At 62.9% G+C, this 55,995-nt stretch carries 53 protein-coding genes (2 of these 53 running past the window's edge); 22 read left to right on the forward strand and 31 right to left on the reverse strand.

What is annotated here, in order from left to right; genetic code table 11:
• Positions 1-352, forward strand: the 3' end of a protein-coding gene (locus tag CSQ93_RS22535) for a hypothetical protein (RefSeq protein ID WP_099379958.1). 374 nt of this gene lie to the left of the window's left edge; 352 of the gene's 726 nt are visible here — the last part of the coding sequence; the start codon falls outside the window, past its left edge; the stop codon is at positions 350-352.
• A gap of 68 nt (positions 353-420) precedes the next feature.
• Here CSQ93_RS22535 and CSQ93_RS22540 read toward each other — a convergent pair whose 3' ends face one another.
• The 3 genes from CSQ93_RS22540 to dprA form a co-directional block, all read right to left on the reverse strand.
• On the reverse strand, positions 421-3,084 hold the full coding sequence (locus CSQ93_RS22540; RefSeq protein WP_099379959.1) for a DNA topoisomerase III: 2,664 nt from the start codon (positions 3,082-3,084) through the stop codon (positions 421-423).
• A 273-nt stretch (positions 3,085-3,357) separates the two neighbouring features.
• On the reverse strand, positions 3,358-3,822 hold the full coding sequence (locus CSQ93_RS22545; protein WP_099379960.1) for a DUF494 family protein: 465 nt from the start codon (positions 3,820-3,822) through the stop codon (positions 3,358-3,360).
• A 94-nt stretch (positions 3,823-3,916) separates the two neighbouring features.
• On the reverse strand, positions 3,917-5,020 hold the full coding sequence (dprA, locus tag CSQ93_RS22550) for a DNA-processing protein DprA (RefSeq protein WP_099379961.1): 1,104 nt from the start codon (positions 5,018-5,020) through the stop codon (positions 3,917-3,919).
• Positions 5,021-5,320: 300 nt separating this feature from the next.
• On the opposite strand from dprA, the gene def reads away from it, so the two are divergent.
• The 3 genes from def to CSQ93_RS22565 all read left to right on the forward strand — a co-directional run bounded on the left by def (position 5,321) and on the right by CSQ93_RS22565 (position 7,850).
• On the forward strand, positions 5,321-5,863 hold the full coding sequence (gene def / locus CSQ93_RS22555) for a peptide deformylase (RefSeq protein ID WP_099379962.1): 543 nt from the start codon (positions 5,321-5,323) through the stop codon (positions 5,861-5,863).
• Between the two features lie 97 nt (positions 5,864-5,960).
• A complete protein-coding gene (fmt, locus tag CSQ93_RS22560; protein WP_099379963.1) occupies positions 5,961-6,917 on the forward strand; it encodes a methionyl-tRNA formyltransferase in 957 nt (318 codons plus the stop codon).
• 30 nt (positions 6,918-6,947) lie between these two features.
• On the forward strand, positions 6,948-7,850 hold the full coding sequence (locus CSQ93_RS22565; RefSeq protein WP_099379964.1) for a LysR family transcriptional regulator: 903 nt from the start codon (positions 6,948-6,950) through the stop codon (positions 7,848-7,850).
• Here CSQ93_RS22565 and CSQ93_RS22570 read toward each other — a convergent pair whose 3' ends face one another.
• Both CSQ93_RS22570 and CSQ93_RS22575 read right to left on the reverse strand, forming a co-directional pair.
• Positions 7,851-8,258, reverse strand: a complete 408-nt coding sequence (locus CSQ93_RS22570; protein ID WP_099379965.1) for a tautomerase family protein — start codon at positions 8,256-8,258, stop codon at positions 7,851-7,853.
• Positions 8,259-8,417: 159 nt separating this feature from the next.
• Complete coding sequence (locus tag CSQ93_RS22575; RefSeq protein ID WP_158301324.1) at positions 8,418-10,892, reverse strand: IPT/TIG domain-containing protein; 2,475 nt, start codon at positions 10,890-10,892, stop codon at positions 8,418-8,420.
• A gap of 651 nt (positions 10,893-11,543) precedes the next feature.
• Between CSQ93_RS22575 and metH the strand changes: the two genes are divergently transcribed.
• Together metH and CSQ93_RS22585 are read left to right on the forward strand one after the other, a co-directional pair.
• On the forward strand, positions 11,544-15,338 hold the full coding sequence (gene metH, locus CSQ93_RS22580; RefSeq protein WP_233516301.1) for a methionine synthase: 3,795 nt from the start codon (positions 11,544-11,546) through the stop codon (positions 15,336-15,338).
• 112 nt (positions 15,339-15,450) lie between these two features.
• Positions 15,451-15,822 carry an SPW repeat protein gene (locus CSQ93_RS22585; protein ID WP_099379967.1) on the forward strand — a complete coding sequence of 124 codons (372 nt, stop codon included), beginning with the start codon at positions 15,451-15,453 and terminating at the stop codon, positions 15,820-15,822.
• 156 nt (positions 15,823-15,978) lie between these two features.
• Here the strand turns inward: CSQ93_RS22585 and CSQ93_RS22590 are convergent, their stop codons facing one another.
• The 8 genes from CSQ93_RS22590 to rsmB form a co-directional block, all read right to left on the reverse strand.
• Positions 15,979-17,259, reverse strand: a complete 1,281-nt coding sequence (locus CSQ93_RS22590; RefSeq protein WP_035824533.1) for an EAL and HDOD domain-containing protein — start codon at positions 17,257-17,259, stop codon at positions 15,979-15,981.
• Between the two features lie 137 nt (positions 17,260-17,396).
• Positions 17,397-18,176, reverse strand: a complete 780-nt coding sequence (locus CSQ93_RS22595) for a class II glutamine amidotransferase (RefSeq protein WP_099379968.1) — start codon at positions 18,174-18,176, stop codon at positions 17,397-17,399.
• A 77-nt stretch (positions 18,177-18,253) separates the two neighbouring features.
• Positions 18,254-18,511, reverse strand: coding sequence for a BTH_I0359 family protein (locus tag CSQ93_RS22600; RefSeq protein WP_099379969.1), 258 nt, complete (start codon positions 18,509-18,511; stop codon positions 18,254-18,256).
• Between the two features lie 153 nt (positions 18,512-18,664).
• Positions 18,665-19,066 (reverse strand): GTPase, encoded by a 402-nt coding sequence (locus tag CSQ93_RS22605; protein ID WP_099379970.1) that lies wholly within the window; start codon positions 19,064-19,066, stop codon positions 18,665-18,667.
• Positions 19,063-19,782 (reverse strand): response regulator, encoded by a 720-nt coding sequence (locus CSQ93_RS22610; protein WP_034784724.1) that lies wholly within the window; start codon positions 19,780-19,782, stop codon positions 19,063-19,065. The genes CSQ93_RS22605 and CSQ93_RS22610 overlap by 4 nt, the downstream gene beginning before the upstream one ends.
• Positions 19,783-19,880: 98 nt before the next feature.
• Positions 19,881-22,178: a sensor histidine kinase gene (locus CSQ93_RS22615; protein ID WP_099379971.1), complete on the reverse strand. Its 2,298-nt coding sequence runs from the start codon at positions 22,176-22,178 to the stop codon at positions 19,881-19,883.
• Positions 22,178-22,684 (reverse strand): DUF4390 domain-containing protein, encoded by a 507-nt coding sequence (locus tag CSQ93_RS22620; protein WP_233516302.1) that lies wholly within the window; start codon positions 22,682-22,684, stop codon positions 22,178-22,180. The genes CSQ93_RS22615 and CSQ93_RS22620 overlap by 1 nt, the downstream gene beginning before the upstream one ends.
• A 97-nt stretch (positions 22,685-22,781) precedes the next feature.
• Positions 22,782-24,203, reverse strand: a complete 1,422-nt coding sequence (gene rsmB, locus CSQ93_RS22625; RefSeq protein WP_099379973.1) for a 16S rRNA (cytosine(967)-C(5))-methyltransferase RsmB — start codon at positions 24,201-24,203, stop codon at positions 22,782-22,784.
• Between the two features lie 376 nt (positions 24,204-24,579).
• Between rsmB and argS the strand changes: the two genes are divergently transcribed.
• Genes argS through CSQ93_RS22660 form a run of 7 tightly spaced genes read left to right on the forward strand, consistent with a single transcriptional unit; the run spans position 24,580 to position 30,769 of the window.
• The gene (argS, locus tag CSQ93_RS22630; protein WP_099379974.1) at positions 24,580-26,289 is read left to right on the forward strand and encodes an arginine--tRNA ligase; all 1,710 of its coding nucleotides are present in this window, start codon (positions 24,580-24,582) and stop codon (positions 26,287-26,289) included.
• Positions 26,290-26,309: 20 nt separating this feature from the next.
• Positions 26,310-27,011 carry an SPOR domain-containing protein gene (locus CSQ93_RS22635; RefSeq protein WP_099379975.1) on the forward strand — a complete coding sequence of 234 codons (702 nt, stop codon included), beginning with the start codon at positions 26,310-26,312 and terminating at the stop codon, positions 27,009-27,011.
• A gap of 9 nt (positions 27,012-27,020) precedes the next feature.
• Positions 27,021-27,692, forward strand: coding sequence for a thiol:disulfide interchange protein DsbA/DsbL (locus CSQ93_RS22640; RefSeq protein WP_099379976.1), 672 nt, complete (start codon positions 27,021-27,023; stop codon positions 27,690-27,692).
• Positions 27,693-27,729: 37 nt separating this feature from the next.
• The gene (locus CSQ93_RS22645; protein WP_099379977.1) at positions 27,730-28,503 is read left to right on the forward strand and encodes an SDR family oxidoreductase; all 774 of its coding nucleotides are present in this window, start codon (positions 27,730-27,732) and stop codon (positions 28,501-28,503) included.
• Between the two features lie 10 nt (positions 28,504-28,513).
• Positions 28,514-29,308, forward strand: coding sequence for a biotin--[acetyl-CoA-carboxylase] ligase (locus CSQ93_RS22650; RefSeq protein WP_099379978.1), 795 nt, complete (start codon positions 28,514-28,516; stop codon positions 29,306-29,308).
• Between the two features lie 4 nt (positions 29,309-29,312).
• Positions 29,313-30,071, forward strand: coding sequence for a type III pantothenate kinase (locus CSQ93_RS22655; RefSeq protein WP_099379979.1), 759 nt, complete (start codon positions 29,313-29,315; stop codon positions 30,069-30,071).
• Positions 30,065-30,769, forward strand: coding sequence for an SPOR domain-containing protein (locus CSQ93_RS22660; protein WP_099379980.1), 705 nt, complete (start codon positions 30,065-30,067; stop codon positions 30,767-30,769). The genes CSQ93_RS22655 and CSQ93_RS22660 overlap by 7 nt, the downstream gene beginning before the upstream one ends.
• A gap of 110 nt (positions 30,770-30,879) precedes the next feature.
• Here CSQ93_RS22660 and CSQ93_RS22665 read toward each other — a convergent pair whose 3' ends face one another.
• The 6 genes from CSQ93_RS22665 to CSQ93_RS22690 all read right to left on the reverse strand — a co-directional run bounded on the left by CSQ93_RS22665 (position 30,880) and on the right by CSQ93_RS22690 (position 37,716).
• Positions 30,880-31,923, reverse strand: coding sequence for a septal ring lytic transglycosylase RlpA family protein (locus CSQ93_RS22665; RefSeq protein ID WP_099379981.1), 1,044 nt, complete (start codon positions 31,921-31,923; stop codon positions 30,880-30,882).
• Complete coding sequence (gene rodA / locus CSQ93_RS22670; RefSeq protein ID WP_099379982.1) at positions 31,923-33,038, reverse strand: rod shape-determining protein RodA; 1,116 nt, start codon at positions 33,036-33,038, stop codon at positions 31,923-31,925. Before rodA ends, CSQ93_RS22665 begins: the two co-directional genes overlap by 1 nt.
• An 8-nt stretch (positions 33,039-33,046) precedes the next feature.
• Complete coding sequence (mrdA, locus tag CSQ93_RS22675; RefSeq protein ID WP_099379983.1) at positions 33,047-35,017, reverse strand: penicillin-binding protein 2; 1,971 nt, start codon at positions 35,015-35,017, stop codon at positions 33,047-33,049.
• 12 nt (positions 35,018-35,029) lie between these two features.
• A complete protein-coding gene (gene mreD / locus CSQ93_RS22680) occupies positions 35,030-35,542 on the reverse strand; it encodes a rod shape-determining protein MreD (protein WP_099379984.1) in 513 nt (170 codons plus the stop codon).
• Positions 35,539-36,564 carry a rod shape-determining protein MreC gene (gene mreC / locus CSQ93_RS22685; protein ID WP_099379985.1) on the reverse strand — a complete coding sequence of 342 codons (1,026 nt, stop codon included), beginning with the start codon at positions 36,562-36,564 and terminating at the stop codon, positions 35,539-35,541. Before mreC ends, mreD begins: the two co-directional genes overlap by 4 nt.
• Positions 36,565-36,672: 108 nt before the next feature.
• Positions 36,673-37,716, reverse strand: coding sequence for a rod shape-determining protein (locus CSQ93_RS22690; RefSeq protein ID WP_010393186.1), 1,044 nt, complete (start codon positions 37,714-37,716; stop codon positions 36,673-36,675).
• A 350-nt stretch (positions 37,717-38,066) separates the two neighbouring features.
• On the opposite strand from CSQ93_RS22690, the gene gatC reads away from it, so the two are divergent.
• The 6 genes from gatC to CSQ93_RS22720 all read left to right on the forward strand — a co-directional run bounded on the left by gatC (position 38,067) and on the right by CSQ93_RS22720 (position 44,371).
• Positions 38,067-38,369 (forward strand): Asp-tRNA(Asn)/Glu-tRNA(Gln) amidotransferase subunit GatC, encoded by a 303-nt coding sequence (gatC, locus tag CSQ93_RS22695; RefSeq protein ID WP_034784699.1) that lies wholly within the window; start codon positions 38,067-38,069, stop codon positions 38,367-38,369.
• Positions 38,370-38,422: 53 nt separating this feature from the next.
• The gene (gene gatA / locus CSQ93_RS22700) at positions 38,423-39,907 is read left to right on the forward strand and encodes an Asp-tRNA(Asn)/Glu-tRNA(Gln) amidotransferase subunit GatA (RefSeq protein ID WP_099379986.1); all 1,485 of its coding nucleotides are present in this window, start codon (positions 38,423-38,425) and stop codon (positions 39,905-39,907) included.
• A gap of 37 nt (positions 39,908-39,944) precedes the next feature.
• Positions 39,945-41,420 carry an Asp-tRNA(Asn)/Glu-tRNA(Gln) amidotransferase subunit GatB gene (gene gatB, locus CSQ93_RS22705; protein ID WP_267891685.1) on the forward strand — a complete coding sequence of 492 codons (1,476 nt, stop codon included), beginning with the start codon at positions 39,945-39,947 and terminating at the stop codon, positions 41,418-41,420.
• A 191-nt stretch (positions 41,421-41,611) separates the two neighbouring features.
• Complete coding sequence (locus CSQ93_RS22710) at positions 41,612-41,995, forward strand: BlaI/MecI/CopY family transcriptional regulator (protein WP_099379988.1); 384 nt, start codon at positions 41,612-41,614, stop codon at positions 41,993-41,995.
• Positions 41,992-43,239: a M56 family metallopeptidase gene (locus CSQ93_RS22715; protein WP_099379989.1), complete on the forward strand. Its 1,248-nt coding sequence runs from the start codon at positions 41,992-41,994 to the stop codon at positions 43,237-43,239. The genes CSQ93_RS22710 and CSQ93_RS22715 overlap by 4 nt, the downstream gene beginning before the upstream one ends.
• Positions 43,240-43,333: 94 nt before the next feature.
• Positions 43,334-44,371 (forward strand): oxidoreductase, encoded by a 1,038-nt coding sequence (locus tag CSQ93_RS22720; RefSeq protein ID WP_099379990.1) that lies wholly within the window; start codon positions 43,334-43,336, stop codon positions 44,369-44,371.
• 6 nt (positions 44,372-44,377) lie between these two features.
• Here the strand turns inward: CSQ93_RS22720 and CSQ93_RS22725 are convergent, their stop codons facing one another.
• From CSQ93_RS22725 to CSQ93_RS22745, 5 genes are all read right to left on the reverse strand, one after another.
• The gene (locus CSQ93_RS22725) at positions 44,378-44,707 is read right to left on the reverse strand and encodes a hypothetical protein (protein ID WP_099379991.1); all 330 of its coding nucleotides are present in this window, start codon (positions 44,705-44,707) and stop codon (positions 44,378-44,380) included.
• Complete coding sequence (locus CSQ93_RS22730) at positions 44,707-45,171, reverse strand: carboxypeptidase-like regulatory domain-containing protein (protein WP_158301325.1); 465 nt, start codon at positions 45,169-45,171, stop codon at positions 44,707-44,709. Before CSQ93_RS22730 ends, CSQ93_RS22725 begins: the two co-directional genes overlap by 1 nt.
• A gap of 59 nt (positions 45,172-45,230) precedes the next feature.
• Entirely contained in the window at positions 45,231-45,422 is a 192-nt protein-coding gene (locus CSQ93_RS22735; RefSeq protein WP_099379993.1) for a YqaE/Pmp3 family membrane protein, read from the reverse strand.
• 95 nt (positions 45,423-45,517) lie between these two features.
• Positions 45,518-46,384 carry an alpha/beta fold hydrolase gene (locus CSQ93_RS22740; RefSeq protein WP_099379994.1) on the reverse strand — a complete coding sequence of 289 codons (867 nt, stop codon included), beginning with the start codon at positions 46,382-46,384 and terminating at the stop codon, positions 45,518-45,520.
• A gap of 21 nt (positions 46,385-46,405) precedes the next feature.
• Complete coding sequence (locus CSQ93_RS22745; protein ID WP_099379995.1) at positions 46,406-47,299, reverse strand: LysR substrate-binding domain-containing protein; 894 nt, start codon at positions 47,297-47,299, stop codon at positions 46,406-46,408.
• A gap of 125 nt (positions 47,300-47,424) precedes the next feature.
• Between CSQ93_RS22745 and CSQ93_RS22750 the strand changes: the two genes are divergently transcribed.
• Complete coding sequence (locus tag CSQ93_RS22750) at positions 47,425-48,168, forward strand: sulfite exporter TauE/SafE family protein (protein WP_099379996.1); 744 nt, start codon at positions 47,425-47,427, stop codon at positions 48,166-48,168.
• The gene (locus tag CSQ93_RS22755; protein WP_233516303.1) at positions 48,168-48,410 is read left to right on the forward strand and encodes a GNAT family N-acetyltransferase; all 243 of its coding nucleotides are present in this window, start codon (positions 48,168-48,170) and stop codon (positions 48,408-48,410) included. The genes CSQ93_RS22750 and CSQ93_RS22755 overlap by 1 nt, the downstream gene beginning before the upstream one ends.
• Here the strand turns inward: CSQ93_RS22755 and pyrE are convergent.
• On the reverse strand, positions 48,407-49,069 hold the full coding sequence (gene pyrE / locus CSQ93_RS22760; protein WP_099379998.1) for an orotate phosphoribosyltransferase: 663 nt from the start codon (positions 49,067-49,069) through the stop codon (positions 48,407-48,409). The genes CSQ93_RS22755 and pyrE overlap by 4 nt on opposite strands.
• A 108-nt stretch (positions 49,070-49,177) precedes the next feature.
• Between pyrE and CSQ93_RS22765 the strand changes: the two genes are divergently transcribed.
• Positions 49,178-49,954 carry an exodeoxyribonuclease III gene (locus tag CSQ93_RS22765; RefSeq protein ID WP_099379999.1) on the forward strand — a complete coding sequence of 259 codons (777 nt, stop codon included), beginning with the start codon at positions 49,178-49,180 and terminating at the stop codon, positions 49,952-49,954.
• Here the strand turns inward: CSQ93_RS22765 and CSQ93_RS22770 are convergent.
• The 6 genes from CSQ93_RS22770 to ptsP all read right to left on the reverse strand — a co-directional run.
• The gene (locus CSQ93_RS22770) at positions 49,951-50,856 is read right to left on the reverse strand and encodes an RluA family pseudouridine synthase (RefSeq protein WP_099380000.1); all 906 of its coding nucleotides are present in this window, start codon (positions 50,854-50,856) and stop codon (positions 49,951-49,953) included. The two genes, CSQ93_RS22765 and CSQ93_RS22770, sit on opposite strands and share 4 nt — an antisense overlap.
• 1 nt (position 50,857) lies before the next feature.
• Entirely contained in the window at positions 50,858-51,760 is a 903-nt protein-coding gene (locus tag CSQ93_RS22775) for a M48 family metallopeptidase (protein ID WP_099380001.1), read from the reverse strand.
• Positions 51,741-53,000 carry an AmpG family muropeptide MFS transporter gene (locus CSQ93_RS22780; protein ID WP_099380002.1) on the reverse strand — a complete coding sequence of 420 codons (1,260 nt, stop codon included), beginning with the start codon at positions 52,998-53,000 and terminating at the stop codon, positions 51,741-51,743. The genes CSQ93_RS22775 and CSQ93_RS22780 overlap by 20 nt, the downstream gene beginning before the upstream one ends.
• Positions 53,000-53,611 carry a methionine biosynthesis protein MetW gene (gene metW / locus CSQ93_RS22785; protein WP_070222822.1) on the reverse strand — a complete coding sequence of 204 codons (612 nt, stop codon included), beginning with the start codon at positions 53,609-53,611 and terminating at the stop codon, positions 53,000-53,002. Before metW ends, CSQ93_RS22780 begins: the two co-directional genes overlap by 1 nt.
• Complete coding sequence (gene metX, locus CSQ93_RS22790; protein WP_099380003.1) at positions 53,608-54,807, reverse strand: homoserine O-succinyltransferase MetX; 1,200 nt, start codon at positions 54,805-54,807, stop codon at positions 53,608-53,610. Before metX ends, metW begins: the two co-directional genes overlap by 4 nt.
• A gap of 135 nt (positions 54,808-54,942) precedes the next feature.
• A protein-coding gene (ptsP, locus tag CSQ93_RS22795; protein WP_099380017.1) for a phosphoenolpyruvate--protein phosphotransferase crosses the window boundary here: on the reverse strand, positions 54,943-55,995 show its 3' portion. Its footprint extends 690 nt past the window's final position; only the last 1,053 of its 1,743 coding nucleotides appear in the window; its start codon lies beyond the right edge, outside the window; the stop codon is at positions 54,943-54,945.

Genomic DNA, 55,995 nt, shown 5'->3' on the forward strand with positions numbered 1-55,995 from the left:
CAAGATCGTCGTCGCCATCCCCAAGGCCGAGTACGAAAACGTGAATTTCGACGGCTCGTGGGAAAACAGTTTTTATCTGCTGGACCCGAAACTGGTGGCCGCCATGCCGCTGTCGAAACAGGCATCAACCGTGACGGGCGCGCGCTGGCGCGAAGTGGAAAAGAATGGCGTGTTCCAGCGCATCCTGTGGGATGAGCAAAAGCAGATTCCCCTGGTCATCGAAAGCGGCGACCGCGCGAATACCTTCTATCGCCGGGTCGACGTCAAGCTGCAACCCACCGTCAGCAAGGTGCAGCCGTGGGCCAACCTGCAGAATTACGCGCAGCGCGAGTATTCCGACTACCTCGACTAAGCGCCAACTAAAATCGGGACGTAAAAAAAGCCAGGGACATTCCTGGCTTTTGTTTGGTTTGCGTCCGATTACTCCGCCGCTGCCGCTTTCTTCGCCGGCGCCTTCTTGGCGGCCGGCTTTTTCACGGCCGTGGCTTTCTTCGCTGGCGCTTTCTTCACGGCAGCCTTTTTGACGGCCGTTTTCTTCGCTGGCGCCGCGCCTTCTTCGCCTTCGGCCTCAACGGCTGCCGCCTTCGTCTTCGCGCCCGGCTTGGCCTTGCGCTCTTCAAACTCGAAGCTCACCTTGCCATCCTTGCCGCGCACGAGGAAAGCCTTGAACGGACGACGGGTACGCTGCGAAACAAAGCCCGGCAGCAAGTCCGTCTTGCCATCGTTGAGCAGTTTTGCCATTTGTTCCGGCAAGATTTCCTGCTGCAAGATGATGCGGCCGCTGCGGAAGTCGCACGTCTTCGGCTTGGCCACGCTGTGTTCGCACACATAGGCCAGGCCCATTTCGTACACGCCGGCATTGCACTTGGGGCAAGGTCCCACGGGCGTCTGGCCCGTGAAATCGACGCCTTCGCCATCTTCGCTCTCGTCGTTCTGGCCGAAATCGAATTCCAGCTTGAAGTTCTTGATCTCTTCATCGCGCACGATGCGCAGGATGGCGGCGAACGGACGGCCCATCTTCGAGCGGAAGCCTTGCAGCGGGCCGATGGTGCGGTCCTTCAGCAATTGCTCCACTTCGGCGATTTCGAACTGGCGCGAACCCGGCGTCTTGCTCATCGAGAATTCGCACTTGGTGCAGGCGAAACGACGGTAGTTTTCCTTTACCACGCCGCTGCAATTCGGGCATGGCGTTTCCAGCGTCGCGTAGTCGCCGGGGATCGTGTCGTTATCGTATTCCTTGGCGCGCTTGACGATGATTTGCGTCATCTGCGCGATTTCACGCATGAATTCTTCGCGCGAAATCTTGCCTTTTTCCATCTGCGACAGCTTGTATTCCCACTCGCCCGTCAGCTCCGGCGCCGTCAATTCGTTGACGCCCAGGCCTTTCAACAAGGTCATCAGCTGCGACGCCTTCGCCGTCGGAATCAGTTCGCGGCCTTCGCGGATCAGATAGCGTTCCGTCAGCAAGCCCTCGATGGTGGCCGCGCGCGTCGCTGGCGTGCCGAGGCCCTTGCCAGCCATCGCATCGCGCAGTTCGTCGTCGTCGATCAGCTTGCCGGCGCCTTCCATGGCCGACAGCAAGGTCGCCTCCGTGAAGCGCGCAGGCGGCTTGGTGACCAGGCCGTTGGCGTTGACGCTTTCCGTCTGTACTTTCTCGCCCTTGGCCACTGGCACCAGATTGCCGTTGCCATTGCTTTCCTTGTCGGCGTCCGTCGAGGCTTCCTTGCCATAGATGGCCAGCCAGCCCGGATTGGTCATGACCTTGCCTTCAGTCTTGAACTGATGGCCGGACACTTCCGTGTAGCGCGTGGTGACCTGGAATTCCGCAGGCGGGAAGAACACGGCCATGAAGCGGCGCGTGACCAGGTCGTACAATTTCTGTTCCGGCTCGGACAAATTCTTTGGCGCGATCGTCGTCGGGATGATCGCGAAGTGATCCGAGATCTTGGTATTGTCGAAGATGCGCTTGTTCGGCTTGACCCAGCCCTTGTCGATGATCTGCTTGGCGAACTGGTGGTAATTGCTGTTTTCCTTGACCGTTTCCAGCGCCTGCAGCACGGTCGGCATGTAGTCTTCCGGCAGGTGGCGCGAATCGGTACGCGGATACGTCAATACCTTGTGCTTTTCGTACAGCGCCTGGGCCAGACCCAGGGTATTTTTAGCGGAGAAGCCGAAACGCGAGTTTGCTTCGCGCTGCAGGCTGGTCAGGTCGAACAGGCCCGGCGCCATCGAGGTGGTCGGTTTCGATTCTTCCGTGACGATGCCCTGGCGGCCGCGGCAGGCGGTGGCGATCGAATCGGCAGCCGTCTTGCTCCACAGGCGCTCGGCGCGCTTCTCGGGATCGTTCTCGTCCTTCTTGAATTTCGTGTCCAGCCAGCGGCCTTCATAGATACCGGCCGCGCAAACGAATTCGGCGCGCACTTCCCAGAAGTCGCGCGGCACGAATTTTTTAATTTTATCTTCGCGTTCGACCACGATGGACAGGGTTGGCGTCTGCACGCGGCCCACGGTCGTCAGATAAAAACCGCCTTCTTTCGAATTAAACGCCGTCATGGCACGCGTGCCATTGATGCCGATCAACCAATCGGCTTCCGAACGGCAGCGGGCCGCGTCCGCCAGCGGCAGCATTTCTTCGTCGCTGCGCAGGTGCGAGAAACCGTCGCGGATGGCGCCTGGCGTCATCGACTGCAGCCACAGGCGCTTGACCGGTTGCTTGGCTTTCGCGTTTTGCGCGATCAGGCGGAAAATCAGCTCGCCTTCGCGCCCCGCATCGCATGCGTTGATGAGGGTGGTAACGTCTTTGCGTTTGATCAGCTTGTTTAATACTTTGAGGCGCGCTTCCGTCTTGGCGATCGGGTTCAGCGCGAAATACGGTGGAATCATCGGCAAGTGCGCGAAACTCCATTTGCCGCGCTTCACGTCGAATTCTTCCGGTACGGCGATCTCCAGCAAGTGGCCGACCGCCGAGGACAGGACGTATTCATCCGATTCAAAGTACTCATCGTGCTTGGTGAAGCCGCCAAGCGTCTTCGCGATATCGTTCGCGACAGAAGGCTTCTCGGCGATGATGAGGGTTTTTGTCATATTTTTTAGTCTCGAAAAATGCTCTAGGATAGTTTCAGCATGCGCATCATACAGTGCATTGCCAGGCGCCGACGCTTTTGTCTGCGCAAGGCCTTGTGACTTGTGGTCTTGTCAAGCGGCCAATGATAAGCGCCTATTGAAGAATTCGGCAAGTTATCTGCAAGCAAGAATGCGCCAGCGCAAACACAATGGGCTGGCGGGCGCGGTGCCGCAGCATATAGTAAGGGAGATGGCGCGGCAGTGGCGCCAGGTGCGGCCAAGGGCGTTTATATATTAGTGCAGCAGGCGCGGCGGCAGATCTTCATCGTCGACAAACAGGTCGTCGAACATCAGGGCGTCCGGTTCCTTGCCCTGGCTCCACAGCAGCATCAGCACGATGACTTTCAGCTTGCCCAGCGACACGGGCGCCTCGTCGAGCGCCAGCGCCCGTTCGATGACGATTTCGCGCTGCAGCGGCGACAGCACCTTGGCGCTTTCCAGGAACTGGATGAAGCCGATGGCGGCCGTGCCCAGCACGTCGCTTTCCTGCTGCACATAAAAGCGCGTGCCCGTGGAACTGGCCGTCAGGGTGTGTTCGACGCCGGCCATGGCATTTAAATCCGTCAGCCACACGAGCGCTTCGGAAATCTCCACGTCGTCGAAACCGACGGCCGACAGTTTGCGCGCCAGGACTGCCGGCTCGGGGCAGGCATCGGGGCGATAGTAAGTCTCGTAGAGGTACACCAGGATATCGAACATGGCTCTACTCTATCAGCTAAGTTCGCTGCGACACAAGGGTGCGCGCCGACAAAGCGCCGCCGTGCGGCAAGGCCGCCACACAAGTGACAAGCTGTCATTTACAGCGTTGAAACAGTCCCCCAGGCAAGCGTTCCACCCGGCCCGCCAGCTCCAGCGCCAGCAATTCGCCCATCAGCGTGCCCATGGCCAGGCCGCTGCGCGCGGCCAGGGTATCGGCATCGAGGGGATCGTGGCCCAGCGCGGCCAGCAGCGGCGGTTCATCTTCCACCGTTGGCGGCTCGTGGGGAGCGCCGCCCAGCCATTGCAGCTCTTGCAGCACGTCATCGGCCGACTCGACCAGCTTGGCGCCTTGCTTGATGAGCGCATGGCAACCCTTGGCCAACGTCGCATGGATGGAACCGGGCAAGGCATACACATCGCGCCCCTGCTCGCCCGCCAGGCGCGCCGTGATCAATGAACCCGATTGCGCGGCCGCCTCGATCACCAGCACGCCGCGCGCCAGTCCGCTGATCAGGCGATTGCGGCGCGGAAAGTTACCGGGCATGGCGGGTAAGCCCAGTGCGTACTCGCTGACGATGCAACCCTGTTCGGCGATTCTTTGCGCCAGATCAAGGTTACGTCGCGGGTACACCAGATCGGCGCCCGTGCCGATCACGGCCACCGTGCCGCCCGCGCCGCGCAAGCCGCCCTCGTGCGCGTGCGTGTCGATGCCCAGCGCCAGCCCGGAAATGATGCTCAAGCCTGTCGCGCTGAGGGCCTGCGCGAAGGCGGTCGCATTCTGCATGCCTTGCGCGCTGGCATTGCGGCTGCCGATGATGGCCACGCCGGGACGCGACAGCAATTCCGCCCGCCCCCGTACATATAACAACAGCGGCGGATCGGCGATTTCCAGCAACAGGGGCGGATACGCGGCATCGGCCAGCGTCAGCACGGCGTTGCCGGGCCGCTGCAGCCATTGCAGGGTGAGATCGAGCTGGCTGTTGGCCACCGGCTTGGGCGGCTGCACGATGGCGCGCGCCGCGCTGGCCGGCACCACTTCGCGCAGGGCCTCGAATGATGCGGCGAAGATGGCCGGCGGCAAGCCGAAGCGGGCCAGCAAGGCGCGCGCCGCCACCGGCCCCACGCCGGGCAGATGCTGCAGGCGCAGCCAGCCCGCCAGTTCCGTGGCCGTGTCTGCCATCGTGGCAAGTGCATACATGACAACCTCACTGTGTACTGTGCCATCCCATGCTAGCGCCATGGCGCGCACGCGATACCGACGCGCGCAAGAATGCGTGCAATGGCCGTGCAAAACGGTCCCTCCTCCACAGGAGCATGGGCGTCTGTGATAAAATTTCCCTTTGCAGCAAACGATTAGCGCACTGGCAAACGCATCTGCCGCGTCGTTGTGCCATGCGCGCCCAAGGCGTACACAACTAAAATAGCCCTGCCATCGTTCGCATGGCCCAGGCATGAATAATCCGGCGCACCGGCGCCCACCTTAACCAGTCGAATCCGTATGTCCATATTAAATATCCTGCGTTACCCCGATCCTCGCCTGCACACGATCGCCAAGCCCGTCACCGAATTTGACGCGCGCCTGCAAACCCTGATCGACGACATGGCTGAAACCATGTACGACGCCCCGGGCGTCGGCCTGGCCGCGTCGCAAGTGGACGAACATATCCAGATGATGGTGATCGACACCACCGAAGAGAAAAACCAGCTGCAAGTGTTCGTCAACCCGGAAATCACCTGGGCCAGCGAAGAAAAGCAGGTCTACGACGAAGGTTGTCTGTCCGTGCCTGGCGTCTACGACGGCGTCGAGCGCCCGGCCCGCATCAAGGTGCGCGCCCAGGACCGCCACGGCAAGCAGTTCGAACTGGAAGCCGATGGCTTGCTGGCCGTCTGCATCCAGCATGAGATGGATCACTTGCTGGGCAAGGTATTCGTCGAATACCTGTCGCCGCTCAAGCGCAACCGCATCAAGACCAAGATGATCAAGGAAATCCGTGGTCTCGAGCGCGAAGCGAGCTTGCGTGCACAGAACCGCCGTTTCTAAGCTACTGCTGATAGACTAAGCAGCAACAGTAGTCGTCTTACCACGCCAGCCTGGCGCCCTCGGGCGCGGGCCTGCGCACCTCACGTCAAGGAACCATATGAAAGTGATCTTCGCAGGCACGCCTGAATTTGCCGCCACGGCCCTGAAAGACTTGCACGAAGCGGGCTTTGAGATTCCGCTGGTGCTGACCCAGCCCGACCGCCCTGCCGGACGCGGCATGCAATTGCACGCCTCGGCCGTCAAGCAGTATGCCCAGCAGCACGGCATCGACGTGCTGCAGCCGCTGTCCCTGCGCATGGACAGCAAGGACCCGCAGCGCGCCGCCGAGGCAAAGGCGGCCCACGAACGCCTGCTGGCCACCGATTACGATGTCATGGTGGTGGCCGCCTATGGCTTGATCTTGCCGCGCAGCACCCTCGACCTCAAACCCTGCATCAATATCCACGGTTCCTTGCTGCCGCGCTGGCGCGGTGCGGCACCGATTCACCGCGCCATCGAAGCCGGTGACGATGAAACGGGCGTGACCATCATGCAGATGGAAGAAGGCCTCGATACGGGGCCCATGCTGGCCATCGAGCGCACGCCCATCGAAGCGGGCGACTCCACCGCCAGCCTGCACGACAAGCTGGCCACCCTGGGCGGCAAGATGATCGTCGAAACCCTGCGCAAGATGCAGCAGCAGCCGCTCGAAGCCGTGCCGCAGCCGGAAGCGGGCGTCACCTATGCGGCAAAAATCGCCAAGGAAGAAGCGGCGCTCGATTTCAGCTTGCCGGCGCTGGAACTGGGCCTGAAAATCCGCGCCTTCAATCCGTTTCCCGGCGCCTGCGGCCAGGTCGATGGCACCACCGTCAAGATCTGGGCCGCCGACGTGCTCGAAGCGGACAGCAAGGAAGCGCCAGGCCAGGTGCTGGCGGCCGACGCCCAGCACGGCATCGTCGTCGCTTGCGGCAATGGTTCCCTGCGCCTGACGGAACTGCAAAAACCGGGCGGCAAGCGCCTGCCTGCGGCCGAGTTCATCAAGGGCTTCCCCCTCGAAGGCAAACGCTTCGTTTAAGCCGGCAATCGCTACCGGCGGCACGCGCCCATGGACCAGCTGACCGCCTTGCGCGCCCTGCGCCACGTCGTGGAACTGGGCAGTTTCACGGCCGCGGGCGCCGCGCTGGGCATCTCCCACTCCATCGTCTCGCGCCAGATCCGCCAGCTGGAAAGCCAGCTGGGCGCACAGTTGCTCAACCGCACCACGCGCCGCTTCGCCCTGACGGCGGCCGGACAGGAATACTACCTGGCCAGCCGCGACATCCTCGACGCCCTCGATGCGGCCGACCGCGCCGTCGCCATGCACCAGGCGCAGCCGTCCGGCAGCCTGCGCATCAATGCGCCGATGGCTTTCGGCACGCTGGAACTGGCCGCCTGGCTGCCCGATTTTTCCCGCCAATACCCGCACATCCACATCGACCTCGTCTGCAATGACCGCATCGTCGACCTGATCGACGATGGCTTCGACGTGGCGTTGCGCCTGGCGCGCGGCTTGCCCGATTCCACCCTGGTGGCGCGCCAGCTGGCCAGCAGCCGCACGCTGGCCGTCGCCTCGCCCGCCTACCTGGCACGCCATGGCCATCCGGCCACGCCGCAAGAGCTGGCGCAGCACAATTGCCTGATGTACACATCCGGCGACAAGCCGGCGGAGTGGTCGTTCACGGATAGCGACGGCGCCGCGCACAAGGTGGCCGTGCGCGGCAGCCTGCAAGCCAATACCAGCGTCGCCCTGCGCGAAGCGGCCGTGGGCGGCATGGGGATTGCCGGCGCGGCCGCCTTCATCGTGCGCGACGCGCTGTGCAGCGGCCAGCTGGTGGAAGTGTTATCCGGCTACACCTTGCGGCCGCGCACCCTGTACGCGCTGTATCCGCACAGCCGCAAGCTGTCGCCGAAGGTCAGGGCCTTCATCGATTTTGCCGTGCAACACTATCAAGATCGCCGCTGGGATTGATCATGGCTGCTGCAGCGCCTTGCGCACGGCGCGGAACTGCTGCGTCAAGCCGCCGTAGCCCCAGGCCGCCTGGCGCGCGTCATGCACGTGGATATAGCTGACTTCATGCAAGGCGCCGAGATACTCCTGCATGGCGGCGAACACGGCGGCGATATACGCGGCCTTTTCCGCGGCCGTATTCGTTTCATCGCTGATCAGGATATCGAGGAAAAAACTGCTCTTGCCCTGGGCTTGCAGCGAGGGGCCGCCGACAAACCAGTGCGCCGCGTCGGCATGGCTGATCGCCACCGACGTCAATTCGGGCGCCTTGTGCAACAGCTGCGCCGTCAATTGGCTCAGGGTGGCGGCGATGGCGGCCGACTGGCGCGCATCGGGCGCGGTGGACAAACGCAGGTTCAGGATGGGCATGGGATGCTCCGCAAGTGGATGAAGACCCATTCTAGGCAGGCGGGATGAGAAAGGGCAGCTTCCGCCCGGCACAGGATCTGTGCAGTTTATGCACCAATGCCTGCGCGCATAAAAAAAGGGCTTGCCGCGGCAAGCCCTTGTTGCATCCGGCGTGACCGCTTAGCGGCGCTGGACGTTCATCAAGCGCGCGCGGACGGACGACGACAGGCTGACCTCGAAGCGGCCGCCGGCCGGCAAGGCGCTCACGTCGACGCTGGCACTGCCACCCGTCAAGCCGCTGGCGAGCACCGTCTTGCGGCCATCGGTCGCCACGTGCAGCACAGCCGCATACGGCTCCGCTTGCGCATCCCAGACCAGCGCCAGCTTGCCGCCGCTTTGCGTTATCTCAAAGCTGCCATCGTTGGCGGCCTTGCTGCGGCGAAGCGGGCGATCCAGGGTGGCCAACGCCTTGCCTTTTGACAATACTTTCACGTCGCTGATATCGCCAGGATTGGCGAAGCTGACGCGGAAGTGGCTCATGGCGCTGCCGCCATGGTCGGCCAGGCTCACGGCATCGAAGGGCAAGTCGATAGTCGCTCCGGACGCCGTCAAAATCCGCAAGGTGTACGCCTGGCCGCTGCCACTGGTGGCCGCGCCAACGCGCGTGGACGAGGCAACGGCCGGGCGCAAGGCCACGCCGCTCGGCGTGATGCGGCCGGAAATGGTCAGATAGCCGTTCTCGGCCACGGACATGCTGGTGGCCAGCACATTGCTGCCCGTAACTTGCGTGCTGCGTTTTTCCAGGAATTGCTGCACCCGCGCATAGCTGTAGTCGGAGAACCAGGCGCCGCTGCAATAGCTCATCACGTCTTTCATCGGCGTGCTGCCATACACTGCCTTGCTCAACTGACCGATGCTGCCTGCATAGTTGCTGTTGTACAGCGGTTGCGGGCCAAGATTGCCATTTGCATACGGGTAATCGGGAGCCGCATTGGCTGGACCGCCGCAGGCAACGTGCTGCAGCGAGTGGTTGTGGCCCAGTTCATGCACGAGCGTGGTCAGCCATTCAGGCCATTGGTTGCCGAAGGGATCGACCGAGGCGATGCTGTTGAACCTGGCATCCAGGCCAATGGCCGACGTGAAGTCGCTGCCGCTGCTGCGCTGGTTGATGTAGGCCAGGCCGGCGGCGCGGCTGGAGGACATTTTCGGCACAAAACCATAATAATAGGCGCCGCTGTCTTCCAGCGCGCGCTGGTTTTCCAGCTTGCCCAGGGTATCGCTCCACCAGCTGTCGGCCGTGCTGCTGCCTGGCATGCTCAGCGCAGCGCGCGTCGTGATGCTGATATTTTCCGTCGCATACGGGTACACGCGCAGCAGCGCGGCACGGATCACCTCGGCGTCAGGCAGTTGCGCCACGCCATCGTCGGTACTCAGGGGCACGAGCACCAGACGGATCCTGGCCAGGCTGGCCACCGTGGGCGCCGCTTCCTGGCTCACTTGCACGCCGTCATTGCCGACGGCCGTCACGCGCACGCGCACGCCGGGCAAGATCCACCCGGAGGGCAGGACGGCACTGAAATTGCCATTGAAACTGTCATCGTTCTTCGTTGTCGGCAAGAGCGCCGGTCCCGTCATCGCGATGCTGCCCAGGTTGCTGCCATTGGCAGACGTCGCATGCAAGGTGACAGCCGGGCTGGCCTGGCCCGCCTGCGTGGCCAGCACGGACACGCGCACGGCGGCCGGCTTGCCGCGCGTCAGGCGCAAGGCCGTATTGCTGGCGTTCAAATTCAATACTTGCGCGAAATCAATGCTGCCCAGGGTAAAGGCCGACACCGTGCCCGCATTCACGGCGATACGCGACGTGGCCGACAGCATCACGTTGCCCGTTGCCGCGGCTGGCGCGGACAGCAGCAGCTGGCTGGCACTGGCGCTGACGATGACGGCCGGCGTATTGCCCACCGAAGCCGAGCTGACCTGGTCGAGATTGCTGCCCTGCAGCGTCACCGATAAGGTCGCGCCGTTGACGGCCGACGTGATCGACGTCACCGCCACGCTGGCCAGGACCGTGTACGCGTCGCTGCTGGCGACATCGTTGTAGGGACCGCGCACCGTCAGCGCGCCGGTCGCGGCGCCCGCAGGCACTACCACCGTCACGCTGCTGGCCGTCTGGCTTTGCGGCGTTGCCGCCGCACCATTGCCAAACTGCACCGCCGTCACGGCGCCCATGCCGCCGCCCGTGATCGTCACGCTGGAACCGACACCGCCCGTCGCCGGTGCGACGCTGGCCACAGTCAAGGGCAGGTACACATTGACGTTATAGCTGGTGGCCGCCGTGCCGCTGGCGCTGACGAGACTCAAGGCGCCCGATACGGGCACGCCAGGCATGGCCAGCGTGACGCTGGTGTCGCTGGCGGCACTGGCGGTAACGCTCACGCCGCCCACCTGGAAAGCCGTCACGCGGCTCAGATTCGTGCCCGTGAGCACCAGGCTGCCACCGACGGCGACATTCGCCGCCGAGACGGCTGTCACGGCAGGAATCTGGACGGGCGTACCCGAAGTGGTCGCCACCACCGTGTCGCCCCCACCACCGCCGCCCCCGCCGCAAGCGGACAGGCCCAGCACGACAAACAATGCGACTAGCAGATGGTTTTTCATGGCTGGCAACCATGTTGATGCAGCGCGATGCCGGGGAGGACACGGGATAAATGTGACATATTGGTGACTTTTGGTGAGAATTTAATTTCGAAGAACCAATATTATGGGTTAATTCGATTCCTAAAGACAACTATTAATGCTTTTGATTCAATTGGTTTTGATAATAATTAAAATATCTTCTTGGCAAATTTTATTTTGAGCATTATTGGCTTCACTCTGTATTGGCTTAAATCAAAATTACTTTCCTTTGCAGCTATTGCCATTCAATTCATTAAAAAGATGCAGACATGGCGCAAATAATGTGGAAATTTTTCCACAGCCTAGAGATCATATCTTCCTGCCAACTTTGCTGGAAGAATTAACGTTTTGAGTAAGATTTTCAGGAATGTCATTTTCAGAAGCCGGCGTGGCGGAAGGCGATGTGTTGCAATGTGTTGCAACCACGCCTGCCGTGGGACGAACGGCCGCTTTTGCTTAAAACCAAAGCAGCCTGATGCCGTATAATTTTAGACCCGGTGAAATCAGGCGATTGCCACCTTCTGCCTGCCCTACCCGGCCGGCAACTCTCCGTCAGCTGATCCTGCTGGCCCGCATCCGCCTCGTACTGCCCTGTCGCCGCGCCGCCGCCCGTTTGCCTATTGAAAGCATGAAATGAACGATACCGTGATCCCCGCCATGTCCCCGACCGAAGCCACCTTGCGCGCCATTCTGGCGCAGCGGATCATGATTCTCGACGGCGCCATGGGCACGATCATCCAGCAATACAAGCTTGATGAAGAAGCGTATCGCGGCGGCCCCGCCGGCCGCTTCATCGATTTCACCGCGCCGGCCGACAGTGGCGCGCGCGAACTGTTCGTCAAGGGCAATAATGAGTTGCTGACCCTGACGCAGCCGCACATCATCCAGGAAATCCACGAGCGCTACCTGGCGGCCGGCGCCGACCTGATCGAAACGAATACCTTCGGCGCCACGACCATCGCGCAAGACGATTACCACATGGCCCACCTGGCCTATGAAATGAACGTGCAGGCGGCCAAGCTGGCGCGCGCCGCCTGCGATAAATATTCCACCCCGGACAAGCCGCGCTTTGTCGCCGGCGCCCTCGGGCCTACGCCGAAGACGGCGTCGATCTCGCCCGACGTCAACGACCCGGCCGCGCGCAACGTCAGCTTCGACCAGCTGGTGGCCGCCTACCTGCAGCAGACGCAGGGCCTGGTGGAAGGCGGCGCCGACGTGCTGCTGGTGGAAACCATTTTCGATACCTTGAACTGCAAGGCGGCCCTGTTCGCCATTGACCTGTTCTACGAGCAAAATCCTGGCGTCGTGCGCCTGCCTTTGATGATTTCCGGCACCGTCACGGATGCGTCGGGACGCATCTTGTCGGGCCAGACCGTGCCCGCCTTCTGGAATTCCGTGCGCCACGCAAAACCGCTGACCATCGGCCTGAACTGCGCACTGGGCGCCGCCCTGATGCGCCCGTACGCGGAAGAGCTGGCCAAGATCGCCGACACCTTCGTGTGCATCTACCCGAACGCGGGCTTGCCCAATCCCATGAGCGACACGGGCTTTGACGAGTTGCCAGCCGACACGTCCGCCCTGCTGCGCGAATTTGCCGACGCGGGCTTCCTGAACATGGCGGGCGGCTGCTGCGGCACCACGCCCGAGCACATCGCCGCCATCGGCGCATTGCTGTCGAAAAACACCCCGCGCACCGTGCCAGCCCCATCGCACGACTTGCGCCTGGCGGGCCTGGAGCCGTTCGTCGTCAATGACGAGTCGCTGTTCGTCAACGTGGGCGAGCGCACCAACGTCACGGGTTCCAAGGCGTTCGCACGCATGATTCTCAACGAGCAATACGACGAAGCCTTGTCAGTTGCCCGCCAGCAAGTGGAAAATGGTGCGCAAGTGATCGACATCAACATGGATGAAGCGATGCTCGATTCGCTGGCCGCCATGACGCGCTTTTTGAACCTGATCGCCTCGGAACCCGATATTTCGCGCGTGCCCATCATGGTCGACTCGTCGAAATGGTCGGTCATCGAAGCGGGCCTGAAATGCGTGCAGGGCAAGGCCATCGTCAATTCGATTTCCATGAAGGAAGGCGAAGAAGAATTCCTGCGCCAGGCGAAACTGTGCCGGCGCTATGGCGCGGCCGTGATCGTCATGGCCTTCGATGAAAAGGGCCAGGCCGACACCTTCGAGCGCAAGATCGAGATTTGCGCGCGCGCCTACCATTTATTGATCGATGCGCTCGACTTCCCGCCGGAAGACATCATTTTCGACCCGAACATCTTTGCCGTCGCCACCGGTATCGAAGAGCACAACAACTACGCCGTCGACTTCATCAACGCCACGCGCTGGATCAAGGAAAACTTGCCGTACGCGAAGATCTCGGGCGGCGTGTCGAACGTGTCGTTCAGTTTCCGTGGCAACGATCCCGCCCGCGAAGCCATCCACACGGTCTTCCTGTACCACGCCATCAAGGCCGGCATGACCATGGGCATCGTCAACGCCGGCATGGTGGGCGTGTACGACAACCTGGACCCGGAATTGCGCGAGCGCGTGGAAGACGTGGTGCTGAACCGCCGCGAAGACTCGACCGAACGCATGATCGAATTTGCCGGCACCCTGAAGGCGGGCGGCAAGGCCGAAGCGCAAACCCTGGCCTGGCGCGAGGGTACGGTGCAGGCGCGCCTGTCGCACGCGCTCGTGCATGGCATCACGCAATTCATCGTGGAAGACACGGAAGAAGCGCGCCAGGAGCTGCTGCACAATGGCGGGCGCCCGATCCACGTGATCGAGGGCCCGCTGATGGCGGGCATGGACGTGGTCGGCGACCTGTTTGGCCAGGGCAAGATGTTCCTGCCGCAAGTGGTGAAATCGGCGCGCGTGATGAAACAGGCCGTGGCCCACTTGATTCCGTTTATCGAGGAAGAAAAGCTGCTGGAAGAAAAGCGCACGGGCATCGTGGCCAAGCCGAAGGGCAAGATCATCATGGCGACCGTGAAAGGCGACGTGCATGACATCGGCAAGAACATCGTCACGGTAGTCTTGCAATGCAATAACTTCGAAGTGGTGAACATGGGCGTGATGGTGCCGTGCTCGGAAATCCTCGCGCGCGCCAAGGTGGAAAACGCCGACATCATCGGTCTGTCCGGCCTGATCACGCCGTCCCTGGAAGAAATGGCGTATGTCGCCAAGGAAATGCAGCGCGACGAACACTTCCGCATGCTCAAGATTCCCCTGCTGATCGGCGGCGCCACTACCAGCCGCGCCCACACGGCCGTGAAAATCGCGCATAACTACGAAGGCCCCGTCATCTACGTGCCGGACGCCTCGCGTTCCGTATCCGTGGCGCAGTCGCTCTTGACGCCGGAGCAGCGCGACAAGTACGTGGAAGACATCGAGCTCGACTACGCGCGCATCCGCGAACAGCACGCCAACAAGAAGGCCCTGCCCATCCTGCCGCTGGCGCAGGCCCGCGCCAACAAGATGGTCGTGCCCTTCGACGGCCCCTGCACGCCCGTGAAACCGAAGTTCATCGGCCGCCGCCTGTTTAAAAATGTCGACCTGGCAACGCTGGCCAACTATATCGACTGGGGCCCGTTCTTCCAGACCTGGGACCTGGCCGGCCCCTTCCCCGCCATTTTGACGGATGAAGTGGTGGGCGACGCGGCCACCAAGGTGTACGCGGAAGGCCAGGCCTTGCTGAAAAAGCTCATCGACGGACGCTGGCTGACGGCCAATGGCGTCGTGGCCTTGCTGCCAGCCAACAGCGTCAATGACGACGATATCGAGGTGTACACGGACGATACGCGCAGTAGCGTGGCGTTCACCTACTACGGCATGCGCCAGCAGGGCGTAAAACCCGTGGTCGACGGCGTGCAACGTCCGAACCAGTGCCTGGCCGACTTCATTGCGCCAAAGGCATCGGGCGTAAAGGATTACATCGGCATGTTCGCCGTCACGTCCGGCCTCGGCATTGAGAAATACGAGAAACGCTTCGAGGATGCGCACGACGATTACTCGTCCATCATGCTCAAATCGCTGGCCGACCGCCTGGCCGAAGCATTCGCCGAATACCTGCACGAGCGCGTGCGCAAAGATTTGTGGGGCTATGTGCCGGACGAGCACCTGGGCAACGATGACATGATCGCCGAGAAATATGTCGGCATCCGCCCGGCGCCAGGCTACCCGGCCTGCCCCGAGCACACGGTCAAGAAACAGATGTTCGAGGTCATGCAGGCCGAGGAAATCGGCATGCAGTTGACGGAATCGTACGCCATGTTCCCCGGCGCGGCCGTGTCCGGCTTCTATTTTGCCCACCCGGAGTCGAAATACTTCGTTGTCGGCAAGATCGGCATGGACCAGGTGGAAGACATGGCCAAGCGCCGTGGCGCCAATATCGAGGACGTGGAACGCTGGCTGGCGCCGAACCTGTCATAATATAAGCACAAGGCGCGCGGAACTTATCGCGCGCCGAAGCGCACTAACGCAGTATGCCGGCCGGCATGCTGCATGCCCGCTCCGGCCCGTTCCCAACTGGCAAGGAGGATATATGGCAACCAATTTCAAACTGAAACGCTGGCAGGATCAGGTGATCCTGTTGCTGGGCCTGTGGCTCGTCGTCTCGCCCTGGGCGTTTTCCTATCCCGAGGGTTCACCGCAGATGCTCAACGCCTTTGTCTCGGGCCTGGTGATCGCCGTGCTGGCCGCCTTCGACCTGTACAAGACCTATTTCTGGGCCGTCGTCGTCAACCTGCTGGTGGGCGTGTGGGTGGCGGCCTCGCCGTGGGTGCTGCGCATCGCCGAACAGCGCGTCGTCCTGTGGAACGAGCTGCTCGTCGGTATCGCCGTCGTCGTGCTGGCCCTGTGGGAACTGCGCACCGACCCCGAGCTGCACAAGCACTGGCCCAGCGCCGCGGCGTAGCGGCGTAAAAAAGCCCTGCCACGGCGTCGCCGTGCAGGGCTGTTTTTTTGGACGGGTCGCGTAGGTCGGATTAGCGCTTGCGCGTAATCCGACACCACAGTCATCGCCAACAATGTTGTCGGATTACGCGTGGCCTGGCGGCCGCGCTAATCCGACCTACAAAGCGTAGCGGACGACGTTATCGCTCCATTCATAGGCGGCCATTTCCAGCTCCACCAGGTCGTCTGGCGACATGGCCAGATCGCGCAGGGTTGGCACGATCTCGCCTTCCATGTCTTCGATGCGCTCGATGCATTCGGCCAGGCGCAGCAGGTCGCCGTAGAAGCCTTCGCGCGACAGCAGCGCTTCGGCCACTTCGTCGATCACTTCGATCTGGCTGAGGATTTCCGACATCGGCACGCCGAACAGGGTATCCATCAGGGACATGATGCCGACCGTAAAGGCGATATCGGCCGAATGGGCGTGATTGGGGCGCAATTTATGCGCCAGCAATTCCAGCAAACGGCCGCGCGTGGTGGCCAGCATCAGCAGCGGCGTCATGCTATGGCCGCGCTTGCTTGGTTCCGCATACAGCATGATTTGCAGCCAGCGCTGCAACTGGCGGCGGCCCAGCACGGTCACGGCCTGGCTCAGCGAATCGATGCGCTGGCGCGCGCCCACGGCCGGGGTATTGACCAGGCGCAACAGGTTCAAGGCCAGCGACACGTCGCGCTTGATGGCGCGCTCGATGTCCATATTGTCGGCGTCGGACGTCACCAGTGTCATCAGTTCCATGACGGCCAGTTGCGACGGCGACAGCTTCTTGCCCGTCATGATGGCGGGCTTGGCAAAGTAATAACCCTGGAAGTAATCGAAGCCCAGATCCAGGCCCGACTTGAATTCTTCGCGCGTCTCGACCTTTTCCGCCACCAGTTTCTTGTTTTCCTGCTTGAAACGGGGTGCCAGGGCTGCCAGTACTTTCGGATCGACCGTGCTCATGTCCATCTTGACGTATTGCACCAGCGGCAGCAATTCCTGCACTTGCGCCGTGTCGGAGACGACGTTTTCCAGCGCAAAGGTGAAGCCATGGCCCACCAGTTCGCTGATGCGCGCGCGCACTTCCGGCGTGACGGGCATCGATTCGACGATTTCCAGCACGACTTTTTCACGCGGCAGGAACACGAAGATGTCGCTCATGATCACGTCGGCGTCGACGTTGACGAAACCGAGCGCGTCGCCGATGACCTTTTCCATGCCCAGCTGGGAAGCGTGGGCGATGACGGACGCCGTGGCGGACAGATCGCTGGTAATGTTGGCGGGACCGACCGGAGCGTTGCGGAATAGCAACTCATAGCCAAACAGGGCTTGATTGCGGTCAAGGATAGGTTGTCGCCCCAGATAGAACTCGCGCACGCGCAAGGGTTTCGGGGTGATGTCGTTGCTGGAAATATCGATCATTAACTCTTCATCAATCACGTCGAGTGACACCGGCCGCGCCGCGCCCGCATCAAGGTTCACTATTGACAATACTTTAGCTGAATTCCGCCCGCGCTGTGGGTATTTTGGCAGCAATCCAGTTTATTGTCGTCAACAAATTAGGCCACTGGCATGTCTTGCACCATCCCGTCGACAAATAATTTCAATTCGCCCGGCGCAAACGCCGTCCATTGCTCATTCGTCGTCAGCGGCTGGGTAACGATCACGGCCACGCGGTCCTGGGGTGTCGTCACCTGGGAAAAGTCCACGCTCAGGTCTTCATCGGAGAGTTTAGCAGTTGGAAACGGATGTTGTCGCACCAGATAGTGCAAACTGGTCGAGCAATGGGCAAACAGCGCCTCGCCGCTCGACAGCATCATGTTGAAGGTGCCGTGGGCCGCGATGCTGGGCAACAACTCCGCCAGGGCGGCATGCAGTTGCGGCAAGGCCGGCGGGGCATCGCCAAAGCGCGCGTGCAGTTCCTGCAGCAGATAGCAGAAAGCCCGTTCGCTGTCCGTGCAACCGACGGGACGGTAGCTGCCCGTCAGCACGGGGTTGAAATCCTTCAAGTCGCCATTGTGGGCAAAGACCCAGTAGCGGCCCCACAGTTCGCGCACGAAGGGGTGGCAGTTTTCCAGCGCCACCTGGCCTTGCGTGGCCTTGCGGATATGCGCGATGACATTGCGCGACTTGATGGGGTAACGTTTGATCAGTTCGGCCACGGGCGAGGCGATGGCCGCCTGGTGGTCGACGAAATGGCGCACGCCGGCGCCTTCGAAAAAGGCGATGCCCCAGCCGTCATGGTGGGTATCGGTATGGCCGCCGCGCATGGCGAAGCCGGTAAAACTAAAGACAATGTCCGTGGGGACATTGCAATTCATTCCGAGAAGTTGGCACATGGTCTGTTTGCAGCTGGATAACACAACCACCATACCATGCCGTCAGACGGATTGGTATGGTGGCGATAGCCATCCGGTCAGTGCAACAGGACAGGCTGGCTCATGAGGGAATCATAGCTGCCCAAAAATTCATCGATCTCTTCCATGCTGGGTTCGCTGGCGATCAGCTCCGTGACGTCGCGGCGGAAGTTTTGCGCCAGGAGGCCGGCGATAAACGTCTCGCGTTTGCCCCCCTTGTCGACGATTTCATAGCCGCCAAAACGCAGGGCTTCCAGGTCGCCGTCGACGCCGAATTCCACGACGCTGTATTGTTCGCTGTTATAGATCAGGTTCATTTTGCATCCTTCGCTCAAGCAGGAGAAGCTCCTGCGGTGTCAGAACAGAGGTGGGGTTCACACGGCGCCATTTCAAGCGGCCATGCCACCCTGCGGGCTACAGAGTTGTAACGAGATGCAAACTGCGACTGCGGTAAGTCGATCGAAAAATCGTCAGGCAACGACGATATCTGCTTGCAGCGCCAGCAAGGTATCGTAGGGACTGGCGGTGAGCCAGGTGCGCAATTGTTCGATGTGCGTGGCGTCGGCCAGGCTGATGAACAAGTGCGCGGGTGGATGGCGCAGCAGACGATTCAATGTTACACGCAATACGAGATTGCCGCTGCAGCACAGGCAACCGGGTGCGATGCGCAACAGTTGCAAGAGAAATGATGGAGAAGGGGAAACTTGCTCGGCCAGGTCGGCCAGGATGGCGTTGCCGTCAGCCAATCCTTCCAGGATGACAGCACTCGCTTGCTGCGGCCGCAAGGCTTGCGCGATGGCCGCCTCGCGCCCGGCGGCGCGTCCACCGCTGACCAGGGTCAGCGGCGTCGGACGCCGCACGGCTGCCGTCACAGGCTTTTCTTGGCCAGCTTGCCCGGTTCGACGCCCAGCTGTTTCAGCTTGCGGTACAAATGGGTGCGCTCGAGGCCCGTTTTTTCCGCCACGCGGGTCATGCTGCCGCCTTCGCGTCCCAGGTGGTGTTCGAAATACATGCGCTCGAACGCGTCGCGCGCCTCGCGCAGGGGCAAGTCGAACGACAGGTTGTAGCCATGGCCTTCGGCCACCGCCGGGACGGCGATGCCTGGGCGCACCATCAGCTGTTGCGGCGCGCTGCCACCAAAGCTGGGCACGGGATGGCTGCTTTCCTCGGCCACCACGGGTGCCACGGGACGCGGCGCCACGCTCGGCGCGCGCACGGTTTCCTGTGCCCGCGTCAAGCCTTGCTGAACCGCTTTCAGCAGTTTTTGCAGGGCAATCGGTTTTTCCAGGAAGTTCATGGCGCCGATGCGCGTCGCCTCGACCGCCGTATCGATGGTGGCATGGCCCGACATCATGATCACGGGCATGGTCAGCAAGCCGTCGCGCTGCCATTCCTTGAGCAAGGTGACGCCATCGGTGTCGGGCATCCAGATATCCAGCAATACCAGATCCGGCGCACCGGCGGCACGCGCTTCGCGCGCCTGCTGCGCATTTTCGGCCAGCTGGATAGCATGTCCTTCGTCGCCCAAAATTTCCGAGAGCAACTCACGGATACCCATTTCATCATCCACTACGAGTATGTTTGCCATTCGTGTCTTGCCTTCCTCATTTCGCCGGCCGTCGCGCACAAGATGCACACGGCGGACAACTATGATTTTATTAGTGTTTTAAATACTAAACCAGACCCTCACGCCAGGAATTCCTGGGCAGGAGTGTCGGGAGCTAACTTTAACAGCAAAATGACCACCGAAGCGCCATTGCCGTCGACCCGGTTCTCGATATCGATGCGTCCGCCGTGTTCATCGATAATTTTCTTGACCATCGCCAGGCCCAATCCCGTGCCGCGCGCCTTCGACGTCACATAGGGCTCGAAGGCCCGCGCCAGGATTTTTGGCGCGAAACCAGGGCCATTGTCGCTGATGGCCAGCCGCACGGCGATATTCACGCCGCCGTCCGCACTGCGATAATGAATTGCTTCCGTCCTTACGTCAATCCGCGGATGCGGCGAGTCCGGCGGCAGGTCGGCCATGGCGTCCTGCGCGTTCTGCAGCAAGTTGTGGATCACCTGGCGCAACTGGGTCGGATCGCCCATCACCATCGGCAGGTTCGGCGCCAGCAGCGGGTGGATGATGTCGCCATCGTCACCGCGCAGGTACAGGTTCAGTATCTCTTCGATCAGCTCGTTCAAGCGCAGCGGCGTGAGCACGGCCGGCGGCGTGCGCGCATAGTCGCGGAAATCGTCGACCATGCGCTTCATCGCATCGACCTGCTTGACGATGGTGGTGGTGGCGCGGCTGAGCAGGTCGGCGTCCGGCTGCTCCAGCTTGCCTTCGAGCTTCATCTGCAGGCGCTCGGCCGACAGCTGGATCGGCGTGAGCGGATTCTTGATTTCATGCGCCAGGCGGCGCGCCACCTCGCCCCAGGCGATCGAGCGCTGCGCGGAAATCACGTCGGAAATATCATCGAAGACGACGATATAGCCGCTGCCGGACTCCAGCGGCAGGCGCGAACCGCGCGCCAGCAAGGTGATGTCATGCTCGTCGGCACTGCTGCCCAGGCGGCGCGGAATCTCGATCTGCCGCTGCCAGTGCAGGCGCTGCTGGTTGCGGCCCGACGCCGATTGCGCGCTTTGCGCCGTGAAGGCACTGATGATGGCGCCGCCAAATTCTTCCATTCCAGCAATATTCGCCAGCGGCTGGCCCACCATGCTCATGCCCGAATGCTGCAGGATGCGCTCGACGGATTCATTGCAGGTCACCAGTTTAAAGTCGCCGTCGAGCACCATCACGCCGGCCGACATGTTCGCCAGCACCGATTCCAGGTGGGCCTTGGCGTTTTGCAAGGCGGCGCGGTTGCTTTCCACGGCCGTGCGCGCATCGAGCAACTGGCGCGTCATGATGTTGAACGACTGCGTCAGGGTGCCCAGTTCATCCTTGGTGGCAACGATGGGGCGCGGCGACAGGTCGCCCTCGGCCACGGCGCGCGTGCCTTCGGCCAGCAGCAGCAGGGGCTGGGCCAGGTTGCCCGCGATCAGAAAAGCGCTGCCGATGGCGCCGAAAATGGCCAGCAGCAAGGTCAGGGTGAGGATTTCCATGTACATCTTGCGCAAGCCCACGCGCGCGACGAAACGTTCCTTGTATTCGCTGTAGGCGGCGCGCAGCACTTCGCCATTCGTCGCCAGCTTGGGCGGCACGGATTGCAGCAGTTGCAAATAGCGGGGCGAAACGGACGGTCCCGGCACGGCCACCAGCACGCGCAGGCGCAGGCTGGCCGCCGTTTCCAGCGACGCCGGCAGGCCCGAGCGGAAACCGCCGCCGCCCGACTCCGTGCCATCGTCGTGCAACTCCAGTCCGCCCTCGGCGGAGGCATAGCCGGCCGGCAAGGCCGCCTGCACCAGCATGGCTGGGGTCGGCAAGTCGGCCGCGCTGTGCGGCCCGGCGCTGGCCAGCAGCACGCCGTCGCCGCTGACGATCATGACGTTTTGCATACCCTCTTCGCGCAGCAGGCTGGTCAGCACGGCCGGGCCGGCCACCGGATCGGCGCCCAGTTCTTCGACGGCCTTGTGGCCCCGGTGGTCGAGCTCGACCAGGGCCGCATCGAGGCCGGCACGGCCCAGCTCAATCCCCGATTCCAGCGCCGCTTCGATCTTGACGTTGAACCACGATTCGATGGAGTGGGAGACAAATTGCACTGACACGAGGAAAATCACCAGGCCCGGCAGGATACCGACGGCAGCGAACAACATCACCAGGCGCGTCATCAGCTTGGAGCCGAACTTGCCGCTCTTGTAGCGCGCGTACAGGCGCGCCAGGGAAATACCCACCAGCGCCAGCAGGGACACGGCGACGGCCGCGTTCAGGCCCAGCAGCCAGGTGTAGTAACGGTCGAAAAAGCCGGAATTATCAGAAGCCGACGCCAGCAGGAACAGCAGGATACTGACAATGCCGCCGCCCACCACCAGCAGATAGCGCAATGCTTGACTCACTACTCCGCCGTATACAAGAAGGTTTTTTTATTCGAAGCCAGGCGCCAGTCGCTGTTATTGAAGGCATTGACCTGTATCGGCTTGGGCAGGTAGTCGCGGTCCATGCCCATGCGCAAGGTGACGTTATACGTCTGCCCCACTTTCAGCTCGCCGCGCCGCGCCACCAGCCAGCGGCTGGGACGGCGGATCAGGAACAGCGCATCGTCGAGCGTGGGGAAGCTCTGCTGCAAGCCGACGCCCGACACATGATACTGGCGCGTGAGCACGTTGTAGGACAGCTTGCTGGTCTGGCGCGCCACGATGGCTTTTTCATCGAACCAGTACCAGCGGGGCCGGGTCAGTTCGATTTCCGTCGTGAAATACAGCGGCACGCCATGCTGTACGGCATCATCGAGGTCGTGATTGAGCTCGAAGGAATACGTGGCGGCCAGCTTGTAGCCCTCTTCGCTCGACTCGATATAGGCACGGGTGATGTCGACCATGTCGGCGGCGTGCGCGCGTGGCATGGCACATGCCAGCATCAGCAGCAGGGCCAGGAGTCGGAAGAGTCGTGTTGTCACAAGTGTGCCGGTGTAGTCCGTAGGATAAGTATCGACGAATCGCTCAAGCCGCATTTTTTTGGAATAGCGCATAGAACAAACCGTCGTGGTCCTGCTCCGCGCTGCCAGTCGGCAACAGCTGGCCAGGCGCTGTCAATCGGGTCGCATTATTGCGTACCGCAAATGCCGCCGCCTGTGCCTCGGATTCTTGCGGCCACAATGAACATGTCACGAACAGCAATTTACCATCGGGGCGCAGCATCTGCCACAGGTTGTCCAGAATTTTGGAGGAAAGTGTTGCAAGTTGGAACGCATCACCCTTGCGGCGCAACCAGCGTATGTCCGGATGGCGGCGCACGATGCCCGAGGCCGTGCACGGCACGTCGGCCAGGATGCGGTCGTACTGCTGGCCGTCCCACCATGCGCTCGATTGCGCATCCTGCGCCTTCAGGGTAGCGTCCAGGCCCAGGCGTTCGAGGTTTTCCGCGATGCGCGGCAGGCGCTTGGCGTCCGCATCGATGGCCGTCACGTGCACGTCGGCCAGTTCCAGGATGTGGCACGTCTTGCCGCCGGGCGCCGCGCAGGCGTCCAGCACGCGCATGCCATCGTGCAAATCCAGCAGCGGTGCGGCCAATTGCGCCCCGGCATCTTGCACGGAAACGACGCCCTGCTCGAAGCCGGGAATCAAGGCCACGCCGATCGGCTTGTCCAAGCGCACGGCAAACGGTCCCACCTGGCGCGCGGCAATGCCCGCCTCCGCCAGCACGGCCAGGTACGCTTCGACCGTGCTCTTGCGGCGATTCACGCGCAAGGTCAAGGGCGGCACGGCATTGCCGGCCGTCAGGATGGCTTGCCAGTCGCGCGGATAGGCCAGGCGCAGCGAGTCGATCCACCACTGCGGATAATTCCATTGCGCCAACGGTTGCTGCAGTGCCGCTTCCAGCAAGGATTTGCGCTCGCGCAAGAAACGGCGCAAGACGGCATTGACCATGCCCTTGGCATGCGCCAGGTCAGGGTGCGAGGTGGCCACCGTGACAGCCTGGTCCACAACGGTAAATTCTTCGTACGGCTGTTCGCCCGGCTCGGCGGACATCAAGGACAGCGCGCAGCACAGCAGGGCAGCGAGCATCGGCGGCTCGGGCGCCTTCGACGTCATCAGGCCGACCAGGGTTTCGCTGCGGCCCAGCTGGCGCATGGTGCGGTAGGAAATATCCTGGATGGCGCCGCGCGCCTGCGGGCTGGCGTTCGATTGCGCAAACACCTTGGCCAGCGCCTGCGGCAAGGCCGTGCCCGTGCGCACTTGCGCCACGGCATTGGCTGCGCCCAGCAGGCAGAATGCCAGCGAGTCGGCGCGCAAATCGGGTTGGAAGCCTGGCTGCAAGACCGGTTTCAGGTCGGGATGGTAGCTGGGACGCAATTTCGGTGCGGCAGGCGCCTGGCCTGGCGCCGGCTTGGTTTTCAATTTCAGCGTGGGGCGCTTGTTCATAGTTATCCGGTGTGGCTGCGCGCGGCGGGCTGCATGGTGGCAAAGTCGCGGCCGCGCGTCATCAATAAAGGGTCGATTGTAGCGTTTGTGGCGCCCTCTGGCCCAAGCGATTGCAGCGATACCTGTAAATTGCGGCAAAAAACTGCATATATACAAGCAGAATGCGCCATGCTGATGTTTTCATGCACCAACATGGGCATGCTGTCCTGATAATATCGTGAAACGCGCCGGCACGGGCACACTGCCTGCCAGCGTATTGTTCCGGGCAGCAAACCAGTATAATTAACGCAGTCTGGGCGGCTTGGGTACTGGCCGTCCGTTTTGCTTTTCGATTCATTCTATTCATTCTTAACGCGGTTCCACCGCCATCCTGCTCATGCTCGCCCAACAGAAACAAGAAATCATCGCCCTGTTCCAGGCCGCCCTCGCTCCCGTCCTGGCCGGCACTACGCTAGCGCCTGCCGTGGTGCTCGAGCGACCACGCGATGCATCGCATGGCGACGTCGCCTGCAATATCGCCATGCAACTGGCCAAGCAGCTGAAACAGAATCCCCGTGAACTGGCGCAAACCATCGTGACGGCCGTGCTGGCCAATCCGGCCGGCAAGGGCCTGGTCGAGGCAGTGGAAATCGCCGGCCCCGGCTTCATCAACGTGCGCGTCTCCGCCGCCGCCAAGCAAGCCGTGGTGAAAACCATCCTGGGCGAGGCCGACGGCTATGGCCGCAGCACGGCAGGCGCCGGCAAGCAGGTCATCCTGGAATTCGTCTCGGCCAATCCGACCGGTCCGCTGCACGTGGGCCACGGCCGCCAGGCGGCGCTGGGCGACGCCCTGTCCTCGCTGTTCGACGCGCAAGGGTATAAAGTCACGCGCGAGTTCTACTACAACGACGCGGGCGTGCAGATCCAGACCCTGGCCAATTCCGTGCAGGCGCGCGCGCGCGGCTTCAAGCCCGGCGATGCCGAATGGCCCGAGTCCGCCTACAACGGCGACTACATCGCCGATATCGCCAACGATTTCAAGGCCGGCAAGACCGTCTCGGCCAGCGATGGCCAGCCAGCTTCGGCCAATGGCAACGTGGAAGACATCGATTCGATCCGCCCGTTCGCCGTTACCTACCTGCGCAACGAGCAGGACATCGACTTGCAGGCGTTTGGCGTGAAGTTCGACAATTACTACCTGGAATCGTCGCTGTACGCGGACGGCAAGGTCAATAGCGCGGTGGAAACCCTGATCAAGGCGGGCCACACCTACGAGCAGGATGGCGCGCTGTGGCTGCGTACCACCGACTTCGGCGACGACAAGGACCGCGTCATGCGCAAGACGGATGGCACCTACACGTATTTCGTGCCGGACGTGGCGTACCACCTGGTGAAATGGCAGCGCGGCTTCGTGCAGGCCATCAATATCCAGGGCAGCGACCACCACGGCACCATCGCGCGCGTGCGCGCCGGCCTGCAGGCGGTCGACATGGGCATCCCGCAAGGCTACCCTGACTACGTGCTGCACAAGATGGTCACCGTCATGAAGGACGGCGAAGAAGTCAAGATTTCGAAGCGCGCCGGCTCCTACGTGACCGTGCGCGACCTGATCGAATGGTCGGGCGGCGGCGACATCGCCAAGGGCCGCGACGCCGTGCGCTTCTTCCTGATCTCGCGCAAGGCCGACACGGAATTCGTCTTTGACGTCGACGTGGCGTTGAAAACCACCGATGAAAACCCGGTCTATTACGTGCAGTACGCGCATGCGCGCATCTGCCGCATCCTGGAAAACTGGGGCGGCGATGCAAGCACGGTCGCCAACGTCGACCTTTCCCCGCTGACGGCACCGACCGAAGCGACCCTGCTGGCGACCCTGGCCGCCTATCCGGAAATGCTGGCGCGCGCGCAAGCCGAACTGGGACCGCATCAAGTCGCCTTCTACCTGCGCGACCTGGCCGCCAACCTGCACAGCTTCTACTTCGCCGAAAAAGTGCTGGTCGAGGACGAAGCCGTCAAGATGGCTCGCCTGGCCCTCGTCATCGCCGCGCGCCAGGTACTGCGCAACGGCCTGGCACTGATCGGCGTGTCCGCGCCAAACAAAATGTAATCGCGAAGGTCAAACCGTCAATGAATCACGCTTCCCGTTTCTCTTCGACCCGGCGCCAGCAGGGCAATACCCTGGTCGGCATCATCATCGGCCTGGTCATCGGCCTGGGCATCGCCGTGGTGGTCGCCCTGGTGATCACCAAGGGCGCCTCGCCCTTCACCGACAAATCGGGCAAGGCCGGCAAATCGGCCGAACCGACGGCCGGCCAGATCGCCGACCCGAACAAGCCGATGTACGGCAACAAGGAAGCGGCCAAGGAAGCGGCGCGCGACTTCTCCAAGGAGCCGCGCGAGATCGTCACGCCGACGCAGCCAGCCGCACCGGCACCGGCGCCAGCGCAGCAGCCAAAGGCGCCGCCGCCGGACGCGCTGCAGGAATTGATCGGTACATTGAAGGACAAACCGGCGCCGAAAACGCCGGCGGCAGCACCAGCGCCGCAAGCCAAGGCCGACGTGAAAGAGGCCAAGGCCGATGCAGCCAGCGACAAATGGATTTATTATCTGCAGGCCGGCGCCTTCCACGACATGTCGGACGCCGAAAGCACGCGCGGCAAACTGGCGCTGCTCGGCTTCGAAGCGGCCATCAGCGACCGCAGCACCGACGCCGGCGTGCTGCACCGCGTGCGCATCGGGCCGTTCAACCAGCTCGAAGCGATGAACCGCGCGCGCACCAAACTGTCTGAAAACGGTATTGATGTCGCCGTCGTCCGCAACCAAAAATAAGGAACCAGCATGCGTTTTCTGAAGAATATCCTGATCGCCGCCGCCCTGTGCACCGCCGCCATGGGCGTATCGGCCTCGCCGGCCGAGCCGAAAAACGGCGTCGAATACGAAACCCTGCCCACGCCGCAGGCGACGGAAGCGGGCAAGAAAATCGAAGTGACGGAATTCTTCGCCTATTACTGCCCGCATTGCAACGTGCTCGAACCGCAACTGGCGGCCTGGGTCAAGAAACAGGGCGACAACATCGTCTTCAAGCGCGTGCACGTGTCGCGCGATGACAGCGTGGCGCCGCAGCAGCGCTTGTTCTTCACCCTGCAAGCCATGGGCCTGGTCGACAAGCTGCACACCGGCGTCTTCCACGCCATGCACGTGGAACGCAACCGCCTGAACACCGATGACGCCGTCTTCGACTTCGTCGCCAAGCAGGGCGTGGACCGCCAGAAATTCATCGACACCTACCGTTCGATGGGGGTCTCGGCCCGCGTGCGCCGCGCAGACGCCATGATGCAAGGCTATAACGTAACGTTCTGGCCCATGATCGCCATCGATGGCCGCTACATCACTTCCCCTTCGCAGGCCGATCAGGGCAGCAAGTCGGCCAAGAACGAAGAGCAGCTGAACGCCCAGGCGCTCAGCGTGATGGACGTGCTGGTCGCGAAAGCCAAAGCGGAAAAGAAATAAGCATGGCCACTTCCCTGGCGCGCCCGGGCATCGCCTGATGCAACGCGTGCTTTACAGCGTATTCATCACGGGCGCGTCGAGCGGACTGGGCGCCGCTCTGGCGCTGCAGTACGCGCGCCAGGGCGCCCATCTGGGCTTGCTGGCCCGCCGCGGCGACACCCTGCAGCAACTGATCGCCTCCCTGCCCCACCCTGAACGCCACCGCGCCTACGCAGTCGATGTGTGCGACCACGCCGCCCTGAAAAGCGCGGCCGGCGACTTCATCGCCCATGCGGGCGGCATCGATGTCGTCATCGCCAGCGCCGGCGTGTCGTACGGTACCCTGAGCGAACACGCGGAAGACCTCGACGCCTTCGCGCGCCTCATCGCCATCAACGTCACGGCCACCGTCGCCACCTTCGCGCCCTTCATCGCCGCCATGAAAAGCCAGGGCAGCGGACGCCTGGTGGGCATCGGCAGCGTGGCCGGCATCCGCGGCCTGCCCGGCGCCGAAGCCTACAGCGCCTCGAAGGCGGCCGTCATCAGCTACTGCGAATCGCTGCGCCTGGAACTGAAACCGGCTGGTATCAAGGTCGTCACCATCACGCCCGGCTACATCGACACGCCGATGACGCGCCACAATGCCTACCGCATGCCCTTCCTGATGCCGGCCGAAAAATTCGCCGTGCGCGCCGCGCGCGCCATCGCCGACGGCGACAGCTATCGCGTGATCCCGTGGCAGATGGGCGTCGTCGCCAAGCTGCTGCGCGCGCTGCCCAATGCCGTCTACGACCGGGCCTTCGCGAATGCGCCGCACAAGGCGCGCAACTGAACCGACCACCATGACGAAGCACTCAGACTTGAACAGCGCGGCCATCGCCGCCCATTGCGCCACGGGCGCCTCCCACGTGGCCATCGAAGTGATCGATGAAACTGGATCGACCAATGCCGACCTGCTGGCGCGCTGCGCCACCCTTGCCGGCCCCACCCTGCGCATCGCCGGCCAGCAGACGGCCGGACGGGGGCGCGCCGGGCGGCCGTGGGTATCGCAGCCGGACGCCAGCCTGATGTTCTCGCTGGCCTGGCGCTTCAAGGGACCGCTGCATCAGATGGTGGGATTGCCGCTGGCCGTCGGCGTGGCGCTGGCCGAGACCATGACGGCGCTGGGCGTGCCGGTGCAGCTGAAGTGGCCGAACGATATGCTCAAGGATGGCCATAAACTGGCCGGCATCCTCGTCGAGACGCAGCAGGCAGCGGACGGCGGCGTGTGGGCCGTGATCGGCTGCGGCATCAATCTGCTGATGCCCGATGCACTGGAACGGCAGATCGGCCGCAGCGTCTCGGCCGTGCCCTGGCTGGCACAGATGGAGCGCAATACCCTGGTGGCGGCCCTGCTCAGCCGCCTGGCCGGCGTGCTGGCCGAATTCGACGACACGGGCTTTGCGCCGTTTGCCGAACGCTGGAACGCACTGCACGCCTGGCAGGGCCAGCACGTGAAAATCCTCGACAACGGCCAGCTGCTGCAGCAAGGTGTGGCGGCCGGCGTGGACCACCTGGGCCGCCTGCTGCTGCGCAGCGATGACGGGCTGCAGGAAGTCATGTCCGGCGACGTGTCCTTGCGCCTGATTGGGGAGTAAGCGCATGCTGCTGCTGATCGACGCCGGTAATACGCGCATCAAATGGGCACTCGTGGCTGCCGACAGTGCCGCCGGCGGCTGGCTGGCCAGCGGCGCCGTCGCGCATGCGCAGATCGACACCCTGGCCGCGCAGTGGGCGACACTCGCCATCCATGAGGTGCTGCTGTCGAACGTGGCCGGCACCGTCATCGGCACGCGCCTGCGCGCCATGCTGCCGGTCGTGGCCCGCGACTTTGTCTCGCTGCCGCGGCTGGCAGGACTGACGAACGGCTACCGCACGCCATCGCAGCTGGGCTGCGACCGCTTTGCCGCCGCCATCGGCGCGCACGCGCTGGCACCCGGCCAGGCCGTCATCGTCGCCAATTGCGGCACCGCCACCACCATCGATGCCATCACGGCCGACGGCGTTTTCCTTGGCGGGATGATCTTGCCGGGACTGGGATTGATGGCCAGCTCGCTGGCGCGCAATACGGCGCAACTGCCGCAAATCGCTAGCGACGCCGCGCTGCCGGCCGGCTTTGCCGACAACACGGACGACGCCATCCTCTCCGGCTGCCTGGCGGCCCAGGCGGGCGCCATCGAACGGGCCGTGCGCATGCACGGCGCCAGCGCCTGTCTGTTGTCGGGCGGCGCAGCAGCACGCATCGCACTGGCCCTGGCGCTGGCCGTGCCGCTGCACCTGGTGGATAACATCGTCATGCTCGGCCTGCAGGCCGCGGCGCGCGCCGGGGCCGCAGGAACACAAGGAAACCACGTATGCTGAAATTCGTCCTCTGGCTGCTGGCCGGCGTCAACCTGCTGGTGCTGGCCATCGGCCAGGGCTATCTGGGCAGTTTTCGCACGGAGACGCGCGAACCGGCGCGCCTGAAAAACCAGCTGCAGGCGAATAAACTCACCTTGCTGACGCAGGTGCAGGCCACGGCGCCCGCGGCGCCGCCAGCCTCCGAAGAAGCCGCGACGCCGGCGGCAGCGGCACCGGCACCGGCACTGCCGACATCGTATGCCTGTACGGAAGTGGGCAATTTCCTGCTGGCGGACGGGCGCCGCTTCGAGGCGCAAGTGGCGGCGCTGGACCTGGGCGACCGCCAATCGCGCCGCAACGTGGCCGGCCAGGACATTTCCAGCTATATGGTGTACATCCCGCCACAGGGCAGCAAGGAAGGCGCCGACCGCAAGGCCGGCGAATTGAAGCAGCTGGGCGTGACGAATTACTTCATCATGAACGAAAGCAGCCCGCTGCGCTGGGGCATTTCACTGGGCGTGTTCAAGTCGGAAACCAGCGCGCAAAGCCAGCTGGCATCGCTCAACAAACAGGGCGTGCACAGCGCCCGCGTCGCACCGCGCTACAGCGCCAGCAAGCAACTCGCCTACCAGTTCCGCGACCTCGACGCCGCCACGCGCGCCCGGCTGGAGAAGATCAAAACGCAATTCCCAGAGCAGGAACTGCGAAATTGCAAATAAGCACCTCCAGGTGCGTCTGACAAAATGTTCAGGGCTAGGCGCCGTGCCGCAGGCAGTACGAATGTACGACAAGGCACGGCAACAACGCCATGGACTTTTTTCAGACGTCCCTACCGTTGGATGACGATAGGCTTGATGCCTGTCGATTCCGGCAAATTCGCCGCCGCGCGTGCCGCGTCGGCGCGGCTGGAGAACGGCCCGCCGTACAGGCGGAACAGGTTACCGGCCTGCACCACACCCAGGGTACCCAGGGCGGCCGCATACGGCGCCAGGCGCGAACGTCCCGATTCCGCATTGTCGGCGCGCGAGTAGGCGCCCAACTGCAAATAGAAGCCGCTGGCCAGCGCCGCCGGTGCCGGCATGGCGACCGTCGCATCGACGGGCGGCATCTGCGACGACACTTCCGGCTGCACCACGGCACCCGTTTCCACCGGCGTATCGATGGAGATGGCCACCACGGAAGGCACCGGCTTCGGCGCCGCGCGGGCCGCCAGGATGGCGTCGATATCGGCCGGCAGCAGGCGTTCGACGACCACCTGGTGGCTGCCCTTGCCGAGGAAGCCCAGTTTCAGCGCCGCCGTATAGGACACGTCGATGACGCGCGTGGCGTGGAACGGACCGCGGTCGTTGATGCGCACGATCACCTGCTCGCCGCTGTCGATGCTCGTCACGCGCGCATACGACGGAATCGGCAAGGTCGGATGGGCCGCCGTCATCTTGTACATATCGTAGATTTCACCCGACGAAGTGCGCTGTCCATGGAATTTCTTGCCATACCAGGTGCCCGTGCCCTTCTGCTTGAAGGGTTCGTTGTCGGTGATCGGCGTGTACGTCTTGCCGAAGACGACATAGGGGCGGTTCGAGCGCGTCGAATAAGCCTCGTTGCGCACTTCCGCGTCGGGCACGTCGCGCAGGTTGGCCGGCGGATTGTCGCCCGGACCGTCATCCTTGTAGTAGCCGCCGCGCCCGGAGCCGGCCGCCGGCAATACGGGCAGGGTGGGATCCTGGCGCACGGGCACCTTGACCTTGCCGCCGGACGGCAGCGGCACGTTATTCGATGCGGGCTTTTGCGGCGTCGTGCCACAAGCGGCCAGGGTCAGCAAGACCGTCAGGCTCAGTCCGCGCATGGCGAAGGTATCGAAAGGCGCGCGCATCAGGTCTGCACCAGCTTGCGGTGGCGCTGAATACTCATCAGGATACCGGTGGCCACGCCCAGGGTCAGCAGCGCGGTGCCGCCATAGCTGAGGAATGGAAGGGGAACGCCGACCACCGGCACGATGCCGCTGACCATGCCCATGTTGACGAAGGCGTAAGTAAAGAAAATCATAGTGATCGCTCCTGCCAGCAGGCGAGTGAAAAAACTGGGGGCGTTGGCGGCGATCATCAGCCCCCGTCCCACCAGCAGCAAATACATCAGCATCAGGATCAAGTTACCGACCAGGCCGAATTCCTCGGAATATACGGCAAAAATAAAATCGGTCGTGCGTTCCGGAACAAACTCCAGGTGGGCTTGCGTGCCGTGTGTCCAGCCCTTGCCCGTCATGCCGCCGGAACCGATGGCAATGATGGACTGGATGATATGGAAGCCCTTGCCCAGAGGGTCCTTGGTCGGATCGATCAGCATCATCACGCGGTCGCGCTGGTAATCATGCAGGTGCGACCAGGCGATCGGCAGGCAGGAAACAAAGGTGATCAGCAAGCCGGCCAGCACCTTCCACGACAGGCCGGCCAGGAAGATGACGGTAAAGCCGGCCGCCACCACCAGCAGCGCCGTACCCAGGTCGGGCTGGCGCGCGATCAGGTAGACAGGTGCCAGCAGCAGCACGGCCGCCATCAGGAACGATTTCCAGCGCAGGGCGCCCGCATTGTGCTGGAAGAACCAGGCCAGCATCAGCGGCGTGGCGATCTTCAGGAATTCGGAGGGCTGGATGTCGATCACGCCAATATGCAGCCAGCGCCGCGCACCAAGCTTGATGGTGCCGAACAGCGCCACGGCCACCAGCAAGATCACCGATACCGTATATGCGGGTACGGCGATGCGCATCATCATCTGCGGCGTGACATTGGCCGCCACCCACATGACGAAAAAGCACAGCAGGATATTGCGCAAATGGTCCTCGATCTTGCCGGGGATGCCGATGCTGGCCGAATACAGGGTCAGCAGGCTGGTGCTGAGCAGCATCAGGATGATGATCATCAGCGGCGGATCGAACACCGCCAGATAGGGTTTGGCGCGCCGCCACAGCGAGCGCCTCTCGTTAATGGGCATGTGCTTCCTTATTGCCTGGCAGGTGCCGCCGGGGCGGCCTGCTCGTCAGTGATTTCTTCCAGGGTGCGCACTTCGTCGACATCTTCCTTGGGCACCTTGGTGGTGTCCTTTTCCTTGTCGCTCGGGCGCTTGCCCAGCAGGTAGTAGTCGAGCGCCTTGCGCGCGATCGGGGCGGCCACGCCGGCGCCGAAGCCCGCATTTTCCACCACGATGGCGATCGCGATGCGCGGCTTGTCGGCCGGCGCGAAGGCCGTAAACAGGGCGTTGTCGCGCAGGCGTTCGGCCAGCAGCTTGGCATTGTACTTCTCGTTTTTCTTGATGCCCACCACCTGCGCCGTCCCCGTCTTGCCGCCCACCGTGTACTGCACGCCGGTGAAGATGCGCGCTGCCGTGCCGCCCTGCTCGCTGGTCACGCCGACCATGGCGCGCTTGATGACGTCGATGTTTTCCTGTTTGAGAGCGATGCGGTAGCTTTCCTTGGGCACCGTCAGGGTGCGCGCACGCGTGGCCGCGTCTTCGATGATCTTCACCAGATGCGGCTTCATCACCACACCGTTATTGGCCAGGTTGGCCGTCGCGTGGGCGATCTGCAGCGGCGTATACGAGTTGTAGCCGGAGCCGTTACTCACCGAAATCGTGTCGCCGCCCACCCATTTTTTCTGCTGCGGCGTCTTGAAGCGGTTGCGCTTCCATTCCGTCGACGGCAGCACGCCCGTCTTTTCGTTATTCAGGTCGATGCCCGTCAGCTGGCCGAAACCGAACGGCTTCATGAAGTCGTGGATGGCGTCGATGCCCATGTCGCGGCCCAGCTGATAGTAATAGGTATTGCACGAGACGACGATGGACTTGTGCATATCCACCGTGCCATGGCCGCCCACCTTGTCGTCGCGGAAGGTGTGGCCGCCGAGGATGAAGAAACCGGGATCGGAAATCGACTGGCTCGGCGTGCGCTTGCCCAGTTCCAGCGCGGCCAGCGCCATGAAGGGCTTGAAGGTCGAGCCGGGCGCATAGGTGCCGGACAGGGGACGGTTGACCATCGGCCGGTCCAGCGAGGTATTGAGTTCGTTCCAGCTTTGCTGGTCGATGCCGTCGACGAACAGGTTGGGGTCGTAGCCTGGCTTGGAGACGTAAGCGAGAATGTCGCCAGTGGCCGGGTCGATGGCCACGGCCGCGCCGCGCCATTCGCCGAACGCTTCCTCGACCACCTTCTGCAGCTCGATGTCGATCGACAGGATCAGGTTATTGCCGGGGGTGGCCGCCGTGCGCGACAGGGTACGCATGGCCCGCCCGCCGGCCGACACTTCCACCTCTTCGTAGCCGGTGGTGCCATGCAGCTGCTTTTCGTAGCTTTTTTCCAGGCCTTCCTTGCCGATATGGTCGGTGCCATTGTAGTTGGCCGCGTCCTCGCCCTCTTCCAGTGCCTTGGCTTCATTGCGGTTGATGCGGCCGATGAAGCCCACCACGTGCGACGCCACCTCGCCCATCGGATACTGGCGGAACAATCGCGCCTGCACCTCGACGCCGGGGAAGCGGAAACGCTGCGCCGTGAAGCGCGCCACTTCCTCGTCCGTCAAACGCGTGCGCAGCGGCACGCTGACGAAGTTCTTCGATTCTTCCAGCAGCTTCTTGAAGCGGCGACGGTCCTTGATGTCGATCTGCACCAGTGTCGACAGCTCGTCGATCACGGAGTCGAGGCTGGCGCTCAGTTTCGACGGCGTGATTTCCAAGGTGTAGGCCGAGTAATTGCGCGCCAGGACCACGCCGTTGCGGTCGAGGATCAGGCCGCGCGTGGGCACGATGGGCACCACGGCGATGCGGTTGTCCTCGGCCTTGGTCGCATAGTCCTCGTGCTTGATCACCTGCAGCCAGATGAAGCGCGCCAGCAGCAGCGAAAAACAGACGAAGACGAGCGCGCCCAGGATGGTCAGGCGCATGCGGAAGAAATGCAGTTCGCGCTCGGTGTTCTTGAGTTCAGTCATGGCAGGCGCTCGTCAGATCGGCCGGTTATGGTCGCGGTCCACGGCGCGGCGCTGCGGTGCCAGCAAGATCCACGTGACGATGGGCCACAGGGCGACGGCGACGAAGCTCTCGATGAAATTGAGCCAGCCGGGGAAGCGGCCCGAGACGATCAGACGCGTCAGCAATTGCAGCGCCTGCGTCAGCAGCAGCAGCGGCAGCACGTGCAGCGCCTGCGTCAGGATGGGGAACCACAGCACGCGGCGGTGCATCATGATGGCGAAGTACGACAGCAAGGTATAGGCCAGCGCATTCTCGCCCAGCAGGGTCGAGTCGTGCACGTCCATCATCAGGCCCATGAAAAACGCCACGCCGATACCGACCTTGCGCGGCTGGTGGATGCCCCAGAAGACCAGCACCAGGGCGACGAAATCGGGCACGCCGACGAACTGCCCCCACGGAAGCAGGTTCAGCAGGAAAGCGCACAGCAGGGAAAACCCGATGAACAGGGGGCTGACCGGCAGCAGGATGTAATGCGGGCGGTTCATCGTGTCGCTTCCTTCGGTGGCACGGCGGCGGGTGCGGGCGCAGCCGCGTTGGCGGCAGGCGGCTTGGCGGCCGGCGCGGCGGCTGGCACCGCAGCGGCGGCCTCCTTGGCCGGGTCCTTGATCGGCGCCATCTTGCCGGCGATCTTGCGGCCCGTCTTGACATCTTCAGCGGGCGGACGCGGTGGAATCTCGGGCGACGTCATCAAGATGAGCAGCTGGGTGTTGCGCTCAATGCCGGCCAGCGGCTGGCACACGACGCGGCCGAACGGGCCATGCGCATTGCGCTCGACCAGGGTCACGCGTGCCACGGCCAGGCCAGCCGGGTACAGCCCGTCGAGGCCCGAGGTAATGACGATGTCGCCGATCTGGATGTCGGCGCTGGGGGCCGTGAAGCGCAGTTCCATGGTGCCGGACTTGCCGCGGCCGATGGCCACGCTGCGCACGCCGTTGCGCAGCAGCTGCACGGGAATGGCCTGCTCTTCATCCGTCAGCAAGGTCACTTCGGAGGTGAACGGGAACACGCGCGTGACTTGTCCCACCACGCCCAGGTTGTCGATCACGGGGCGGCCCAGTTCCACGCCATGCTGGATACCGCGATCGAGCACGATCTTGCGCGTGGCCGAATCGCGCGTGTCGTACAGCACTTCGGCCATCATGGTCTTGACGGGCACGCGTTCGCGCGCTTCCATCAATTTGCGCAAGTGGTTGTTTTCAACGATGTTGAGCTGCGCCTGCTGCAGTATCTGCGCCGAGGCGATTTGCTCGTGTTTCAGGTCGCGCACCTGCTTTTCCAGGGCGGACAGCGAAGAAAAGTAATTGCCGACACCAACCGCCACATCGCGCGGCACCAGGGCCGCCATCTGCACCGGATACAGCACGGTGCCAACGGCCTGGCGCACTGCCGTCAGCGCGTGCATGCGCGAATCGACCAGCAACAGGGCGATAGAAATGCCGGCGAACACCATCATCTTGACGCGGGCGGAGGCGCCTTGTTTGAAAAGTGGCGGAGGACTGTATTCCATGACTTCCAATAATCAGGCCAGGCGCAGTGCGCCAACGTGCAGGCCCCGGTCAGACGCCGGCGCCAAAACCAAAAAAAGGCCGGAATGGTTTCCGGCCCTTCTGTCAGATTATTCGTAGGAGAAGATCGAGCCGAGCTTGTCCATACGTTCCAGTGCCATCCCGGAACCGCGCACCACGCAGGTGAGCGGGTCCTCGGCCACCAGCACCGGCAGGCCGGTTTCCTCCATCAGCAGGCGGTCCAGGTCGCGCAGCAGTGCGCCGCCGCCCGTCAGCATCATGCCTTTTTCGGCGATGTCGGCGCCCAGTTCCGGCGGTGTCTGTTCCAGCGCGTTTTTCACGGCCGAGACGATGTTGTTCAACGGGTCGGTCAGCGCTTCGAGGATTTCGTTGCTGGAGATGGTGAACGAACGCGGGATGCCTTCGGACAGGTTGCGGCCCTTGACTTCCATTTCCTTCACTTCCGAACCAGGGAAGGCCGAACCGATGGCCTTCTTGATGGCTTCAGCCGTCTGTTCGCCGATCAGCATGCCGTAGTTGCGGCGGATGTAGTTGACGATGGCTTCATCGAATTTGTCGCCGCCGACGCGCACGGAACCCTTGTAGACCATGCCGCCCAGCGAAATGATGCCCACTTCGGTAGTGCCGCCGCCGATGTCGACCACCATCGAGCCGGTCGCTTCGGACACGGGCAAGCCCGCGCCGATGGCCGCTGCCATCGGTTCTTCGATCAGGTACACCTGCGAGGCGCCGGCGCCCAGGGCCGATTCGCGGATCGCGCGGCGCTCGACCTGGGTCGAACCGCACGGTACGCAAATGATGATGCGCGGCGATGGACGGAAGAATTTCGAGTCGTGCACCATGCGGATGAATTGCTTGAGCATCTGCTCGGTCACGGTGAAGTCGGCGATCACGCCATCTTTCATCGGACGAATCGCTTCGATATTGCCCGGCACTTTGCCCAGCATCTGCTTGGCTTCCTTGCCGACTGCCTGAATGGTCTTCTTGCCATTCGGACCGCCTTCCTGGCGGATGGCGACAACGGATGGCTCGTCCAGGACGATACCGAGGCCGCGTACATAAATAAGGGTGTTGGCCGTGCCCAAGTCAATGGCCAGATCGGTGGAGATATACCTGCGTAAAAAACCAAACATGAGTGTCCTGTAGCGCATCGAGCTGCGCAAAAGCTGTTTATGGGGAGTTTCAAAGCGGGCGCTTTCAGGCACCCTGAAAATCCAAAAGGCGATTTTTCCGGGTTTCGCTTGGCGCTTGCGCAATCTTTTCTATGCTGCGGCAGCAGTCCATCAGCGCCGGCAACGCATTAACCCGCCATTCTACCTTATAATTTGAATGCGATTTGCTCAAAAACCATGGAAAAGTGCGACTCTTGCAGCCGCGAGTTACGCGGCATTCCTCGATTTTTGTGAGCAAAATAGCAGTAAATACCCGCGTTTTATCAAAACGCCAACTTAATACTAATGCGCGGCACTCCGCGCCATTCGCCATGTCCCTGACACTCTCCGACGTAAAACGCATCGCCCACCTGGCCCAACTTGAAATGGCCGACGACCAGGCCGTCACGTCTTTGGCCCAATTGAACAAGATTTTTGCACTCGCGGAACAAATGCAAGCTGTCAATACCGATGGCGTGGCACCCCTGAGCCACCCGCTGGCAGCCCACATGGACAATATCGCCCTGCGCCTGCGCGAAGACATCGCCACGGAACAAAACCGCCGCGACGCCTACCAGGCCGTGGCGCCAAAGGTACAGGATGGCCTGTATCTCGTCCCCAAGGTCATCGAGTAAACACGCTGTTGCGCCGCTCCCGCCTTTTTGCCGAATATCAAAATAGAAACGCCATGCATACAAAATCCATCAAACAGCTGTCCACGCTCTTGCAGAACAAGGAAATTTCCGCCGTTGCGCTGGCGACGCATTTCCTCGACCGCATCGAAGCGGACAACTCGAACGCCTTTTTGCACGTCGACCGTGCCCTGACCCTGGCGCAAGCTGCCGAAGCGGATGCACGCATCGCCGCGGGCACGGCCACGCCCCTGACGGGCGTGCCGATCGCGCACAAGGATTTGTTCGTCACCCAAGGCTGGCGCACGACGGCCGGCTCGAAAATGCTGGCCGACTACGCCAGCCCGTTTGACGCTACCGTGGTGGAGAAATTCCGCGCGGCCGGCATGGTCACCCTGGGCAAGGTCAATTGCGATGAATTCGCCATGGGTTCCGGCAACGAGAATTCGGCCTTCGGCGCCGTGCAGAACCCGTGGGACAAGAATGCCGTGCCGGGCGGCTCGTCCGGCGGCTCGGCCGCCGCCGTGGCGGCTGGCCTGACGCCGGCAGCCACCGGCACCGACACGGGCGGCTCGATCCGCCAGCCTGCCGCTTTTTGCGGCATCACCGGCATCAAGCCGACGTATGGCCGCGTCTCGCGCTTCGGCATGATCGCCTTTGCCTCGTCGCTGGACCAGGGCGGCCCGATGGCCCGCTCGGCCGAGGACTGCGCCCTGCTCTTGAGTGCCATGGCCGGCTTCGACGAGCGCGACTCGACCAGCCTGTCGCCGGAACAGGGCGGCGTGGCGGAAGATTTTTCGCGCAGTCTTGATGAATCCCTGACTGGCCTGCGCATCGGCGTGCCGCGCGAATACTTTGGCGAGGGCCTGGCCAAGGACGTGGAAGCAGCCGTGCGCGGCGCGCTGGCGCAGTATGAAAAGCTGGGCGCCACCCTGGTCGACATCTCGCTGCCGAACACCGCCCTGTCGATTCCCGCCTACTACATGATCGCGCCGGCCGAAGCGTCGTCGAATCTGTCGCGCTACGACGGTGTGCGCTACGGCCACCGCGCGGCCGAATACAAGGATTTGCAGGACATGTACAAGAAGTCGCGCGCGCAGGGCTTCGGCCCGGAAGTACAGCGCCGCATCATGGTCGGCACCTATGTGCTGTGCCACGGCTACTACGACGCCTACTACCTGAAAGCGCAAAAGATCCGCCGCCTGATCGCGCAGGATTTCGACGCCGTGCTGAATGGCCCGAACGCCGTCTGCGACGTCATCATGGGACCGGTCGCGCCGACTGTCGCCTGGGACCTGGGCGACAAGACGGATGACCCAGTAGCGAACTACCTGGCCGACATCTACACCCTGTCGACCAGCCTGGCCGGCCTGCCCGGCATGTCGATCCCTTGCGGCTTTGGCGAAGGCGAGAAAAACGGCAAGCGCCCCGTCGGCCTGCAAATCATCGGCAATTACTTTGACGAAGCCAGGCTGCTGAACGTGGCCCACCAGTTCCAGCAAGTGACGGACTGGCATACGCGCAGCCCTGCCGGTATTTAATAAGAACAGACGCGCCGCCCAGGCGGCGCCACCAAAAATAAGCGAGAACACTATGCAATGGGAAGTCGTCATCGGTCTTGAGAACCACGTGCAGCTCACGACCGAATCCAAAATTTTCAGCGGTTCGCCGATCAAGTACGGCGCCGGCGCCAACACGCAAGCGAGCCCCGTCGACCTGGCGCTGCCAGGCGTGCTGCCGGTGATGAACAAGCAAGCCGTCGACCGCGCGATCCGTTTTGGTTTGGCCGTGGGCGCCACCGTGGCGCCGCACTCGGTCTTCGCGCGCAAAAACTATTTTTATCCGGATTCGCCGAAGGGTTACCAGATCAGCCAGTTCGAGGACCCCGTCGTCATCGGCGGCGCCCTGACCTTCGGCTATGAAAAGGATGGCGAATTCGTCACCAAGACGGTCAACCTGACGCGCGCCCACCTGGAAGAAGACGCCGGCAAGTCCTTGCATGAAGACTACGCGGGCATGAGCGGCATCGACTTGAACCGCGCCGGCACGCCGCTGCTGGAAATCGTCTCGGAACCGGAAATCCGCAGCGCCGCCGAAGCCGTGGCTTACGCCAAGGCGCTGCACTCGCTGGTCATGTGGCTGGGCGTTTGCGACGGCAACATGCAGGAAGGTTCGTTCCGCTGCGACGTCAACGTCTCCGTGCGCCCCGTCGGCCAGAAGGAATTCGGTACCCGCTGCGAAATCAAGAACTTGAACTCCTTCCGCTTCATCGAAGAAGCCGTGCACGTCGAAGTGCGCCGCCAGATCGAACTGATCGAAGACGGCGGCAAGGTTGTGCAGGCGACGCGTTTGTACGATCCGGACCGCAAGGAAACGCGCGAAATGCGCAGCAAGGAAGACGCACAGGATTACCGCTACTTCCCGGACCCGGATTTGCCGCCGCTGGTCATCTCGCAAGCGTGGATCGACACCGTCAAGGCTTCGATGCCGGAACTGCCGGCCGCCATGCGCGCCCGTTTCATCAGCGAATACGCGCTGCCGGACTACGATGCGCTGGTGCTCACGCAATCGAAAGCCATGGCCACCTATTTCGTCGCCGTGGTCGACAAGGCCGGCAAGGAAAACGCCAAGGCCGCCGCCAACTGGCTGATGGGCGACGTGTCGTCGACCCTGAACCGCGAAGGCGTGGACCTGGACGACGCCCCCGTCTCCGCCGCGCAACTGGCCGCCATGCTCAAGCGCATCGCCGACGGCACGATCTCGAACAAGGCGGCAAAGGAAGTCTTCGCGGGCATGTGGGAAGCGAAGTCCAGCGACGAGCATCTGGTCGACACCATCATCGACGCCAAGGGCCTGAAGCAGATCTCGGACTCGGGCGCTTTGGCGTCCATCGTCGATGAAGTGCTGGCGGCGAACGCCAAGTCGGTGGAACAGTACCGCGCCGGCAAGGAAGCGGCCATCAACGCGCTGATCGGCCAGGCCATGAAAGCGTCCAAGGGCAAGGCCAACCCGGCCCAGCTGACGGAACTGCTGAAGGCCAAGCTGGCGGGCTAATTTTTCACCGCCCAAAAAAAAAGACGCTGCGGCGTCTTTTTTTTCGCCTGCACACATCGCGTATAAACAGCCTTGTCTAGACTTTTCCTCCGCACCGAAAGGCGTTTGAAGGCCCATTAAAATTAAAGTATACATTTTTGTCTACACGGTTTAATCTAGCCATATTGAATTTCAGGCAAGAGGAAAACCGCATGACCAAGACACACGACATCCCGAAACCGACGGCAGCCGAACTCGATCTGCTGCAGGCACTGTGGCCGCTGGGCGCCGCCACGGCCAAGCAGGTGCACGAGGCGATGGCGCTGGCCAAGCCGGCCATCACGTATGGCACCGTGCTGCGCCTGATGCAGATCATGCACACCAAAGGCTTGCTGATCCGCGACGAAAGCCAGCGCTCGCACGTGTATGCGCCGGCGCAGGCGCAGGACAGCCTGCAGACGAATTTGCTCAAGGAATTGATGCAGAAAGCCTTTGCCGGTTCGGCCAAGGCGCTGGTGCTGGCGGCGCTGCGCACGGGCGTGTCGCGCGCCGAACGCGAGGAAATCGAAAAAATGCTCAAGGACGATCAGTCATGAGCGGCTTCGTGCCGGCGCTGGGCTGGACCCTGCTGCACTTCCTGTGGCAAGGCTTGCTGATCGGCTGCGCCACGGCGCTGGCGTGGGCGGCCCTGCGCAATGCGCGTGCGGAGGCGCGCTACGCCGTCGGTTGCGGCGCCCTGCTGGCCTGCCTGGCATGGCCGGCGGCGGGCTTGTATCTGCGCCTGGCCGGCGGCGATGCCACGGGCGCCCTGTTTTCCAGCGCCTTGCTGCCGGCCGCCCTGCTGGCGCCCGACAGCCTGCCCGACCTGGACTTGCTGCTGCGCGCCGTCGTCGGCGTGTGGGCCTTGTGCGCCGCCGTGCTGGCCGTGCGCATGGCGCTGGGCATGCTGTGGATAGAGCGCAGCGCCAGGAACACCGGCGCCACGCATGGACAACTGCAGACAAGGCTGTCGCGCATGGCCCAGGATGCCGGCGTGACGCGGCCCGTGCGGCTGCGCGTGCTCGACAACATCACCAGCCCGCTCACTGCCGGCATCTGGCGCCCCATGGTGCTGGTGCCCGCCGCACTGTTGACCGGCATGCCGCCGCACCTGCTCGACGCGCTGCTGGCGCACGAACTGGCGCACATCCGGCGCCACGATTATCTGATCAACCTGCTGCAAAACGCCATCGAGGCGCTGCTGTTCTTCCACCCTGCCGTCTGGTGGATTTCACGCGGCGTGCGCCTCGAACGCGAACACATTGCAGATGATTTCGCAGCAAGACAACTGGGCGAACCGCGGCGTCTGGCTCTTGCACTCTCGGAACTGGAACGCCTCCAGTTCTCAACCCACCACCTGGCCCAGGCGGCCAACGGAGGAGATCTTATGTCACGTATCAAACGATTGCTGCGCCCCGCACCACAAACCCTGAACTGGAAAGCGGCCGTGCCGCTGCTGGCACTGGCCGGCGCCTGCCTTGGCATCTACGGCCAGGCCGTCGCCGCCGACAGCGCGCCCGTGCTGGAGCGCCGCCCCGTCATCGACTTTGGCGTCTGCGGCAAGCCGGTCTGGCCAGCAGCATCGCGGCAGGCGAAGGAAGAGGGCACGGTCAACATGTCCTTCGACGTGAATGCGGCCGGCAAGGTAACGGGTTCGAGCGTGGTCAAAGGCAGCGGCCACCCGGCCCTCGACGAGGCGGCGCGCAGCGGCATCGCCAAGTGCACGTTCAAGCCGGCCCTCGCTGGCGGCAAGCCTGTCAGCGCCAGCGTCAAGGTGCAATACGTCTGGCGCCTGAACTAATGCAGGAGCGGCGGCGTTACAACATTGCTGCAGCGCTGCCGCCGCCCGCTTGCGGGTATGATCATGGATTCTTCCACGCACCTGTGAACACGCCATGAACAAGATCAAAACCGGCCTCGTCGGCTACGGCTTTGCCGGCTCCACCTTCCACGCTCCCGTCCTGTCCACCATCGCTGCCCTGGAACTGACGGCCGTCGCCTCCAGCAAGCCGGAGCTCGTGCACAAGGATTGGCCGCACGCGACCGTGTATGCGGATGCGGCGCAGCTGTTTGCCGATCCGTCCATCGAGCTGGTCGTCATCGCCGCGCCCAACGAGGCGCATTTCAGCCTGGCCCAAGCGGCCCTGCAAGCGGGCAAGCACGTGGTGGTCGACAAGCCCTTCACCATTTCCAGCGCCGAGGCACTGAGCCTGATCGCGCTGGCGAAGGAACGCAAACTGGTGCTCAGCGTGTATCACAACCGCCGCTGGGATGGCGACTTCCTGACCCTGAAAGCGCTGCTGGCCCAGGGTACCCTGGGCCGCATCGCCAGCGTCGAATCGCATTTCGACCGTTTCCGCCCCGAGATCCGCCAGCGCTGGCGCGAGTCCGGCGCACCCGGTGGCGGCCTGTTGTACGACCTGGGTCCGCACATGCTGGACCAGGCCATGCAGCTGTTCGGCATGCCGGAAAAGCTGTACGCCGATATCGCCCTGCAGCGCGATGGCGCGCAAGCCGTCGACTACATGCACATCGTCTTGTACTACGACCGGCTGCGCGTGGTGCTGCAAGCGGGCTGCCTTGTAAAAGCGCCGACGGCGCGCTTTGCCGTGCATGGCGACAAGGGCAGTTTCGTGAAGTTTGGCCTCGACCCGCAGGAAGACGCCCTGAAGGCGGGCGGCAGGCCGGGACAGCCTGGCTGGGGCGCGGACCCCGTGCGCGGCGCACTGCATTTGGGCGCGCAGCCGGACGGCCATTTCGAGCACATGGAGATGCAGGCGGGCCGCTACCAGGACTTTTACCAGGGCATGGCCGACGCCATCCGCCACGGCGCACCGGCGCCCGTGGCGGCCGAAGATGCGGAGGCAACGATACGCCTGATCGAACTGGCGCTGCAAAGCGCCGCCGAAGGGCGCGTGCTCAAGGTCAGTTAATCGAAATCAGTTGATGACGAAGGCCAGCACCACGGCGCCCAGCGCCAGCAGGGCCAGGCCGCAAAGGAACAGCAGCTCGCCCCACCATTCGTAGCGCAAGCGCGACTGGCCGGGGCGCAGCGACATGAACGACAACACGGCGCTGACGAGGAACACGATGGCATCGACAGCCAGCAGCTTGTCGATGGCCACGCGCACCTCGCCGCGCGGCGCCAGGTGGCCGATCGACAGCACCGTCATGCACACGCCGACCATCGTCGCCGACGTGGGCAGGATATGTGCCGACAAGCCCCGCGCCGACAAGCCCTGTTCAGGCGCCTTGCCGTCGCCAGCCATCAGGATTTACCTTGATTCGTTCCCGCCGGCCAGACCAGCTCCACCCGCGCGGACGATCCCGCCTTGACCTGCACCTTGCGTTCCAGTGTCTTGCCGGCCAGGGTGGCGTGCAGGCTGTAGCTGCCCGGTGCCAGTTTCGCCAGCAGGAACGGTCCGCTGGCCGTCGTTTCCAGCGCCACGACACCCTTGGCGTCGCGTATTGTCAGCTTCACGTCGGAGGCAAATTCCGCCTTGCCCGCCGCCTGCACGGAAAACACGAGGCTCAAGGGCCAATGCCGGCTGGCGCTCTGGATGGCCGTCGATTCATCGAGGCCAATGCCGCCGCTCAGGTATTCCACCGCCCCGCTCTTCTGCACGGGCGGCAGTGCGCTGTCGGTTTGCGCCTGCGCCGCACTTCCCAGCAACAGCCCGGCGGCCAGCATTGCCGCCGCCAGGGTCAAGGTACCGCGTCTGTCTGGTGCCATCTCACTCTCCTCATGTCGATTGAATCAAGATAGGAAGCGCAGCTTAGGCCAGTCTTAGGTCAGCGCCGGCGCATGGCCTCGGCGATCTTCTGGTCCGTCTTGTACTGGCTCAGCGAGTACACGGCCCAGATCGTCGCTGGCAGCCAGCCGATCAGGGTGATCTGCAGGATCAGGCAAATGATGCCGGCAATGGGGCGGCCGATGGTGAAAAAGGTCAGCCACGGGAGTATCAGGGCAATCAGCAAGCGCATCGTTCGTTCCTTGAGTATTCCCCTGTGCCGCGGGGACCGGACCGGCATGCGCCGGCGGTGAATTCAGTGAATCCGATTATAACGATACTGGCGCCTCACGGCGCTACGGGTGCCAGCAGTTTCTCCATCCATGCCAGGATGGCGGCGAAGATCACGTCGCGGTTCACTTCATTGAAATTCTCGTGATAATTGGCCGGATAGTAGTGGTAGTCGAGCAGGCCATCGGGCACGCTGCGCAACATGCTCTCCGTGGCGCGGCTGTCGGCCAGCTTGTCGTCGCCCGCCACCACGGCGAACAGGGGGAAGCGCCAGCCGGACAAGCCGCCCGCCAGTTCCTTTTGCGCCGACGTCAAGGCATGAGCAAAACGCACCGACGCCGCACTGGCACGGATGCCGTCACGCTCATCCTGGAAATGGCGCGCCGTGATGGTTTGATCGTGCGTCAGCAGCATGGTCAGGTTCCCCAGCGGCACCTTCATCGTGGGGAAACGCTGCGCCAGCCAGCCGGACAGCATCTGCAACACCTTCGGCACGGGAATCGCGTTCACATAATACGGCGACGAGATGATGAAGCCTTTGATCGCCGGATCGCCAGCAAAGCGCCGCAGCCCAAGATGGGTGGCGATCAGGCCGCCCATGGAGTGGCCCATGACGAAAATCGGCACGCCCGGATACGTGGCCTTGACCCACGCAAGGAACAGTTCCTCGTCAGCGAGGAAGGCCTCGAACGAGGGGATATCGACCTTGCGCTTGCCATCGTGGCCCACCATGTCGAAGCTGACGGTGGCGATGCCGTGCTGGCGGAAGGTCAGCGCCGGCGTGACGTAGTCGCCCGCATGCGCCATGCCGCCGTGGATCGCCAAAATCACGGCGCGGGGATGCTCGGGCTGCCAGATGTGGATCGGTCGCTCGACCTGGTCGCTGCACCGCAGGCTGGCCATCTTGTCTTCTGAAAAACGCATCGCTGCTCCTGTCATGCCCTGTCACGCCTTCAGATGATCGATCAACTGGCGCGCATACAGGGGTAATTCACTGAACTGGCGCACGCAGATTGTCAGGTTGCGTACCGACCAGGGATCGGATAATTCCATGCAGCGCAGCGCCATCGTCTGCTGGCAGCGGCTGGCAGCCGCCAGCGGCACCACGCTGATGCCCACGCCGCTGGCCACCATGCGGCAGACGGCATCGAAACTGCGCAGGCGCACGCGCACCTTCAATGGGCGCCCCAGGCGCGCCGCATGCATGCCCAGGTACTGCTGCATCGCGCTGTCGTCGGCCAGGCCGATGAAATCGTGATCCAGCACGCTGGCAAAGTCGACGACGCCATCCTGGCCGAGCGCGCGGTGGTGCACGCCGTCGGCCGCGGCGATGACCACCAGCCGGTCGGGGCGAAACAAAAACGTCTGCAAGCCGCGCATGTCGACCGAGTCGGAGACGATGCCCATGTCGGCCAGCCCTTCCGAGACGGCCTTGACGATATCGTAACTGAGGCGCTCTTCCAGGTCGATGGTCAGGTTCGGATGCCGGTCGAGAAAAGCACCGAGCGCTTCGGGCAAAAATTCGCTGAGCGCGGCCGTATTGCACAGCAGCCGCAACTGCCCTTTCAAGCCGCGCGCAAATTCGCCGAGTTCGCCGCGCATTTTCTCCATTTGCAGCAGCACCAGGCGCGCGTGATGCAGCAGGGTCTGGCCCACTGGCGTCGGCTCCACGCCGCGCCGGCCGCGCAGCAGCAGGGGCATGCCCAGCATCTCTTCCATGCCGCGCACGCGCGCGCTGCTCGACGCCAATGCGAGATGGCTGCGCGCGGCGCCCGCCGTCAAGCTGCCCGCCTCCACCACGTTGACAAATAGCTGCAAATCGACCAGATCAAAGCGCATGGCGGCTCTCCTTTTCGCCATCTTATCAGCCTTCGTATTTTACTAAGGCTGACTCAAAATAATCCGCCTTGGCGAAATCCCCGGGCAAGCGCAGAATCCACGCAAAATCACTCTGGATAAAAAAGATGGAGACGTCATTTCTGCTGGCTGTCGGCGCCAGCTTCCTCGTCGCAGGCTTCGTCAAGGGCGTAGTCGGACTGGGCTTGCCGACTGTAGCCATGGGCACGCTCAGCCTCGTCATGCCGCCCGTGCAGGCGGCCGCCCTGCTGATCGTGCCATCGATGGTGACGAATGTCTGGCAGCTGTCGGCCGGCCCCGGCCTGCGCGCCCTGCTGCACCGTTTGTGGCCCATGCTGGCGGCCGTCATGACGGGTACCCTGGCGGGCGGCGCCCTGCTGCCGAAGGGCAGCGGGGCCTGGGCCGTCGTCGCGCTGGGCGTGGCGCTGATGCTGTATGCGCTGGCCGGCCTGTTCTCGCTGCAGCTGCGCGTGCCGGCCCGGCACGAAGCGTGGCTGGGCCCCTTGGCGGGTGCGGTGACGGGACTGGTGACGGCCGCCACGGGCGTCTTCGTCATCCCCGCCGTGCCGTATCTGCAGGGACTGGGGCTGGCGCGCGATGCGCTGGTGCAGGCACTGGGCCTGGCGTTTACGGCATCGACCGTGGCGCTGGCGGCCAGCTTGGCCTTGCACGGCGACTTCAGCCTCGGCGCGGCCGGCGCCTCCGCGTATGCGCTGCTGCCGGCGCTAGCCGGCATGCTGGCCGGTCAATGGCTACGCGGACGCATCGCGCAGCAGGTATTCAAGCGATGCTTTTATATCGGCCTGTTTGCCCTGGGCTTGCACGCGGCATTGAAACCATGGCTGGCGTGATGCAGATAGACTGGCAAGGGGAAAGCGCGCTGTGCGCGTGGATCGACGGCCAGCAGGTGGCCATGCTTGACATCAGCAAGTGCGCGGACGGGGTGACGGTGAACATGCTGTTCGTGAAACCGCCATTCCGCCGGCGCGGCATCGGCGGCGCGCTGCTGCGGCGGCTACTGCAATGCCATCCGCAAGCTGGCGCCGCCTGCAGCGACCCGCGGCTGCGGGCGCTGCTGGATAAGACGACTTAAATACCGTAACGGGCGCGGTATGCCGAAACGGCTTCTTTATATTTCAGCAGTTCCGGATCGGCGCCCGCGCCGTTCAGGTAGCCAAACAAGTCGTCCAGGTTGCCGATCGAGATGACGGGGATGCCGTACTGTTTCGACACTTCCTGTACGGCCGAACTTGGCGACAGCTGGCCGTCCGGGCCCGAACGCTCCATGCGGTCCAGGGCGATCAGCACGGCGCATGGTTCGGCGCCGGCGGCGCGTATCATGTCCACCGATTCGCGCACCGAGGTACCGGCCGAGATCACATCGTCAATGATGACGACTTTGCCATGTAGCTTGGCGCCGACAATGGTGCCGCCTTCGCCATGGTCCTTGGCTTCCTTGCGGTTGAAGGCGAACGAGGTGTTGCGCCCCTTGCCGGCCAGCGCCACGGCGGTAGCCGACGCCAAAGTGATGCCCTTGTAGGCGGGGCCGAACAGCATGTCGAACTCCACGCCCGAGTCGAGCAGGGTCTGCGCGTAGAACTGCGCCAGCTCGGCCAGGGTGGCGCCGTCGTGGAACAGGCCAGCATTGAAGAAGTACGGCGACTGGCGTCCGGCCTTGGTGGTGAACTCGCCAAACCGCAAGACTCCCTTGGATACTGAAAACGCGATAAACTGCTGGCGTAAATTATTCACATTAGCCTCATTTTTTAAAAGTGCCTGTATTTTAATCCGCGCGCACCGGCGAGACAATCGCCATGCCGCGCCCGCCGGCCCCGTCCAGCGCCCTTTCACTCTCGACCTATGCCAAAAATTATTTCCGCCAACCTGAACGGTATCCGTTCCGCCGCCAAAAAAGGCTTTTTCAACTGGATGGGCACGCAGACGGCCGATTTCATCTGCGTGCAGGAATTGAAGGCGCAACTGCCCGACATGACGCCGGAATTCCTCAACCCGCACGGCTACCATGGCCATTTCCACTACGCCGAGAAAAAGGGTTACTCCGGCACGGGCGTGTACAGCAAGGTCGAACCGGACGCCGTGCATATCGGCTTCGGCAGCCCTGAATTCGATGCCGAAGGCCGCTACGTGCGCTGTGATTTTGGCAACCTGTCCGTCATTTCCGTGTATTGCCCGTCCGGTTCGTCCGGCCCCGAGCGCCAGGAAGCCAAGTTCCGCTTCATGGAACTGTTCCTGCCGCACCTGCTGGCATTGAAGGCCCTGGGCCGCGAAGTGGTCATCTGCGGCGACTGGAACATCGCCCATCACGAAATCGACCTGAAGAACTGGAAGGGCAACAAGAAAAATTCCGGCTTCCTGCCCGAGGAACGCGCATGGCTGACGCGTGTCTTCGACGAAGTGGGCTTTGTCGACGTGCACCGCGGCCTGGACAAGCGCGAAGACCAGTACACGTGGTGGAGCAACCGCGGACAAGCCTACGCGAAAAACGTGGGCTGGCGCATCGACTACCACGTCGCCACGCCAGGCATCGCAGCCCAGGCGCATACGGTCAGCGTCTACAAGGACGAGCGTTTTTCCGACCACGCACCGCTGATCATCGATTACACGATCAAGGGCTAAGCTTCTAGGCTGCGCCGACTTTCAAAACGGCGCGGCTCGCCGCTCAACGGATCCGTGAAATCAATCGCCCGCGCCAGCAACTGCAAGGGCTGCGACATGTCGTCTTCCTTGCACGGCAAGGCCACCGGGTAAAACGCATCGTTGACGATGGGGATACCCAGCGAGGCCAGGTGCACGCGCAGCTGGTGCTTGCGGCCCGTGTGCGGCTGCAGCCGGTACAGGTTCACGTCGCCGCGCTCCTCAATCACGTCGATGACGGTTTCCGAATTCGGCTCCCCCGCTTCCTCGCGCATGAGGAAAAACTGCGCGCCCTCGACCATGCGGCTGCGGTAGGTAAATGGAAAATCGCGGCCTGCCAGCACGGGCGCCAGCGCCTCGTACGTCTTGCGCACTTCGCGGCGCTGGAACAGCGACTGGTAGGCGCCACGGCTGGCCACCTGCCGCGAAAAAATCACCACGCCGGCCGTCTCGCGGTCGAGGCGGTGGATCGGCGTCAGCTCGGCGCAATCCAGGTTTTTCTTCAGCCGCGTCAGCAGGGTCTCCTGCACGAAGCGCCCGGCCGGCGTCATGGGCAGGAAGTGCGGCTTGTCGACCACGATCAAATGTTCGTCCTGGAACAGGATGGCTTCCTGGAAGGGGATCGGCGTTTCCCGTTCCAGCTCGCGGTAGTAAAAAATGCGCATGCCGCGCCGGTATGCACTATCGGGCGCCAGCACGGCGCCGTCGCCATTGACCACTTCGCCGCGCGCCATGCGGTCCAGCCATTGCGCCGCGCTGATCTGCGGATAGCGTTCGAGCAGAAACGTCAGCATGTCGGGCCACTGCCCGTCCGGCAGCCACAGGTAGCTGGGCGCCACGCCGTCGCGCATGGGCAAGGGTGCGGCAACGTGACGACTGGACATCCTAGCGCTGCGCGATGGCGTTGCTGCGGTATGGCGGCAAGGCGTCCACGCTGACGCCCTTGCTGCGCGCGTACAGGGGCAACACTTGCGCCATGTGGCTGTTCATCTGCGAAATGCGGTCTTTGCCCGACGGGTGGGTCGAGAGGAATTCCGGCGGCGCACCCGCGCTCACGGCTGCCATCTTCTGCCACAGCACCACACCGGCGCGCGGATCGAAACCGGCGCGCGCGGCCAGATCCATGCCGATCAGGTCCGCTTCGCGCTCATCGTCGCGCGAGAACTTCAGCATCACGCCCTTGGCCGCCATGTTCGTGGCGGTGCTGGTCAGATTCGGGTCGACGCCGAGCCAGGCCGACAGGCCCGCACCCACCAGCTTCGAGCCGACGGCGGCCAGGTTGCCCTTGCCGGCCTGCGCCTGCGAGTGTTCGCGCAGGGCGTGCGAAATTTCATGGCCCATGACGACGGCCACTTCATCGTCGGTCAGATTCAGCTTGGTGATGATGCCGCTGTAAAAAGCGATCTGCCCGCCCGGCATGCAAAAGGCATTGACCTCGTCCGAGTTGAGCAGGTTGATCTGCCAGTTCCAGCTGGCCGCCGCCTCGTTCCAGCGCGTGGCGAAGGGGATGATGCGCTGGGCGATGGCGCGCAGGCGTTTCACCTGCGGATCGCTGTCGGGCACCAGCGCATTTTTTTCCTTCGCTTCGTTGACCAGCTGCGTATATTGCTGCTTCGATTCTGCATTGAAATCGGCACCGCCGGCAAAGATGCGCGTAGTCGACAAAGGACGCACCTTGATGCCATCCTGTACTGTCGCCTGCTGGGCGTGGACGGACAGGGGCGCCAGTGCGGTGGCCGCGCACAGGCTGGCCAGGACGGTGTAACGTTTAAGGGATATTGGTGCCATTGGCAGACCTCCATGGAGCGATTTTAGGCAGCATCATCATGGCCGGGAAGGCCAGGAAGAAGCACACGATGAAAAACGAGAACCAGCCCAGCTCGGCGACGAGGAAGCCCACCGATGCATTGATCAGGGTGCGCGGCACGGCGCTCAGGCTGGAAAACAGCGCATACTGCGTGGCCGTGTAGCGCGGATCCGTGGTGCGCGACAGGAACGCGACAAAGGCGGCCGCGCCCAGGCCCAGGCTGGCGAAAGCTTCAAAACCGATCACGGCGCTGAGTAGCATGGTGTTCGGCCCCACCTGCGCCAGCCAGGCGAATCCGAGAATCGCGACCGCCTGCAATGCGCCAAACACCCACAGGCCCCGGTTGATGCCCAGCTTGAGCATCCATATGCCGCCCACCACGCCGCCGGCCAGGCTGGCCCAGAAACCCGTGGTGTTGGCGGCCAGGCCGATCTGCGTCATGCTAAAACCCAAGTCAAGGTAAAACTTCGTCGCCAGCGCCGTGGCCATGCTGTCGCCGATTTTGTAGAGTAATACGAAGGCGAGGATCCACATTGCGTTACGCCAACCATCGCGCGCGATGAATTCCTGGAACGGCAGAATGATCGCTTCGCGCATGGTTTTCGGCGGCGAGCCGTACACGGTGGGTTCCTTGATCAGCAGGGTGCAGACAAACCCCGGCAGCATGAAGGCGGCCGTGATCCAGAAAACGGGCTGCCACGGCATGCGGTCGGCCAGGATCAGCGACAGCGCGCCCGGCACCATGCCTGCCACTTTATACGCGTTGACGATGACGGCGGCGCCCAGGCCCTGCTCATTGTCGCTGAGGATTTCGCGCCGGTAGGCGTCGATGACGATGTCCTGGCTGGCCGACAGGAAGGCCACGCCGCCGGCGGCGGCAGCGATCAGGCCAATCTGCGTGAGCGGGTCCAGCATGCCCATGCCGCCGATGGCAAAGAACAGCGCCACTTGCGTCAGCGCCATCCAGCCGCGCCGGCGTCCCAGGCCCAGGATGCGGTAGCGGTCCATCAGGGGCGCCCACAGGAATTTCCAGATATACGGGAACTGCACCAGGGCGAACAGCCCCAGCGCCTTGACGTTCAAGCCCGACTTGGCCAGCCATGCCTGCAGCAGATACAGCAGGATGAACAGGGGCAGACCGGAACTGAAGCCCAGGACCAGAACGGCTAGCATGCGGCCATTGGCATGGGAACGCCAGCCTGGCACCGGGCTTGTGGTCATCAATGCACCGCTTTTTTACGCAGGCGGAAGACGGCCAGGTCGCCGCGCAGGTTCGGCAGCACGGAGACCATCTTGCCTTCGGCCAGGGCCACGCATTCGATCACTTCCAGGCCGCATTCCTCGGCCAGTTCGCGGAAGTCGTTGATGGTTGCGCAGCGCACGTTGGGCGTGTCATACCACTGGTACGGCAGCGATTTCGACACGGGCATACGCCCTTTCAGCAATGCCACGCGGTGCGGCCAGTAGGCGAAGTTGGGGAACGAGACGATGGCCTCGGCGCCGACGCGCACGATGTCGCGCAGCAGCGGCTCGACCTGCTTCATCATCTGCAAGGACGACAGGCACAACACCGTATCAAAACTGTTGTCGCCAAAGATGGCCAGGCCCTTTTCCATGTCCTGCTGGATCACGTTGACGCCACGCAGGGTGCTGGCCAGCACCTTGTCATCGGCGATCTCGATGCCGTAACCGCTGCACTCCTTGTCGCTTTGCAGGTACTGCAGCATCACGCCTTCGCCGCAGCCTACGTCCAGCACATGCGCGTTGTTCGGCACCCAGTGGGCGATAAAGGCCAGGTCGGGGCGCAGCGCGCTCAATTCGTCAAAAGTCATGCGATCTCCTTGGCGCCCTGGCGGACGGCGGTGTGCTGTGCAGGAGCGGGCAAGCCCGCCCCGATGTCGTTCCATACCTGGCCATAATAGGCGCGCACCATGTTCATGTAGCGCGCGTCTTCCAGCAAAAAGGCGTCGTGGCCGTGCGGCGCATCGATTTCCGCATACGTGACCTGGCGGCGGTTGCACACGAGCGCTTCGACGATTTCGCGGCTGCGCTCGGGCGAAAAACGCCAGTCGGTGGAAAACGAGGCGAGGAAGAACTTGGCCTTGGTGCCCGACAGGGCCTTGGCCAGGTCGCCGCCATGCGCGCGCGCCGGATCGAAATAGTCGAGCGCCTTGGTAATCAATAAATACGTGTTGGCGTCGAAGTATTCGGAGAACTTGTCGCCCTGGTAGCGCAAATACGATTCGATCTCGAAGTCGATGCCGAAACCGAATTTGTAGTCGCCCGTCTGCGCCGCATCGCGCAGCTTGCGGCCGAATTTCTCGGCCATGTCGTCATTCGACAGATAGGTGATATGGCCCACCATGCGCGCCACGCGCAAGCCGTTCTTCGGCACCACGCCGTGCGCATAGAAATCGCCGCCATGGTAATCGGGATCGGACAGGATGGCCTGGCGCGCCACGTCATTGAAGGCGATATTCTGCGCCGACAGCTTGGCCGTCGAGGCGATTACCACGCAGTGGCGCAGGCGCTCGGGGAACATGATGCTCCACGCCAGCGCCTGCATGCCGCCCAGCGATCCGCCCATCACGGCGGCGAACTGCTTGACGCCCAGTTCATCGGCCAGGCGCGCCTGCGCACTGACCCAGTCTTCCACCGTGACGACGGGGAAGGAGGCGCCATACGGCTTGCCGGTGGCGGGATTGGTGTGCATGGGGCCCGTCGAACCGAAGCAGGAACCCAGGTTGTTGACGCCGATGACGAAGAATTTGTTGGTGTCGAGCGGCTTGCCGGGACCAACCATATTGTCCCACCAGCCCGTGCTTTTCGGTTCGTCCGCGTAGACGCCGGCCACGTGGTGCGAGGCGTTCAGGGCGTGGCAGACCAGCACCGCGTTCGATTTGTCGGCGTTCAGGGTGCCGTAGGTTTCATACATCAACATATAGTCTTGCAGCGATGCTCCGCTTTGCAGCTGCAAGGGTTGCGCAAAATACATGGTTTGCGGCGAAACGATTCCAATGGATGACATGTGTGTCGGTTTATAAAAGGAGGTTGGCCCCACGGGCCATAGTCGATGCAGCACCGCGATGATAGGTGCTGCAACTTTAGCATCAGGACACATCTTGCCGCGCGCGACGTGTCCTGATGCCGATAGGGTGACAGTTTACATGAGCTGCAACTGTTGTACGGCTTCCGCGATCACATTTGGTTCCATGGAACGCATAATTTTGCGCATTTGTGGCGCAATCAGGCCCAGGTCGCTGTTGAGGATCTCTTGCTTGACCGCCAATAGTTGCGCCGGATGCATGGAAAACTCGCGCAGCCCCATGCCCAGCAGCAAGCGCGTAAGCTTCACGTCGCCCGCCATTTCGCCGCAGACGGCCACGTCGATGCCCGCCTTGTGGCCGGCGGCGATCGTCATGGAGATCAGTTGCAGCACGGCCGGGTGCAGCGGATTGTACAAATGCGCCACTTCGTAGTCGACGCGGTCGATGGCCAAGGTGTACTGGATCAGGTCATTCGTGCCGATCGACAGGAAATCCATGCGCTTGACGAACATGGGCAAGGCCAGCGCGGCGGCGGGAATCTCGATCATGGCGCCCACCTCGACCTCGTCGTCAAACTTGACGCCCTCTTCGCGCAGGCTGGCCTTCGCTTGCGCGATCATGGCCAGCGACTGGTCGATCTCGAAGGCATGCGCCAGCATGGGGATCAGGATGCGCACCTTGCCGAAGGCGGAGGCGCGCAGGATGGCCCGCAGCTGCGTCAGGAACAATTGCGGTTCGGCCAGGCAATAGCGGATGGCGCGCAGACCCAGCGCGGGATTCAAGGCCGTATGGTCGGCCTGGTCGAGCGGCTTGTCGGCGCCGATGTCGAGCGTGCGGATGGTCACCACGCGCCCTTTCATCGATTGCACCGTGTTGCGGTAAGCCTCGAATTGCTCGTCCTCGGTGGGTATCTTGTGGGCGCGGCCCATGAACAGGAATTCGGAGCGGAACAGGCCCACGCCGCTGGCGCCCGATTCCAGGGCAAACGGACAATCCTCGGGCAACTCGATATTCGCCAGCAGGGTGACGGGCGTGCCGCACTTGGTCACGGCCGGCGTCTTTTTCAGCTTGCCCAGCTTCTTGCGCGCGCGCTGCATGGCCACCTGACGCTCGCGGTACTGCTCCAGCACCAGCGCACTGGGGTTGGCGATGACGACGCCGGCATCGCC

This window comes from Janthinobacterium sp. BJB426 (genome assembly GCF_002735705.1).
Classification (GTDB): domain Bacteria; phylum Pseudomonadota; class Gammaproteobacteria; order Burkholderiales; family Burkholderiaceae_D; genus Janthinobacterium.

Excerpts from the sequence above, each read along its gene's own strand:
- CSQ93_RS22740 (WP_099379994.1), bottom strand. The coding sequence starts at position 46,384 with ATGCGTTTTTCAGAAGACAAGATGGCCAGCCTGCGGTGCAGCGACCAG.
- argS (WP_099379974.1), top strand. The coding sequence starts at position 24,580 with ATGCTCGCCCAACAGAAACAAGAAATCATCGCCCTGTTCCAGGCCGCC.
- CSQ93_RS22770 (WP_099380000.1), bottom strand. The coding sequence starts at position 50,856 with ATGTCCAGTCGTCACGTTGCCGCACCCTTGCCCATGCGCGACGGCGTG.
- CSQ93_RS22645 (WP_099379977.1), top strand. The coding sequence starts at position 27,730 with ATGCAACGCGTGCTTTACAGCGTATTCATCACGGGCGCGTCGAGCGGA.
- gatA (WP_099379986.1), top strand. The coding sequence starts at position 38,423 with ATGCATACAAAATCCATCAAACAGCTGTCCACGCTCTTGCAGAACAAG.
- CSQ93_RS22755 (WP_233516303.1), top strand. The coding sequence starts at position 48,168 with ATGCAGATAGACTGGCAAGGGGAAAGCGCGCTGTGCGCGTGGATCGAC.
- CSQ93_RS22575 (WP_158301324.1), bottom strand. The coding sequence starts at position 10,892 with ATGAAAAACCATCTGCTAGTCGCATTGTTTGTCGTGCTGGGCCTGTCC.
- mreC (WP_099379985.1), bottom strand. The coding sequence starts at position 36,564 with ATGGAATACAGTCCTCCGCCACTTTTCAAACAAGGCGCCTCCGCCCGC.
- CSQ93_RS22690 (WP_010393186.1), bottom strand. The coding sequence starts at position 37,716 with ATGTTTGGTTTTTTACGCAGGTATATCTCCACCGATCTGGCCATTGAC.
- dprA (WP_099379961.1), bottom strand. The coding sequence starts at position 5,020 with ATGTATGCACTTGCCACGATGGCAGACACGGCCACGGAACTGGCGGGC.
- CSQ93_RS22735 (WP_099379993.1), bottom strand. The coding sequence starts at position 45,422 with ATGCGCTTGCTGATTGCCCTGATACTCCCGTGGCTGACCTTTTTCACC.
- CSQ93_RS22720 (WP_099379990.1), top strand. The coding sequence starts at position 43,334 with ATGAACAAGATCAAAACCGGCCTCGTCGGCTACGGCTTTGCCGGCTCC.
- CSQ93_RS22750 (WP_099379996.1), top strand. The coding sequence starts at position 47,425 with ATGGAGACGTCATTTCTGCTGGCTGTCGGCGCCAGCTTCCTCGTCGCA.
- CSQ93_RS22655 (WP_099379979.1), top strand. The coding sequence starts at position 29,313 with ATGCTGCTGCTGATCGACGCCGGTAATACGCGCATCAAATGGGCACTC.
- CSQ93_RS22640 (WP_099379976.1), top strand. The coding sequence starts at position 27,021 with ATGCGTTTTCTGAAGAATATCCTGATCGCCGCCGCCCTGTGCACCGCC.
- metH (WP_233516301.1), top strand. The coding sequence starts at position 11,544 with ATGAACGATACCGTGATCCCCGCCATGTCCCCGACCGAAGCCACCTTG.
- metW (WP_070222822.1), bottom strand. The coding sequence starts at position 53,611 with ATGACTTTTGACGAATTGAGCGCGCTGCGCCCCGACCTGGCCTTTATC.
- CSQ93_RS22780 (WP_099380002.1), bottom strand. The coding sequence starts at position 53,000 with ATGACCACAAGCCCGGTGCCAGGCTGGCGTTCCCATGCCAATGGCCGC.
- CSQ93_RS22730 (WP_158301325.1), bottom strand. The coding sequence starts at position 45,171 with ATGGCACCAGACAGACGCGGTACCTTGACCCTGGCGGCGGCAATGCTG.
- fmt (WP_099379963.1), top strand. The coding sequence starts at position 5,961 with ATGAAAGTGATCTTCGCAGGCACGCCTGAATTTGCCGCCACGGCCCTG.
- CSQ93_RS22745 (WP_099379995.1), bottom strand. The coding sequence starts at position 47,299 with ATGCGCTTTGATCTGGTCGATTTGCAGCTATTTGTCAACGTGGTGGAG.
- CSQ93_RS22775 (WP_099380001.1), bottom strand. The coding sequence starts at position 51,760 with ATGGCACCAATATCCCTTAAACGTTACACCGTCCTGGCCAGCCTGTGC.
- gatC (WP_034784699.1), top strand. The coding sequence starts at position 38,067 with ATGTCCCTGACACTCTCCGACGTAAAACGCATCGCCCACCTGGCCCAA.
- CSQ93_RS22665 (WP_099379981.1), bottom strand. The coding sequence starts at position 31,923 with ATGCGCGCGCCTTTCGATACCTTCGCCATGCGCGGACTGAGCCTGACG.
- mrdA (WP_099379983.1), bottom strand. The coding sequence starts at position 35,017 with ATGACTGAACTCAAGAACACCGAGCGCGAACTGCATTTCTTCCGCATG.
- CSQ93_RS22610 (WP_034784724.1), bottom strand. The coding sequence starts at position 19,782 with ATGGCAAACATACTCGTAGTGGATGATGAAATGGGTATCCGTGAGTTG.
- CSQ93_RS22650 (WP_099379978.1), top strand. The coding sequence starts at position 28,514 with ATGACGAAGCACTCAGACTTGAACAGCGCGGCCATCGCCGCCCATTGC.
- CSQ93_RS22600 (WP_099379969.1), bottom strand. The coding sequence starts at position 18,511 with ATGAACCTGATCTATAACAGCGAACAATACAGCGTCGTGGAATTCGGC.
- CSQ93_RS22590 (WP_035824533.1), bottom strand. The coding sequence starts at position 17,259 with ATGATCGATATTTCCAGCAACGACATCACCCCGAAACCCTTGCGCGTG.
- CSQ93_RS22660 (WP_099379980.1), top strand. The coding sequence starts at position 30,065 with ATGCTGAAATTCGTCCTCTGGCTGCTGGCCGGCGTCAACCTGCTGGTG.
- CSQ93_RS22715 (WP_099379989.1), top strand. The coding sequence starts at position 41,992 with ATGAGCGGCTTCGTGCCGGCGCTGGGCTGGACCCTGCTGCACTTCCTG.
- CSQ93_RS22620 (WP_233516302.1), bottom strand. The coding sequence starts at position 22,684 with ATGCCACGCGCGCACGCCGCCGACATGGTCGACATCACCCGTGCCTAT.
- CSQ93_RS22710 (WP_099379988.1), top strand. The coding sequence starts at position 41,612 with ATGACCAAGACACACGACATCCCGAAACCGACGGCAGCCGAACTCGAT.
- CSQ93_RS22540 (WP_099379959.1), bottom strand. The coding sequence starts at position 3,084 with ATGACAAAAACCCTCATCATCGCCGAGAAGCCTTCTGTCGCGAACGAT.
- rodA (WP_099379982.1), bottom strand. The coding sequence starts at position 33,038 with ATGCCCATTAACGAGAGGCGCTCGCTGTGGCGGCGCGCCAAACCCTAT.
- CSQ93_RS22765 (WP_099379999.1), top strand. The coding sequence starts at position 49,178 with ATGCCAAAAATTATTTCCGCCAACCTGAACGGTATCCGTTCCGCCGCC.
- mreD (WP_099379984.1), bottom strand. The coding sequence starts at position 35,542 with ATGAACCGCCCGCATTACATCCTGCTGCCGGTCAGCCCCCTGTTCATC.
- rsmB (WP_099379973.1), bottom strand. The coding sequence starts at position 24,203 with ATGAACAAGCGCCCCACGCTGAAATTGAAAACCAAGCCGGCGCCAGGC.
- def (WP_099379962.1), top strand. The coding sequence starts at position 5,321 with ATGTCCATATTAAATATCCTGCGTTACCCCGATCCTCGCCTGCACACG.
- CSQ93_RS22585 (WP_099379967.1), top strand. The coding sequence starts at position 15,451 with ATGGCAACCAATTTCAAACTGAAACGCTGGCAGGATCAGGTGATCCTG.
- CSQ93_RS22725 (WP_099379991.1), bottom strand. The coding sequence starts at position 44,707 with ATGGCTGGCGACGGCAAGGCGCCTGAACAGGGCTTGTCGGCGCGGGGC.
- CSQ93_RS22635 (WP_099379975.1), top strand. The coding sequence starts at position 26,310 with ATGAATCACGCTTCCCGTTTCTCTTCGACCCGGCGCCAGCAGGGCAAT.
- CSQ93_RS22545 (WP_099379960.1), bottom strand. The coding sequence starts at position 3,822 with ATGTTCGATATCCTGGTGTACCTCTACGAGACTTACTATCGCCCCGAT.
- CSQ93_RS22595 (WP_099379968.1), bottom strand. The coding sequence starts at position 18,176 with ATGTGCCAACTTCTCGGAATGAATTGCAATGTCCCCACGGACATTGTC.
- metX (WP_099380003.1), bottom strand. The coding sequence starts at position 54,807 with ATGTCATCCATTGGAATCGTTTCGCCGCAAACCATGTATTTTGCGCAA.
- CSQ93_RS22570 (WP_099379965.1), bottom strand. The coding sequence starts at position 8,258 with ATGCCCATCCTGAACCTGCGTTTGTCCACCGCGCCCGATGCGCGCCAG.
- CSQ93_RS22565 (WP_099379964.1), top strand. The coding sequence starts at position 6,948 with ATGGACCAGCTGACCGCCTTGCGCGCCCTGCGCCACGTCGTGGAACTG.